Origin of the sequence: Aeromonas sp. S16(2024) (assembly GCF_041403065.1) — a bacterium.
Lineage (GTDB): Bacteria > Pseudomonadota > Gammaproteobacteria > Enterobacterales > Aeromonadaceae > Aeromonas.
In genome coordinates this window covers 57672-114746 of record NZ_JBGLQX010000005.1, presented here as the reverse complement: position 1 = coordinate 114746, position 57075 = coordinate 57672, and the positions used below count along the sequence as shown (strand labels likewise).

Here is a 57075-nt window from a genome sequence, read left to right as displayed (position 1 = left end):
CCCTTCGTGCCGGTCAACGAGCGGGCCATCACCCAGTTTGGCAAGCAGTGGACCCAGCCTGGCAAGCTGGTCAGCAACGGCCCCTACCGGCTGGTGAACTGGGTGCCGAACGAGCGTATCGAAGCCGAGCGCAACCCCCAGTACTGGGATGATGCCCACACCCGGATCCAGCGGGTGACCTATCTGCCCCTGGCTTCCCAGCACGCGGAGCGGTTGCGCTACGAGGCGGGGGAGATCCAGCTCACCAACAAGGTGGCGCTGGAGTATTACCAGAAGACCATGGAAGAGACACCGGAGCGGATCTGGGGTTTGCCGTTGCTGGGCACCTACCTCTATACCTTCAACCTGCGCCGCCCCGAGCTGCAGGATGTGCGGGTGCGTCAGGCGCTCTCCATGGCCATAGATCGCCGCCTGCTGACCGAGAAGGTGAGCGGCCAGGGGGAGCGGCCGGCCTGGTCCCTGCTGCCCGGCATGCCGGATTACGAAGAGCTGGGTTCGGCGCTGGCCCTGGAGGACATGCCGACCCGTCTGGCCAGGGCTGCCGCCCTGCTGACGGAGGCGGGCTACAACAGTGCCCATCCCCTCAAGCTGACCCTGACCTACAACACCTCGGAGAACCACAAGAAGCTGGCCCTGGCGGTCGCGGCCATGTGGAAGCCGCTGGGGGTGGAGGTCAGCCTCAACAACATGGAGTGGAATGCCTATCAGGTGGCCAAGGACAGCGGCGACTTCATGCTGGCCCGCTCCTTCTTGTTTGGTGACTATGTGGAGCCCTCGTCCATGCTGGGCAGTTTCCGCTGTCAGGATCCCCAGAACGAGAGCGGCTACTGCAATCCGGCCTTTGACGGCCTGTTGCAGCAAGCGGCGGACACCCTGGATGGCGCCGCCCGAACCGGGCTCTACCGCCAGGCCGAACAGCTGTTGATGGAGGAGATGCCTGTCATCCCCGTCTATCACTACAACCAGATGAGGCTGGTGGACCCCGCCCTGCGCGGCTTGCCGAGCAGCAACCTGAAGGGGGCCATCGCCACCAAGGATCTCTACTTCAGCCAGCCATGAGGAGTGCGCGATGAAGATAGCCATCATTTCCGATATGCACGGCAGCCTGCCTGCCCTGGAGCAGGTGCTGGCGCAGCTTGCACCCTGGCAGCCGGATCACTATCTGTTGCTGGGGGATCTGCTCAACCACGGCCCGCGCAATCCGGTGCCGGCGGGTTATGATCCTGCCGCCGTGGCGGCGCGGCTCAACCAGTTGGCCCCCCGGATCATGGCGGTGCGGGGCAACTGCGATTCCGAGGTGGATCAGATGCTGCTGCACTTCCCCATCACGGCCCCCTACAACCAGCTGCTGGTGGACGGGCGGCGCTGGTTCGTCAGCCATGGACATCTCTATGATCCCGAGGCGGTGCCTCTGCCGGCGGGCAGCCTCTTCATCAGCGGCCATACCCACCTGCCCATATTGCGACGAGAAGCGCGGCAGGGAGGGGTGCTGGTGCTGGTGAACCCGGGATCCATCTGCTTTCCGAGGGGAGAATGGGCGGCCAGCTATGGCCGGTATGAGGATGGCGTCATGAGCATTCATGCCTGCCGCGACGGGGCAAGGATGATGGAACTGGTGCTCTGACAGCAGGGCATCAAGGGAAGGAAGGAGAGAGAATTAGGCCTTGATCCCCAGGGAGCGGGTGCCCGAGCGGGTATTGCCCTTGGCGTCATAGGTCAGGGAGTTGCTGTCTCGCAACTTGCTGAGAAAGCTCGCCAGGCGGCGATTGGAGATGATGCTGAGCTCGAGCAGCCGACCGTTGAGGTTGTTCTGCTCCTGACAGGCTTCCAGTTTGGCTTGCAGAGCCTGCAACTGGGTCGGGAAGGCGGCGAGTTGTTGCTGCAGATCGGGCAGCTCGGCCAATGTCTTGTCCAGGGTCTCGATGGCCTCAAGCAGTTGCTGCTTGCGCTCGGTCAGCGCCGGCAAGGCCAGGGCCCGGTGTGCCTTGAGCAGGTCAAATTCCTCTGCCAGCAAACCTTGCATCTGGGAGAGGTTGTCGTCCTGGGCGTGCAGCAGCGAAGGCAGTTCCATCATCCCAGCCGTTTGTCCAGATCCGCTTCGAAGCTGAACATCTTCCTGGCCACGGCTTCGCTGTTGACCTTGTATTCACCACTGGCCACGGCCTTCTTCAGGCTTTCGACGCGGCTCTCGTTACCGGTGGAGGCGGTGTTGAGGGTCTTCTGCATCTGTTGCAATTGCTGCGCCTCACTGGTCAAGGAGACAGAGTCGGTCTTGACGGTCGCCGCGCGATTGCTCTCGGCAGAGGTCGCGGACTTGGTGGCTACACCTTGACTGGTCCCACTGTTTTGCAACCGGCTGTTTGCCAAGTTGTTGATATTGTTGATAGCCATACGCTTTACCTTCGTCTGCTTTGCTGTTCGCTTACCTGTTTATCGGTGACGGCGGTCAGAACTTTAGAAAAAAATTGCTGCATTAATAAAACAGTCAGAATGTGACCACCACAGAGCCGACGGCACTCACCTGGCCCTGCACCGCTCTGCCCGAACGAATGTTGACGAGCCTGATCATGTCTCCGAAGCTGCCATCTTGCAAGGCTCGGGCCATGGTTTTGATCTGCATGCTGCTGTTTTCCGCACTCAGGGTGACCTGGTCCCCCTTGCAGACCACGCAGACCTGGGTGAGCCTGATGGGCTGGCCCGGCTTGAGTTCACGCTTGCTGCGCACCCCGATGAGAGCGGCCGGGTCGGTGAGATAGTCACCGCGGATCAGGGTCTGATCCTGGTAGGCCAGGGTCAGCATGGACTCGCTCAGTATGTCCCCTTTGGCTACGGGAGCCGCGACGGTGACATAGGGTTTCTGGATGCTGACCCGCACCGGGAGATAGAGATCCCAGGGTTTGTCTCCCTCGCATTTGAGGTAGACGGTGGTGTTGCGGCGGATCTCCATCTTGGCCGGAAGGGAGATAGTCAGCCCCTCTTCGCAGTGGTTCAGGGGGAGGCGCTCATCTATGGTGCCGGCGGTCACCTCGGCCTGGGCATCGAGGGGGACATCCAACTGGTCGAGGACGAACGTCTGTGCCTGCTCCTGCAGATAGTCGGTCACCTCGGATGCCATGGCGTGAGAGAGGCTGCAAAACGGCAGTAAGATGAGGAAAAGTCTATTAATCATTTTTGCTTACCGGTCGATAAGTTGTTCACGTACACCATCGCAGTTAACTATGCTTGCTGCAGATTTCGGTTGTCGAGACATCGATAGTCTGATGCAAGCCAATGTGCATGCACACACAACATGCACGATCAGTGCCAAGCGTTTTTTTAGGGAGTGTTTATGGCGAGTATTCTGGACTCGGTCAACCAACGGACCCAGCTAGTGGGACAAAACCGGTTGGAGCTGCTGCTGTTTCGTCTCAACGGACGTCAAAGATTTGGCATCAACGTATTCAAGGTACGTGAGGTGCTGCAGTGCCCTCCCTTGACCGTCATGCCCAAGCTCAACTCCTGCATTCGCGGTGTGGCGCACATTCGCGGCCAGACCATCTCGGTGATCGATCTCAGCATGGCGATGGGCAAGCGCCCCATCCAGGACATCTCCAAGTGCTTCATCATCATCTCCGAGTACAACAGATCCGTTCAGGGGTTCCTGGTCCATTCGGTCGAGCGCATCATCAACATGAACTGGGAGTCCATACTGCCTCCCCCCAAGGGCGCCGGTCGCATCAACTACATGACGGCGGTGACCGAGGTGGATGGCGAGCTGGTGGAGATCCTGGATGTGGAGCGCATTCTCAACGAGATCTCGCCGGTCTCCACCGAGGTGAGTGCCGAGCTGGTGGAAGCAAGCGTGGAGCGCAATCCCCATGGCCGTCCTGTGCTGGTCGCCGACGACTCTTCGGTGGCGCGCAAGCAGGTACAGCGGGCGCTGGAGGCCATAGGGGTGCAGTGCGTGCTGGCCAAGGATGGACGGGAGGCCCTCAACATGCTGCTGGAGATGGCCAAGCAGGGCCCCATCCTCGATCAGATTGCCCTGGTCATCTCCGACATCGAGATGCCGGAGATGGATGGCTACACCTTCACCGCCGAGATCCGCAACAATCCCAACCTCAAGGATTTGCATGTTATCCTGCACACATCCCTCAGTGGGGTGTTCAATCAGGCCATGGTGCAGAAAGTTGGCGCGAACAACTTCATTGCCAAATTCCAGCCTGATGAATTGGCCAAGGCCGTACAAGGCGCTCTCTAATAAAGAAGAACAACTGCATGAAGACACTTTCGGACGACTTATACAGGCAATTCAGCAATTTTCTGGCGCAGCAGAGCGGCATAGTGCTGGGTGACAACAAACAGTATCTGGTCAAGAGCCGTCTGTCGCCCTTGATGACTCAGTTTGGTATCGAGAGTCTGTCTGAACTGGTGACCCGGGCGATGAACGTGCGCGAACGGGAGCTCAAGATGGCCGTGGTCGATGCCATGACCACCAATGAAACCCTGTGGTTTCGCGATACCTACCCGTTCCAGCTGCTGAGTGACAAGATCTTCCCCGAGCTCGGCAAGAGTGGTCGTCCCATCAAGATCTGGTCTGCGGCCTCCTCCTCCGGGCAGGAGCCTTACTCCATCGCCATGACGGCGCTGGAGCAGCAGGTCAAACGCCCAGGCACCTTACCGGGCGGGGTGCAGATAGTGGGGACCGACATCTCCAGCACCATGCTCAACCAGTGCAAGGAAGGGGTCTACGACAGCCTGGCACTGGCTCGCGGGCTGTCACCCGAGCGCAAGCGGCTGTTCTTTGAGCCCTGCGGCGACAACAAGATGCGGGTATCGGAGCGTGTCAGAAAATTGACCAGCTTCCGGCCCCTGAACCTGCTGGAGAGCTACAGCCTGCTCGGCAAGTTTGACATCATCTTCTGTCGCAACGTGCTCATCTACTTTGCGCCAGAGGTGAAGTCCAAGATCCTCAACCAGTTCGCCAGCAGCCTCAATCCTGGCGGCTATCTGATGCTGGGGGCCTCGGAGTCCCTGGCGGGCCTCACCGACAAGTTCGAGATGATCCGCTGCAACCCCGGCATCGTCTACAAGGTCAAATAACTCCCCCCTCGTCCCTCTTTGGCACACCTCTTGCTAAACATTCGTGAAGCAGGAGGTGCGCTATGGCAATTTCATTCGACAAGGCATTCGGTGTTCACCAGTACACGCTGAGCGTTCGCGCCAAGCGTGCGGAGGTGTTATCGAGCAACATCGCCAACGCGGATACGCCGGGCTTCAAGGCCCGGGACATCAACTTCTCCCAGGCGTTGCAGGATGCCCAGAGCCAGCAAGGGTTCGGGCTGTCCACCACCAGCGAGAAGCATTTCGCCTTGCAGATGGATGCCCCCGGGTCGACCCAGTATCGCAACCCCCTGCAACCGGATACCGGTGACGGCAACACTGTGGATGTGCAACAGGAGCGCAGCGAGTTCCTGCGCAACAGCCTCGAGTACCAGGCTTCCCTCGAATTCATGAATAGCAAGATAAGCGGCCTGCTCAAGGCGTTGAAAGGAGATCAGTAATGAGTTTGTTCAAGGTCTTTGACATTGCAGGCTCTGCCATGAGCGCGCAGTCTGTCCGCCTCAATACGGTGGCCAGCAACATGGCCAACGCCGACAGCGTCAGCTCCAGCGTGGAAAAAACTTACCATGCCAGGCGGCCAGTCTTTGCCGCCCAGCTGGATCAGGCCATGTCAGACAAGCAGGCCTCGGTGGGGGTGGATGTGAAGGGCATAGTCGAGAGCGATGCGCCGCTGCTCAAGGAGTACAACCCGAACCACCCCATGGCGGACAAGGATGGCTTCATCTTCAAGCCCAACGTCAACATGGTGGAGGAGATGGCGGACATGATAGCCGCCTCCCGCAGTTACCAGACCAACGTCCAGGTGGCGGATGCGGCGAAGAAGATGCTGCAGCAGACGCTCGGCCTTGGCAAGTCCTGATAGAGGTGAACCCAGATGACAGAGAGCAGTGACGGTCTGCATGACCGCGACCATGGGTTCGACCTGTACGGTGCGCGGCAAACCCGGACAGAGGGGGAATCATAAGTGGCAGATACCTATGACAGTCTGCTGGGTGTCAACCGGGCGTCGTCCACCCAGACCAATAACACCAACACCACGACCCAGAAGAAGGAGCTGGATCAGGAGTCTTTCCTGAAGCTGCTGACCATGCAGCTCTCCTACCAGGATCCGTTCAAGCCGGTGGACAACGCCCAGATGCTCTCCCAGATGACCTCGATGTCGACGTCTCAGGGGATCAGCAGCCTCTCTAACCAGATGGAGAGCCTCAACAGCCTGATGACCTCCAGCCAGGCGCTGCAGGCCTCGGCCCTGGTGGGCCAGAACGTGCTCATTCCCTCCAACACCGGTTATCTGGAGAAGGGGAGCACCCTCTCCGGCGTCATCGCCACCGGGGACGGTGGCAGCAACGTCAAGGTGACGGTGAAGGACGAAAGCGGTCAGGTGATCAAGGAGTTCTCCATCGAAGGGGATCAGAAGGGGAACGTGGCCTTCGAGTGGGATGGTCTTGACAAGTCGGGCAATGCCGCCAAGAGCGGCAAGTATTCGATAGAGGCGCACGCCACCGTCAATGGCAAGTCCGAGAGCGTACCGGCCCTGACCTATGCCAAGGTGGAGAGCGTCACCTTGGGCACCAGCACCAACCCCAGTACCCTCAAACTCAAGGGACTGGGTGGCATCTATCTGACCGATGTATTGGAAATTGGCGGGGCGACCGGCAAGTCGACCACGAAACCGACGCCGACACCGACCCCTAACGCAGTGATCTAAGGAGAAAGACATGTCATTCAACAATGCCCTCAGCGGCATCAATGCGGCTCAAAAAGACCTGAACGTCACCGCGAACAACATTGCCAACGTCAACACCACCGGCTTCAAGGAGTCCCGCGCCGAGTTTGCAGACGTCTACGCCAACTCCATCTTCGTCAACGCCAAGACCCAGGTCGGCAACGGGGTGGCGACGGGGGCGGTGGCGCAGCAGTTCCATCAGGGGGCGCTGCAATTCACCAATAATGCGCTGGATCTCGCCATTCAGGGCAACGGCTTTTTCGTGACCTCCGATGGCCTGACCAACCTGGATCGCAGCTACACCCGCTCCGGCGCCTTCAAACTCAACGAAAGCAGCTACATGGTCAGCAACTCCGGCGGCTACCTGCAGGGGTACGAGATCAATGCCGATGGCACCCCCAAGGCGGTGAGCATCAATGCGACCAAGCCCATCCAGATCCCGGACAGGGCCGGCGAGCCGGTCCAGACCTCGAAGATCGAAGCCAATTTCAACCTGCCGTCCACCGCCTCTCCACTGGCGGCGGGGGGGACGCCCTATACACCTCCGGCCCTCCCTCCGGCGGATGCTTCCAAGTTCGATCCCAAGGATTCGGACACCTACTCCTCTTCCACTTCGGTGGTGGTCTACGACTCCCTGGGGGAGCCGCACACCATCACCCAGTACTTCACCAAGGAAGCTGATCCGCTAGACCCGGCCAAAGCGGCGGTGCCGACTGCCTGGCGTATGTACCTCTATCAGGGGGACAAGCCCATCGACATCTCGGGTGGTGTCCCCACCGCCATGGCTGCCGGCTTGAACCAGGCCCCCCTGAGTGCCCGCGTCACCTTCGACGCCTCCGGCAAGATGGTCACCCCGACTGATCCTGCGGTGATCAAGACGGTCTCATTAGGTTCACCTGCTGCAGGTACACCGGTTACTGGAGAGCCAGGTGCCGGCATCATTACCAATGGTGCAGATGGGACTCAACAGTTTGAAATAAAGCTCGGCACCGTGACCCAGTATGCCTCGCCGTTTGAAGTCAACAAATTGACCCAGGATGGCTCCACCGTCGGCCGGCTGACCAAGGTGGAGATCGGGGCGGACGGCATAGTCTCCGCCACTTACAGCAACGCCACCACCGTCAAGGTGGCCATGGTGGCCATGGCTAAGTTCGCCAACTCCCAGGGGCTGACCCAGGTGGGGGACACCTCCTGGCGCCAGTCCCTGCTCTCCGGCGATGCCCTGCCGGGCACTCCGAACTCGGGCACCTTCGGCTCCATCAAGTCGTCGGCGCTGGAGCAGTCCAACGTGGACCTGACCACCGAGCTGGTGGACCTCATCACCGCCCAGCGCAACTTCCAGGCCAACTCACGCTCGCTGGAAGTGAACAGCTCCCTGCAGCAGAGCATACTGCAGATCCGCTAAAGTTTTTGCGGTTGCAAGGGGCGCTCATGCGCCCCTTGTCGTTTCTGGCATAGTGTTTTTTCCTCCCCTGTTTCTCCATTCTTCCGCTCTTGGCACTCAATTTGCAGTTGTCCTGCGAGAGTCATCTGTTTGACGGAGGATCACATGGATCACCTGCTTTATATCGCCATGTCAGGAGCCAAGGAGAACATGAACAGCCTGGCTGTGCGTGGCAACAACCTGGCCAATGCCAACACCATCGGCTTCAAGTCTGATTTCGAGCAGGCGCGCAGTATGCAGGCGTTTGGCGAAGGACTGCCCACGCGGGTGTTCGCCATGACGGAGCGACCGGGTCAGAACCTGCAGCACGGCCTGCTGCAGACCACGGGGCGGGATCTTGACGTCGCCGTCGACGGCCCGGGCTGGATTGCGGTGCAGGATCCCAATGGAGCAGAGGCCTATACCCGCATGGGCAACCTGCAGCTCAATGCCACCGGCAATCTGCAGACCTCGACCGGGCTCAATGTGGTGGATGACGCCGGTCAGCCCATCGTGCTGCCGTTGCCCATGGAGAAGATCGAGATCAACCGGGATGGCACCATCAGCGGCCGTCCCGAGGGCGCCGCTGCCAACCTGCCGGAGGATTTCCAGCGCATCAAGCTGGTCAATCCGCCGAGCGATGCGGTGGAGAAGGGCCAGGATGGCCTGTTTCGCCGCAAGGATGGCCAGGCGGAGGCCGCGTCTGCCGACGTGGGCCTGATCGCCGGTTCCCTCGAGGGGAGCAACGTCAACGTGGTCGACGAGATGACCAACCTTATTCGCTTGCAACGTCAGTTTGAAACTCAGGTCAAGATCATGAAGACCGCCGAGGAGAACGACGAGGCACAAACCCAGCTGCTGCGTATCAGCTAATCAAGGAGTACCCCATGAATCCTGCACTCTGGATCAGCAAGACCGGCCTCGATGCCCAGCAGACCAACATCTCGGTCACCTCGAACAACCTGGCGAACGCCAGCACCGTGGGCTACAAGAAGGCTCGCGCCATCTTTGAGGATCTGCTCTATCAAAACGTCAACCAGCCCGGTGGCCGCTCCTCGGCAGACACCGAACTGCCCTCCGGCCTGATGCTGGGGGCGGGGGCCAAGGTGGTCGCCACCCAGAAAAACCACAGTCAGGGCAACGTCCAGACCACGGACAACTCCCTGGATCTGATGATAAGCGGCCGTGGTTACTTCGAAATCCAGCTGCCGGACGGCAGCGCGGCCTACACCCGCAACGGCCAGTTCACCCTCAATGACGAGGGCACCATCGTCACCCCGGGCAACGGCTACCCGCTGCAGCCGGAGATCCAGATCCCCGAGAACGCCCAGAGCGTGACGGTGGGGGAGGATGGTCAGGTGTCGGTACAGCTCAAGGGGGATGGCCAGTCCCAGGTGGTGGGCCAGATCAATACCACGGATTTCGTCAACCCCACCGGCTTGCAACCCATGGGGGAAAACCTCTTCGTCGAGACCCAGTCCAGCGGCGCCCCCATTCAGGGGACGGCCGGTGCGGACGGGCTCGGAGTCATCAAGCAGGGGATGCTGGAGACCTCCAACGTCAACGTGACCGAGGAGCTGGTAAACCTGATCCAGGCCCAGCGGGTCTATGAGATGAACTCCAAGGTCATCTCGGCAGTTGACTCGATGATGTCCTTCCTGACCCAGCGCACCTAATCCAGCCACCTAAGCGGAGACGCATGATGAAAGTCATCTGGATGCTTGGCCTGCTGATGTTGGCAGGCTGCAGCAGCACCCCCAATACCGCCAGGCCCGACGACCCCGAATTCGCCCCCGTGTATGGCGAGTCTGAGCCGGTGTCGGTGCGCCCGACCGGGGCCATCTTCCAGCCCGAGCAGGTCAACGGCATCTACTCGGACATCAAGGCCCATCGGGTGGGCGACATCATCACCATCGAGCTGGCGGAGTCGACCTCGGCGTCGAAGAAGGCCAACACCCAGAGCGGCAAGGACAACAAGATGGAGCTGGAACCCGTCACCCTGGGCGGGGTGCCGGTGACGGCGAGCCCCTATGACCTGTCCGCCTCCATCGGCCAGAGCAGTGCGTTCAAGGGTCAGGCCAAGGCGGATCAGAGCAACAGTCTGCAGGGCAACATCTCGGTCAGCGTGGTCAAGGTATTGCCGAACGGCAACCTGTTGGTCCGTGGCGAGAAGTGGATCATGCTCAACAACGGCAACGAATATATCCGCATCACCGGCCTGGTGCGCCCCGAGGACGTGAGCTCGGAGAACAGCGTCTCGTCCCAGCGGGTCGCCAACGCGCGCATCCATTACGGTGGCACCGGCGATCTGGCCAACACCCAGGAACAGGGGTGGCTGACCAGCTTCTTCAACGGCCCCTGGTGGCCCATTTAATACTCGGACCCCGGGTCGCCAACGAAGACCCGGGGCCAGGATGGTTTAGTCAGGAGATGTCATGAACCGACTCCGTTTGCTCGGCCTGCTGTGCTGTATCTTGCCGTTCGGGCTGGCGCACGCCTCCCGCATCAAGGATCTCAGCTCGGTAGAAGGGGTGCGCAGCAACCAGTTGATCGGCTACGGTCTGGTGGTGGGCCTGCCCGGCACGGGCGAGAAGAACAACGCCTTCACCGAGCAGACCTTCAGGACCATGCTCAACAACTTCGGCATCAAGGTGCCGGACAACATCAAGCCCAAGATCAAGGACGTGGCGCCGGTCGCCATCCACGCCGATCTGCCCCCCTTCTCCAAGCCGGGTCAGACCATAGACGTCACCGTCTCCGCCATCGGCGAGGCGAAGAGCCTGCGCGGCGGTACCCTGCTCCAGACCTTCCTCAAGGGGCTGGACGGCCGCGTCTATGCGGTGGCCCAGGGCAGCCTGGTGGTCGGTGGTCTCGGGGCCGAGGGGGCGGATGGCTCCAAGGTAGTGGTCAATACCCCGACCGTGGGGCGCATCGCCAACGGGGCGACCGTGGAGCGTGAGGTGCCGAACTCCTTCGCCCAGGGGGACACCATCACCTTCAACCTGAACCGGCCAGATTTTACCACTGCCCGGCGGGTAGCCGACGTGGTCAACGATCTGGTGGGCCCGAACACGGCCCAGGCGCTGGACGCGACCTCGATCAAGGTGTTCGCGCCGCGGGATCCGAGCCAGCGAGTCTCTTACCTCGCCACCATCGAAAATCTGGAAGTGGATCCGGCCACCGAGTCCGCCAAGATCATCGTCAACTCGCGCACCGGCACCATCGTCATTGGCAGCGAGGTCAAGTTGCGGCCAGCCGCCATCAGCCATGGGGGACTGACGGTCACCATCGCCGAGAACCAGCAGGTCTCCCAGCCCAATCCGCTGGCCGGCGGGCAGACGGCCGTCACCAACAACTCCACCATCAACGTGCAGCAGGAGCCGGGACGTATGTTCAAGCTCGACACCGGCGCGACCCTGGACGATCTGGTGCGGGCGGTGAATCAGGTGGGGGTCGCCCCCGGCGATCTGATGGCGATCCTGGAGGCCCTGCAGCAGGCGGGTGCGATCCAGGGTCAACTGGTCATTTTGTAATTTCTTGAGCGGCAAGCGGTTGCCACGGGCGGCAAAGAGGAAGGTTATGGCAGAGTTCGACACCCAGAGTGGTATCAATCTTGGCATGGTGCAGGACGTTCAGAACCTGGACAAGCTGCGCCAGATGAGCCACAGCAAGGAAGGGAAGCAAGAGGCACTGATGGCGGCGGCCCGCCAGTTCGAGTCCATCTTCACCCAGACCCTGTTCAAGGGGATGCGCCAGGCCAACTCGGTGCTGACCCAGGATAACCCGATGAACAGCAGCTACACCCAGTTCTACGAGGGGATGCTGGACGAGCAGCGGGTCTCCGATATGTCGAGCAAGGGGGGTCTTGGCATCGCCGAGATGGTGGCCAAGCAGTTCTCTCCCGAGAAGACCTTCACCCATAACGACGGCCGGGTTCTCAAGCTGCCCCAGCGCACCGAGCGGGTCTACAAACCCTATGACGCCCCCAGCGCCTCCAACGATCTGATCGCAGCCTCCAAAGTTGGCAAAGATTTTGCTGATAACGAAATGAAGAGCGAGATGAAGGGTGAGCTGAATGGGGCCGAGTCTCCGTTGAACCTGCCCAGACGCCCCCATCGCACCGTGCCTCCCATGGGCAGCAGCCCGCGGGCCTCGGCCCTGGATGAGAGCGCCAAGGTGTTCGACAGTCCGGAGGAGTTTGTCGAGCGTCTGATGCCGTTGGCCAAGAAGGCGGCGGACAAGCTGGGACTGAGCCCGGCGGTACTGGTGGCCCAGGCCGCCCTTGAGAGCGGCTGGGGCAAGCGGGTGATCAAGGATGGGGAAGGGCAGATGAGCCACAACCTGTTCGGCATCAAGGCCGATCCCCGCTGGGAAGGGCCCAAGGCCGTGGTGAGCACCCTGGAGTACGAGCAAGGGGTGGCGTCGCGCCAGAAGGCGGCGTTTCGCTCCTACGAGTCGTTTGAAGAGAGCTTCAACGACTATGTGGACTTCCTGACCTCGGGGACCCGCTACAAGGGGGCGCTGGCCAAGGTGGACAGCCCGGATCGCTACTTCGAGGCGCTGCAGCAGGCCGGTTATGCCACCGATCCCCAGTACGCCAGCAAACTTAAACAAGTGTTGCGCAGTGATGCCATCGCCGGCTACTCGATGCCCGGCAACGCTGCGACCAGGAACACAGAGATGGAGCTGTAAGCTATGGCAAGCGATCTGCTTGGAATCGGGACTTCGGGTGTATTGGCCCAGCAGCGACTGCTGCAGACCACCAGTAACAACATAGTGAACGTCAACAGCCAGGGCTATGTACGTGAACGCACCCTGATCTACACCAATTCCGTCGGATTGGGCACGGGCGACATGGTGAGCGAGCGGGTCATCAACGCCTACGCCCAGGCTGAGGTGCGCCGCGATACCTCCGCCTACCATGCCGCAGGCTCGCGCTACGATCAGCTGTTCCAGCTCGACAGCCTGCTGGGGGATGCCAGCAACAGCGTGGGCACCACCATCACCTCCTACTTCAAGGCCTTCCACACCGCCAACGAATCGCCGGCGGAAGTGGGCGGGCGAAAGACCACCCTGAGCGAGCTCAGCGGCATGGTTGACCGTTTCCACACCCTCTCCGCCCAGCTCGACAAGCAGAGCGACACCATCAACTCCACCATAGGGGACGAGACGGACAGGGTGAACAGCCTGCTCAACAGCATCAACGATCTGAACCAGGCCATAGTCCGCACCCAGGGCTCGCCGGAGGAGAACCTGATGCTGTTCGATCAGCGTGACGAGGCTATCCGCCAGCTCTCCGAGAAGATGGAAGTCCGCACCGTGACCCAGCCCAACGGCAGCATGCTGGTCAACATGAGCACGGGACACTCCCTGGTGCTGGACGGCGGCGTGGCCCAGTTCAAGGTGGTGCCGGGCAGCCCGGACTCCCGGGATGCGAGGCTGCAACTCACCCTGGGGGCCAACCAGGCCAACATCAATGACAAGGATCTGGGGGGCGCCATCGGCGGCCTCTTCACGGCGCGCAACGATCTGGAGCCCGCCAAGCGGGAGCTGGGCCAGTTGGCGGTCGCCATGGCCGATGCCATGAACCAGCAGAACCGCCTCGGCATGGATCTGGACAACGAGCTGGGGGGGGATCTCTTCTCCCTCAAGGGGAGCAAGGGGCTCCCCTATGCCGGCAACCAGGGCAACGGGGCGGCCAGCGTCAACTTCGTGCCCGGCAAGGGCTCAGAGGTGACCACCTTCGATTACGAAGTGCAGTTCAACAGCGCCACCGGTTATGAGGTCTTCTCCATCGACGGCAGCGGCAAGCGCAGTTCGCTGATGACCGGCACCACGCCCCCCGCCAAGGTTGACGTGGCGGGGCACGGCATCGAGATCGATCTCTCAGGTACCCCGGCCGCCGGCGACAAGATCTTGCTGCAACCCACCAAGCATGCCGCCGCCGGGCTGAAGGCCGCCATCACTCGGCCGGAAGATATTGCGCTGGCGTCACCCATAAAAGCGGATAAAAACGCTCAAAATATAGGCTCCGGTGAGATAAAAATGACCGGTGTCTTTAACACCGGCACGGGGTCGGGCTTTGGCACCAACACGCTGGACCCGAGCGCACCCCAGGTGGTCAAGATAGACAACAGCGGCAACTACGAGGTCTATGACAAGAACAACAACCTGCTCGGGGTGGCTCCTGCCTCCAGCAAGGGGCAGAACCTGATGGCCGCCCTCGAGAGCCCGCTGGGGGGCCCCAAGGTCTATGCCGATCCAAAGACGGCGCCAGGATATGATTTCAGCATCACCGGCAAGGTGGAGGCCAAGGACAGCTTCACCCTGAGCTACAACAAGAACGGTTTCGCCGACAACGGCAACGGGCTGGCGCTGGCGGAGCTGCAGAACAAGGAGCTGGTGCGCAAGAACAACCACGCCGCCACCAGCAATGACAAGATGACCTTCAACGATGCCTACAGTGCCCTGGTGACCGGGGTGGGCAACAAGACCAGCCAGGCCAAGACCCTGCTGCAGGCCAATGAGGCCAAGCTGACTCAGAGTACCGGCATCTACGAGAGCGTCTCCGGGGTCAACCTGGAGGAGGAGGCGGCCAACCTCATCCGCTTCCAGCAGTCCTATGCGGCCTCGGCCCAGATAGTCAATACCGCCAAGACCATCTTCGATACCCTGTTGTCTTCCGTGAGGTAAGTCATGCGCATCACCACCAACATGATCTATGACCGCAACCTCGCCACCATGAGCAAGGTCAGCGAGCGCCAGAATACCGCCTACAACCAGCTGATGTCCGGGGACAAGTTCACCCGGGCGGGGGAGGACCCCTCCGGCATGAGCCAGAAGATGGCGCTGACCAAGGAGATAGACCTCTTCAAGCAGTACGGCGTCAACGGCAGCCTGCTGGAGAACAGCCTGGGGCACGAGGAGACTGTGCTCACCTCCCTCAACAACGCCATGCTGAGCGCCCAGACCCTGATCCAGAAGGCGAACAGCTCGGCCATGGGCTCCGAGGAGCGCAGCGCCATCGCGAGCGAGCTGGAGGGGTTGCAGAAACAGATGTTCGATCTGATGAACAGCAAGAACTCCCAGGGGGAGTTCATCTTCGGCGGCAACCAGAGCAAGACCCAGCCCTTCGTCAAGAATGCCAGCGGCAACTATGTGTTCCAGGGGGACACCGGCCAGCGCAGCATCCAGGTCTCCCCCACTGTGCAGATCCCGGCCAATGACTCCGGCTTCGATCTGTTCGAGATGGTGGCGACCCGGCGCACCGCCAGTGGCACCAGCGCCAACATCAAGGTGGGGGTGGGGGATCAGGGGAACTTCGAGAGCTTCTATCGCAACAACTACGACGCCTCCCTTGCCAACAACCAGTTCACTGTGAGTACCCAGATTGGCCCACCTGAAACCTATGATATTCAGAACAGCCAAGGTGTTATTGTCCAGGGCCCCGCTCTTCCCTATACAGCGGGCAATGCCATCTCCTTTAACGGGCTGGAGCTGACCCTGGATTTGCCGGCAGGGGGGGCGGATCAGACCTTTGTGCTGGACAAGCCGGTGAACGACAACGTGCTCAACGGCATGTCCGACTTCATCTCGGCCCTGCGCGACCCCAGCCTCTCGGCTGACGGCTTCCAGCTGGCGGTGGCGGATGCCACCACCCACATGAACAACGCCAGGACCCAGGTCGACCGGGGGCAAGGGGATGTGGGCAGCCGCTTGAACAGCCTGGAGCAGGTGATGGGGTCGAACGACGGCCTCAGTACCCTGAACCAGCAGGCGCGGGCCAAGGTCTCCGAGGCGGACATGTACGAGGTGATTGCGGCGCTCTCCAAGGAGGACGCGGCCATGAGCGCCTCCCAGCTCGCTTTCAGCAAGATAAGCAAGCTGACCCTGTTCGATTACATCCGCTGATGGCTGGCTCCCCCGGGCAGGGGGAGTCCGCTCTACCTACTGCCCCTTTTCCCCTCCAATTTGTAACAACCCGTTGCCAGCAGCCCAATGGCCTTGACTCGGGGAGGCCCCGGACAGATGATGCCGCCCGCACCACCTAGGTGGCGCGCATTTTTCGCAGCATCTCGTTAGCAACTGCCCCGTAAACCCTCGCCCAATCGGGCGGGGATATAAGGGGAGCTAATCTGGTGTGTTCTGCGAGGCCACATACGCCTTGAGCGTTTCGATAGTAGCCCCACCAGCACTGCAAGCAAAGTAAGAGCGCGACCACAGGAGCCCGCTATTACTTTGCTTTCGTAGGTGCGTATTCAATATGCGGATCTGGCGGCTACTGATCGACTTCAAATTATTGACCAACACACTGACAGCCAACTTCGGTGGATAGGCTACGAGCAGATGAACGTGATCGGCTTCGCCATCCATCTCCAAAATGTCGATCTCCAACTTCTCTGCCGCAGATAAAAATGCGCCGCGCATCTGCTCGATCATGGTGCCATCCAGTAGTTTGCGGCGGTACTTCGTGGTGAAGATTAAATGCACGACCAACTTACTGACCGAGTGGCGGCGCCGCAGATAGCCTGTCAAATCATCATGATGCACACTCACTTGCAATACTCCGTTAAAAGTCATACTGTATGGGTATCCTAGCAGCGAGCGGTGACTTTGAAAAGAGCAACGAAAGTACGCATTTATCCGACCGACGAACAAGCGGCATTCTTGAATGCCCAGTTCGGCGCGGTGCGGTTCGCGTATAACAAGGCTCTTCAAATTCAACGGCACATGTTCAAGCGTCACGGGGTTTCACTGAAACCGAAACGCGACTTGAAGCCCTTGCTGGCAGTGGCAAAAAAGTCGCGCAAATATGGTTGGCTTAAAGAATTCGATTCACAAGCTTTGCAACAGGCGGTGATCAACCTGGACAAGGCGTTTGCGAACTTCTTCAACCCCAAGCTCAAGGCGCGGATGCCTACCTTCAAGAGCAAACGGGGCAGGCAATCCAGCTATCACCCCAACGGAAAGGTGCTCGCAGCGGCTATCCAGTTGCCGAAAATGACGCCCATCAGGGCGGTCATTCATCGAGATATTATCGGCGTGGTATCCAGCATCACAGTCAGCCGTGGCCCGACAGGGAAATACTATGCTTCCATCCTTTGCGAGGATGGCTGCGAGGCTCCCGCCAAGCCCACCTTCATCACGGACGTGACTGGCTGTGATATGGGGCTGTCCCACTACCTCATTGAGTCGAGCGGCAAAAAGATTGCCAATCCACGCCACCTTATCAACGCCAGTCGCAATCTACGACGCAAGCAAAAGGCCCTGTCTCGCAAGAAAAAGGGCAGCGCCAACCGTGGCAAGGCAAGACGGCAACTGGCCGCCCTGCACGAACGGGTAGCCAATGCCCGCGCCGATTTTCAGCACAAACTCTCTCACACGATGGTTGACGAAAACCAAGCGGTCATCGTGGAGACATTGAAATCAGCGAACATGATGAAAAATCACAAACTGGCCCGCGCCATTGGCGATGCTGGTTGGCATGGTTTCATCATGAAGCTAGAGTACAAGGCACAAGCGGCGGGTCGCCACCTAATCAAACTTGATCAGTGGTTTGCCAGCTCGAAACTGTGTAGCGATTGCGGCCACAAGATGTCGGACATGCCGTTGCATCAGCGGCAGTGGGTATGTCCAGCGTGTGGGGCAGGGCATGACCGCGACATTAACGCGGCCATGAATATCCAGCAACAAGGCATATTGGAATTAAAGGCGGCGGGACTCGTCGTTTCTACCCATGGAGGCCAGCGTCAATCTGCCAATTCGGCAGTAGTGGCCTAAGAAGTGGGAAGCCTCGCCGCTTGCGGCGGGGAGCAGTCACGCGAGGCTCCTGCATAAACACAGGCCACTGATCTCACGACGTCCAGAGACGCCCAAGATCAGGACAGTTTTCATCGGATTAAGGTGTCAACCCAAGTGGCTTCCGGCGTGCCGGATACGTTATGCAGTGCTAAAGCTGGTACGTGGGGATGAAAACACGCCGGACGGCGTCATTTCCTGCCTGTTACTCGTCAATCAAATTGCTGTTTTCTTGTCGACAGCGACCGGTGCGAGCCGGTTGCCTTCAGGCCCTGCCTGAAATCACATGAGGATATCTGTGATGAAGAAAACACACACCCTGCTCAACCGTCATCAACTGCTCGATCTCGCCGCCCTGCAGGGCTGGCTAGACCACAACCTGGATCCGGTGCAGCGTGCCGATCAACTGCTGACCCTGCGCCCGGAAGAGCTCAACTGCGTCTTCGATACCCTGCCTGCGCCGCGAGGAGCCGCCCTGCTCGCCTCCCTGTCGGCGGAGAGCGCAGGCCAGCTGCTGCTGCGCCTGCATGGCAGCATAGTGGGCGTGCTGCAGGAGGCTATTCCCCGGCGTGATATGGTGGCCATCCTGCGCAAGTTGGGCTCTCAGGATCGCACCAGGCTGCTGGCCCGCTTCCCGACCCAGGCGCAAGCCATCTACGCCTCCCTGCTCGATTGGCCGAGCGAGTCGGTCGGTGCCAACATGCGCCACGAATACCTGGCCGTCGACCAGGGGACCACGGTGGAGAGCGCCAAGCGGCGGATCCACGACGCCTGGGACAAGGCCCAGCTGTTTCAGCACCTCTATGTGGTCGACGGCGAGCGGCGCCTGCTCGGCAGCGTCTCCCTCAAGTCCCTGCTGATCGCAGATCCCCTGCGGCCGGTGAGCGAACTGATGGAGCGGGAGGCGGTGCGGATCAACGCCCGGGCGGATCAGGAGCTGGCCGCCCGCCTGCTGATCGATCGCGACATCTCGACCCTGCCGGTGGAGGATCAGGGACGTCTGGTGGGGGTCTTCCACGTGGATGACGCCGCCGACATCCTGGAGCTCGAGTCCACCGAGGATGCGGAGTTGCAGGGGGGCTCATCCCCCCTGGATACCCCCTATCTGCAGGCCACTCCCTGGCAGCTGTGGCGCAAGCGGGTGGGCTGGCTGCTCATCCTGTTCGTGGCGGAAGCCTATACGGGCACAGTGCTGCGGGCCTTCGAGGAGCAACTGGAGGCGGCCATCGCCCTGGCCTTCTTCATCCCCCTGCTCATCGGCACCGGCGGCAACAGCGGCACCCAGATCACCACCACCATAGTACGGGCCATGGCGGTGGGGGAGGTGAGCCTGAAAAACCTCGGCACAGTGCTGAAGAAGGAGCTCTCCACCGGTCTGCTGATCTCGGTGGCCATCGCCATCGCGGCCTGGGTGCGGGCCTGGAGCCTGGGAGTGGGCCCCGAGATCGGCATGGTGGTCACCCTCACCATCATCGCCATCGTACTCTGGAGCGCGACGGTCGCCTCCATCATCCCCATGGTGCTGCGTCGGCTGCGCATCGATCCGGCCGTGGTGTCGGCTCCCTTCATCTCCACCCTGGTGGATGGCACCGGCCTCATCATCTATTTCGAAATCGCCAAGTGGCTGCTGCCCGAGCTGCAGTGACAACGACAGAAAGCAAAAAGGCAGCCATCGGCTGCCCTTTTTCGTTTGAGGTGAACGATCACCCGAGCTGGAACAGCAGGGGCCAGCCCTGCTCCTGGCAATAGCGGTGCTCCTTCTCCAGGTTCTGGATCAGCAGGCGGTTCTCCTCGCACCAGTCGGTTGGCAGGGTGACCACCAGCTGATCCCCGGCGGCCTGCACTCGCCACTCTGGCAGCAGGTTGTCCTGGCGCCTGTGGTGGGCGGCCACCGCGAGGCGCAGGATGCGGATGCAGCGCAGCACCGTCTGCTCGTCGTGGTTGGGCAGGGCGGGCAGCTCGGAGAGCTTGAGCCCCTTGCGCTGGAAGCGTACCAGGGCGGCCAGCAGGGCCTGATCGTCCTGGTTGAAGCCGGGCAAATCCGTGTTCTGCAGAATGTAGGCGGAGTGGCGATGGATGCCGCTGTAGTTGATGGCCAGACCAATCTCGTGCAGCCGCGCCGCCCAGCCGAGGATGGCGCGATAGGGCTCGATGGGCATCTCCCAGGGATCGCTCAGGGCATCAAACAGGGCCAACACGCTCTGCTCCACCCGGGTGGCCTGGCGCTTGTCGATGTGGTAGTGGGAGCTGAGGGCCAGGGCGGTGCGCTCGCGAATGTCGTGGTGCTGCAGCCGCTCCTCGAACTCATAGAGCAGCCCCTCGCGCAGGGCGCCGTCGGAGTACTCCATCCGATCGATGGGCAATGAGGTGAAGAGCCCGAGCAGTATGGCCACTGCGGCGGCAAAGACCCCCTGGCGCTCCTCGGTGAGGCCGGCGAGTTTGAGCTGGTCGACCCGCTTGTGCCTGAGCATCTCCTCTTTCAGCCGCTCCAGTCCCGCCAGCGTGATGGCGCCATCCGTCCACTCTTCACCCTGCAAGACGTCGCGCACTGTGCGAATGGAGCCCGAGCTGCCGAGGCAGCTCTGCCAGCCCAGCTTGCGGTACTGGTTGATGATGGGGGCGAGCTGATGCTGCGCCTCCAGCACTGCGCTGTTGAAGGCTTTCTCGCTCAGCTTGCCGTTGCCAAAGAAGCTCTGGGTGAAGCTGACGCAGCCCATCTTGCGGCTGGTGAGGGCCTTGTGTTCGAAGCCCTCACCTATGATGAGTTCGGTGCTGCCGCCGCCGATATCCACCACCAGCACCTGGCCTTCGATGTGCTGGGTATGGGCGACCCCCTGATAGATGAGGCGCGCCTCTTCCTGGCCGCTGATGATCTCGATGGGATGGTTCAAAACCTCGGCCGCCTCGCGCACGAAGTCGCGGGCGTTGCTGGCGCGGCGCAGGGTGTAGGTGCCGGCGATGCGGATCTGATCCGGCTTGATGTTGGTCAGCCGCTCGGCGAACAGGGCGAGACAGTCGAGCCCCCGGGCCATGGCTTCCGCCGACATGCGGCGCTGTTCATCCATCCCTTCGGCGAGGCGAACCCGCTCCTTGATGCGATCGACTATCTGCATCCGCCCCTCGTTGAGGCGGGCGATGACCATGTGGAAGCTGTTCGACCCCAGATCGACAGCGGCGTACAGACTATTGTCCATTGTTTGACTCGATACGTTTGAGATAGTCGTAAATCGCAACCTGGGAGCGAATCTTGCGGCGGTTGCCCCGCTTCACGTATTCGTTCTTCTGGTCAGCATCGATGACCCGCGCCTTGCAGGTGTCGCTCAGCTGCAGTTCGAGGATGTCCAGGATGCGCTGTTTCAGCCGCTCGTCGTAGATGGGGGTACCCACCTCGATCCGGCCGTCGATGTTGCGGCTCATCCAGTCGGCACTGGAGATGAACAGCTGGGGATTGCCCTTGTTGTGGAACACCATCACCCGCGGATGCTCGAGGAAGCGGTCGATGATGCTGATGACCTGGATGTTGTCACTGAGGCCAGGCACCCCGGGACGCAGCGCGCACATGCCACGGATGATCATCTGGATGGGCACCCCGGCCTGGCCGGCGGCATAGAGTCGGTTGATGAGGTCTCTGTCCACCAGGTTGTTGATCTTGAGGGTGATACCGCAGGGCTGGCCCGCCTTGGCGTTGGCCAGCTCGTTGTCGATGAGGCGATAGAGCTGGCGACGGCAGTTGATGGGGGAGACCAGCAAGTGGTTGAATTTGTAACGTTTATAGGGGTACTCGATGTATTCGAACACCCCCTCCACCTCGGCGGTGATGTCCGGGCGGCGGGTCAGCAGGGAGAAGTCGGTGTAGATCTTGGCGGTCTTCTCGTTGAAGTTGCCGGTGCCGATATGGGCGTAGCGCACCGCCTCGCCATTTTCATGGCGGGTGATGAGGCAGAGCTTGGAGTGGATCTTGAGGCTCGGCACCCCGAACACCACCTTGACCCCCGCATCGGTCAGGATATTGGCCCAGTCGATGTTGGCCGCCTCGTCGAAGCGGGCGCGCAGCTCCACCACTACTGTCACCTTCTTGCCGTTGTTGGCGGCGTCGATGAGGGAGTGGATGATCCGTGACTTCTTGGCGACCCGGTAGATATTGATGCGAATGGCGCTCACCGCCGGATCGAACGCCGCCTGGCGCACCAGCTCGGTGAAGTGGTGGAACTTGTGGTAGGGGTAGTAGAGCAGTATGTCCTGCTTGGTGATGGCGTCGAAGGCGTTGACGAAGCCATCGAAATCACGGCAATCCAGGGCCGGCAGCTTGGGGTTTTCCAGATAGTCCCGGCCCACGTTGGGGAAACCGATGAAATCCTTGAAGTTGTGATAGCGCCCGCCCGGCATGATGGCGTCGTAGGAGCTGATCTGCAGCTTGAGCTTCAGGAAGCTTATCATGGCCGCAGGCATCTCCCGCTCGTAGACGAAGCGCACCGGCATGGCGGTGAGGCGCTGCTTCAGGCCATCACTCATCTTGTCCACCAGGCTCAGATCCAGCTGATCGGAGAGATCGTACTCGGCATCCCGGGTCAGCTTGACCGCATAGGCCGCTATCTCGTCGTAGTCGAAGAAGCCTTTGAAGATCTCGTCCAGGCAGAAGCGGATGACGTTGTCCAGGATGATGATCTGCTTCTTGCGGCGGGTCCCCTCCGGCGGCAGCTGGAAGAAGCGGGGCAGGTCGTCGGTCGGCACCTCCACCAGGGCGTACTGGATCACTTGGCCGTTCTTCTTCATCTCGACGGCGAGATAGGTGTGCTCGTCTTTGAGGAACTTGACCGGGTTGACCTCCTTGTTGAGGAGGATGGGGATGATATGACGCAGCACCTTCTCCTTGAAGAAGACCCGCAGCCACTGCTGGATCGCCTCGGAGAGCTGGTTTTCATTCACCAGGAAGATGTTGTGGCGGGCCAGGGCGATCAGCAACTCCTTGTAGGTGTTGTCAAACGCCTCGCCGAGCGCCATTACCTTCTGCTGGATGGCGCGCAGCAACACCTTGGCCTCGTCGTCGCCACCGTGCACCTCGTTGATGAGGATGCGGCGCTTGACGTCAGAGACCCGGACCTTGAAGAACTCGTCCTGGTTGGAGGAGAAGATCCCCAGAAAACGGACCCGCTCGATGAGGGGGACCGTCTTGTCCATTGCCTCTTGCAACACCCGTTCATTGAATGAGAGCCAGCTAAGCTCTTTCTCTTCATACTGCCTGTCGGTGCTCATCTGGTGCCTCTGTGCTCAGGTTGCGTCTGCGCGGAAGTTATGGCGTCAAACCATGACAAATTTATGACAACCCGCGCTATTCGGTCAGATCGTGATCGATGTCGACCACCAGATCGTCGGAGAGGGACTCCAGCGCGGTGATCAGATCGTCAAGTTCGAGCTGGGGCGGCAGGGCCACCAAAGCATGTGCATAGAAGAGCGGGGCCCCGGAGTGGGGGGCGGGCTCGCATCCCGTGGTGAGGTCGGCGACGTTGATGTTGAGCTGGCGCAGAATGCTGGCTACCTCGTGCACTATGCCCGGCCTGTCGTTGCCGGTGACGCTCAGCATCAGCTGGTGGGCGGGCTCGGGGCTGAGCTGGCCTTCGGCGAAGCTCACGGTGAGACCCGGCAGCATCACCAGTGCCTCGCACAGGCTGCGATAGTGTTCATCCGGCACGGCGACGTGCAAAATGCCGGCAAATTGCCCCGCCAGTTCGCTCATGGAGCTGGCCAGCCAGTTGCCCTGCTGACGGGTGATGGTGTCGGCCAGGCTCTCGACGATGCCGGGCTTGTCTGCGCCGATCACGGTGACGACCAATTGCTTTTGCATCCTGCTCTCCTTGAATGGGACTGCCTGGGGTCAGTTGACGTTTCGCCGCGACCGTTGCGGTATCTTCTGTGCACCGAAACGTCCATAGGCTCTAGCATTGTGCCTGCTGCGACAGGCCATATGAAGCCCGCCTCACGCAAATTTAGTGAAAAAACGCGAATGCCGGAGCGGCGTTGATTTCAGCTCTGCCTGCCGGGGTTCCCCCGTGGTAGAGTGTTGCCCCTTCGTGTTTGATGAACTGGATATGTCTTGTGAACGGGGTATGTGTTTATGAATAGCCTTGTCGTATCGGGATCCGTGTTGTTGGTGCTGCTCCTGCTGGTGATCCTCTGGCGCAGGAGCAAGAGGGGCAAGGCCGAGCCCTATGAGCTGCAGGAGACCCTGTTCAGCCCGGCGGAGCGCGCCTTCCTCGGGGTGCTGGATCTGGCGGTCGGCGATCAGGCCCGGGTCTTTGCCAAGGTCAGGGTGGCGGATGTGCTGACCCCGCAGGCGCGGCTGGGCAAAGGCAAATGGCAGCAGGCGTTCGACATGATCAGCGCCAAGCGCTTTGACTATCTGCTCTGCCACCCGACGGATCTCTCCTTCCTGTGCGCCGTCGAACTCGATGACAGCGCCCATCGCCACCAGAAGCGCAAGGTGCGGGATCTCTTCCTGAAGTCCGCCTGTGACAGTGCGGGCCTGCCTCTGCTGCAGATCCCGGCCAGCAGCCATTACCAGGTCGACGAGCTGCGCGAGCAGTTGTTGCCCCTGCTGGTCAAGACGAGTCTCCCGGTGGAGGAGCTGTTGCCGGGGGAGCGTCGCGAGCCGACCTTCAACCCCTTGCTGCTCGATGGTGTGGACTTGAGTGCATCCCACCACGGGGGGCGCATGCCCAGGGCGCCACAGGCCGAGCCGCCCCAGCCTGACGAGCAGGGGCCGGTGCTGATGGGCAACCCCTTCATCGGCCCGGATGAAGAGGAGGAGGCCTCCGCCTCTGTGCCCCATTGCCCCCGCTGCGCGGCGCCCCTGGTGGCCCGGGAAGCGAAGAAGGGTCCCCATGCCGGCCGTCTGTTCCTGGCCTGCAGCCGTTTCCCCGAGTGCCGTTACGCCGCCCCCCAGGAGCAGGCCAGGCACTGATCCCCGCTCTGGCGCCGGCTGCGGCCGGCGCCTTGCCTCTCCTGCACCGCGTTCCACCCCGGGCGCCTGGCCGACAGCGGCTGTCCGAGTGTGATCCCCATCCCGCCCGGGCCGCACCAAGCGCGACAAGTTTTGACAAACCGCCAGAATTTTGGCACTTTGTGCACCCTATAACACAGTGCATAGCTCATTATCATAAGCACTTAAAAAACAATAACTTGGCTTCAGGTGTGAGAATATGGATATGATGGCTATGGGTGTGCTGATCGTGGATGCCGATGAAGCGCGGCGTCAGCAACTGGGAACCGTGCTCTCCTTCATGGGGATCCCCTGGCAGGAGGTGGTGGAAGCCGATCTGGATGTGGCCATCGAGACTTCCGGCCCGCTGCAAGGGGTCCTGACGGGCAAGCTGCTTGAGCGCTCCCTCGGCGAGCTGCTGGCCGCCTTCCCCCGCATCCCCTTCCTCTCCCTGATGCAGGCGGATCACCCCAACAGCAACTTCATCGGTGGCAGCGACGAGCCCTATACCTATGAGTCCCTGACGCGCCACCTGCACTTCTGTCAGGCCTTCATCTCCCTCCATCCCCGCCAGCAAGTGCACGACAAGGGCCAGACCCTGTTGCGACTGCTGGTGGGCAAGGGGCGGGGGATCCAGGAGGTGCGCCGCCTCATCGGCCAGGTGGCACAGACAGACGCCAACGTGCTGATCCTGGGGGAATCCGGGACCGGCAAGGAGGTGGTGGCCCGCGCCATCCACGAGCTCTCTGCCCGCAGCGCCGGCCCCTTCGTGCCCATCAACTGCGGCGCCATTCCGGCTGAGCTCCTGGAGAGCGAGCTGTTCGGCCACGAGAAAGGGGCCTTCACCGGCGCCATCGCCGCCCGTCGCGGCCGCTTCGAGCTGGCCCAGGGGGGGACCCTGTTCCTCGACGAGATCGGTGACATGCCGCTGCCGATGCAGGTCAAGTTGCTGCGGGTGCTGCAGGAGCGACTGTTCGACAGGGTCGGTGGCGGCAAGCCCATCCAGGCCGATGTGCGTATCATAGCGGCGACCCACCGGGATCTGGAGGCGATGATCCGCACCCAGGGTTTTCGCGAAGATCTCTACTATCGCCTCAACGTATTCCCCATCGAGACGCCGCCCCTGCGCGAGCGTTGCGACGATATTCCCCTGCTTTTGCAGGAGCTGCTCAACCGCCACGGGGAGCAGCACAGGGGGATCATCCGCCTGACCCAGCGGGCCATGGAGTCCCTGATGCAGTACCCCTGGCCTGGCAACGTGCGCGAATTGTCGAACCTCATCGAGCGGCTGCTGATCCTCTACCCGAACCAGATCATCGACGTGGCCGACTTGCCGGGCCGCTACCGTCTGCTGCCGTGCGAGCCCAGGGACGAGCGGTTGACCGAGATGGACGAGCGGGATGCTCTGGCCGCCGTGTTCCAGACGCCCCCAGTGCTGGATCCCGGCCTTGCCGCGCCGCTGCCCATGCAACTGCCCCAGGAGGGGCTCAATCTCAAGGAGATGTTGGCAGATCTCGAGGTGGAGTTGATCCGTCAGGCCCTGGAGTCCCAGGATGGAGTGGTGGCCCGCGCCGCCGACCTGCTGAGCATGCGCCGCACCACGCTGGTGGAGAAGATGAAAAAATACGGCATGAGCAAGGACAACTGAGGTCAATGCTTTGACGGCTATGGTCAAGATATTGATATATAACAAGTAATTTACTGGCATGGAAATTGAATAAGCTGACCCAATCGCCAGTTTGAGGTCAGCTTTATGACAATCTCGCAGCAGGACAACCCGCTCCAGTCACACGAAGTGAGTCAGCTTTATGCCATCTTCACGGCACTGCCGACCGGTGTGCTGCTGCTCGATGGGGAGGGGCGGATCACCCGCGCCAACCCGGCCGCCCTGACCCTGCTGGGAGAGCCGCTGGAGGGGCAGGCCTGGCGCCAGATCATCACCCGCTGTTTCCAGCCCAGGGAAGACGATGGACACGAGATCTCCCTGCGGGATGGGCGCCGGGTGCAACTCTCCACCCAGCCGCTGCCGGATCAGCCCGGCCAGCTGGTATTCATCACGGATCTCACCGAGACGCGCCAGTTGCAGGACAGGGTCAACCACATGAAGCGGTTGTCGGCCCTGGGCAACATGGCGGCCTCTCTCGCGCACCAGATCCGCACCCCCCTCTCCGCCGCCATGCTCTATGCGGCCAACCTCGCGAACCGCACCCTGAAACCGGAATCCCGCACCCAGTTCCAGCAAAAGTTGATGGCTCGCTTGCAGGATCTCGAGAAGCAGATAAACGACATCCTGCTGTTTGCCCGCAACGGCGACAACCAGGTGGTGGCCCCTGTCTCGGTACAGGGGCTGCTGGCGGAGGTGCAGGCCGGTGCCGAGGCCTTCTGCCAGCAGCAGGGCTGCGCGCTGCACATGGAGGCGCCTGAGCCGGATCTCTGTCTGCTCGCCAACAGCAGTGCGCTGGCCGGTGCCATCAACAACCTGATTGCCAACGCCAGACAGGCCGGGGCCGATTCGCTCTTGGTGAGCGCGGTGCGCAGCGGTAACCGGGTGGAGATGCGCGTCCTCGACAATGGCAAGGGGATGCCTGCCCAGTTGCTCAACCAGATCTTCGAACCCTTCTTCACCACCCGCTCCCAGGGCACAGGCCTCGGGCTTGCCGTGGTGCAATCCGTGGTACGTGCCCATCAGGGGGAGGTCAGCGTGGCCTCGGTACCCGGAGAAGGAACCTGTTTTACCCTGTCGTTCCCCCTGCATCAGCAAGCGGTGCAGCTTGGAGGTGTAGCATGAATCCCATCTTGTCCCTGTGGTGCAAGGCCTGCGGGCCCGTGGTTGGAGGTGTGGCATGACCCAGGCCCGTATTCTGGTGGTGGAAGACGACAACGGTCTGCGCGAGGCGCTGGTGGATACCCTGCTGCTCGGCGGTTACGAGTGCCGCGAGGCTGACAGCGGTGAGCGGGCCCTGCTGGCGCTCTCTCGCCAGCGCTTTGACATGGTGATCTCTGACATCCAGATGGGAGGCATGGACGGCCTTACCCTGCTGGCCAACATCCGCCAGCAATATCCCCAGGTGCCTGTGCTCCTGATGACCGCCTACGCCAACATCGACGGGGCCGTGCGCGCCATGCGGGAAGGGGCCATCGACTATCTGGCCAAGCCGTTTTCCCCCGAGGTGCTGCTCAACCAGGTCAGCCGTTACGTGCCGGCCCAGAAGGTAGAGAAACGCGCCGTGGTCTATGGCGATCCCAAGACCGCCGAGCTGTTCCAGCTAGCGACCCGGGTCGCCAGAAGCGAGGCCACCGTGATGGTGACGGGCCCGAGCGGGACGGGCAAAGAGGTGCTGGCCCGCTACATCCACGACAACTCCAGCCGCGCCGAGCAGGCCTTCGTCGCCATCAACTGCGCCGCCATTCCGGAGAACATGCTGGAGGCGACCCTGTTCGGTTACGAGAAGGGGGCCTTCACCGGCGCCGTGCAGGGGTGCCCAGGCAAGTTCGAGCAGGCCCAGAGCGGCACCCTGCTGCTCGACGAGATCACCGAGATGGATCTCGGTCTGCAGGCCAAGCTGCTGCGGGTGCTGCAGGAAAAAGAGGTGGAGCGGCTCGGCAGCCGCAAGATGATCCCGCTGGACGTGAGGGTCATCGCCACCAGCAACCGGGATCTGAAGAAAGCGGTGCAGGACGGCCTGTTTCGTGAAGATCTCTACTACCGTCTCAACGTCTTCCCCCTGCGCTGGACCTCCCTCTGGGAGCGGCCCGGCGACATACTGCCCCTGGCGGAGCACCTGCTGGCGCTGCATGCCAGTCAGCAGGGGCTGCCGACACCGCAGCTGGCCGATGCGGCGCGCGAACGCCTGCTGACCCACCCCTGGCCCGGCAACGTGCGCGAGCTGGACAACGTGGTACAACGGGCCCTGATCCTCTGCCCCGAAGGTCTCATCGATTGCGAGCATCTGATCCTGGAGGAGACGGATGAGGAGCTGGTGCGCCCCCTCGAGCGTCTGTCGGGGGAGGGGCTCGGCGGCGAGCTCAAGCAGCAGGAGCACCAGATCATCCTGGACACCCTGCAGGAGTGCAACGGCAGCCGCAAGGAGGTGGCCGACAAGCTCGGCATCAGCCCGCGCACCCTGCGCTACAAGCTGGCCCAGATGCGTGACGCCGGCATCGAGCTGCCCGCCTAGCACCTGTTGCCGGTGTCATGGCCTTGCTGGCCCGGCTCGATTATCATGGGGCCCTCGGCATCATGAGCCTGGGCCCCGTTGTGACTGCAGACAAGAGCCTGATCGCAGACAAGGGGGAGCAGCGCCTTTACAAGGGACTCCTATGATCTCTCATCGCAAACTGGAAACCGTGCTCAATCACCTGCTCGAGCCTCATGCCATCAAGGACTACTGTCCCAACGGGTTGCAGGTGGAGGGGCGCGAGCGCATTCGCCGGGTGGTCACCGGCGTTACCGCCAGCCAAGCCCTGATCGATGCGGCCGTGGCCCTGGATGCCGATGCCATCCTGGTCCATCACGGCTACTTCTGGAGCGGGGAACCGCCCCAGATCACCGGCATGAAGCAGCGCCGCCTCAAGACCCTGCTGACCCACGACATCAACCTGTTTGCCTACCACCTGCCGCTGGACGTGCACCCCGAGGTGGGCAACAACGCCCAGCTCGCCAGACTGCTCGGCATCAAGGTGCGCCGTGGTCTCGAACCCTGGAACAGCAAGAGCGTGGCCATGGTGGGCAAGCTGGAAGAGCCCATGAGCGGAGCTGACTTTGCCAAACTGATTGCCGAACGGCTCGGTCGCGAGCCGCTCCATTGTGGCGACAGCGGCCCCGAGCTCATCAGCTCAGTGGCCTGGTGCACCGGCGGCGGTCAGAGCTATATCAACCAGGCGGCCGAGCAGGGGATCGATGCCTTCATTTCGGGTGAGGCTTCAGAGCAGACCATCCACACCGCTCGCGAGATGGGCATGCACTTCTACGCAGCTGGTCATCACGCCACCGAGCGTTACGGCGTCAAGGCGCTGGGGGAGTGGCTCGCCACCGTGCACGGGCTGGAGGTGACCTTTATCGATATCGACAACCCGGTCTAGGTTTGATTAGCCGCATAGCCGGGTAATCGGACGTGACTGCAGCAGTTGCGCTGGTAGATAGAAATGACAAGGGAGGCCAAAGCCTCCCTTGTTACATTTTGCATGCAGCGAGCAGCGGTTACTCGCTGGCATAACCCGCGGGGCCGAGCAGGAGGTCATCCAGCAGGGCTGCGCCCTCCCGCATCTGCAGCCGTCCCTCGCAGAACCACTGCACCACCAGGGGGTAGATGCTGTGTTCCTGGACCTGGACCCGGGCGGCCACCTCGTCGGCACTGTCCCCTTCGAAGATGGGGACGCGAGCCTGCAGGATAACAGGGCCGCCGTCCAGCTCCTCGGTGACGAAGTGGACGCTGGCGCCGTGCTCGCGCTCCCCATCGTCGATGGCGCGCTGGTGGGTGTGCAGCCCCTGGTATTTCGGCAGCAACGAAGGGTGGATGTTGATCATCCGCCCGGCGAAGTGACGCACCAGATCGGCGCTCAGGATCCGCATAAAACCGGCCAGTACCACCAGATCCGGCTGATAGTCATCCATCAGCGCCAGCAGGGCGACGTCATACTCCGCCCGGCTGGCAAACTGCTGCTGGGCCAGGATGGCTGTCGCCACTCCGGCTTCTTTGGCGCGAACCAGACCATAGGCATCGGCCCTGTTGCTGATGACGCCGACCACCTCACCGGCAACCTTGCCGCTGGCGCAGTGGTCGAGAATGGTCTGCAGGTTGCTGCCGTTGCCGGAGATCAGCACCAGGATGCGCTTCATGGGGGAGGTCATTTTATGATGACTTGTTCTTCGCCATCGGCCGCCTTGGCGATGTGGCCTATGTGCCAGGCGTTCTCGCCTTCCGCCTTGAGCAGGGCCAGCGCCTTGTCCAGCTGATCCGCCGGCAGGGCGATGATCATGCCGACACCGCAGTTGAAGGTGCGGTACATTTCGTGACGGGTGACGTTGCCGGCCTGCTGCAGCCAGCTGAACACCGCTGGCCACTGCCAGCTCTGCTCGTCGATCACCGCCTGGGTATTGGCGGGCAGCACGCGGGGGATGTTCTCCCAGAAGCCGCCACCCGTGATGTGGGACAGGGCGTGGATCTCGCACTCCTTGATCAGCTTGAGCACCGGCTTCACATAGATGCGGGTCGGCTCCAGCAGGGCGTTGGCCAGGGTGGTGTCACCCAGCGGCTGATGCACATCGGCCTTGGAGACTTCCAGGATCTTGCGCACCAGGGAGAAGCCGTTGGAGTGGGGGCCGCTCGCGGCCAGGGCGATCAGGGCATCCCCTTCGCCGACCTTGCTGCCGTCAATGATCTCGCTCTTCTCCACCACACCGACGCAGAAACCGGCGATGTCGTAGTCTTCCCCTTCATACATGCCAGGCATCTCGGCGGTCTCGCCGCCCACCAGGGCGCAACCGGACTGCTCGCAGCCAGCCCCTATGCCGGTGACCACGGCGGCGGCGGTGTCCACATCCAGCTTGCCGGTGGCATAGTAGTCGAGGAAGAACAGGGGCTCGGCGCCTTGCACGATGAGGTCATTGACGCACATGGCCACCAGATCGATGCCCACGGTATCGTGCTTCTTCAGATCGATGGCCAGACGCAGCTTGGTGCCCACACCGTCGGTACCGGAGACCAGTACCGGCTCCTTGTAGCCAGCAGGGATTTGACACAGGGCCCCAAAGCCGCCAAGACCACCAAGGACTTCAGGACGACGAGTGCGCTTTGACACGCCCTTGATACGTTCAACCAGTGCATTGCCGGCATCGATATCTACGCCAGCATCCTTGTAGCTCAGTGAGGTTTTGTCAGTCACGCGTATTCCCCGTCATATAGAGAAGTGGAGGGTAAAATTCGGGGCGTATTCTACCAGTGGGCGGGTAAAAGCAGAAAGAAAATCGTTTGCGCGTTTTTACGTGGAAAAGCTCTACAAGCCGCTGCTTTTGTTGTATGATTCCGCGATTTTTTGGCGCCGGTTCGAGGAGATAATAATGAAAGTCGTTGAAGTCAAACACCCCCTGGTCAAGCACAAGATCGGCCTGATGCGCGAAGGCGACATCAGCACCAAGCGTTTCCGTGAACTGGCCAAGGAAGTGGGCAGTTTGTTGACCTACGAAGCGACCTCTGACTTCGAAACCGAGAAAGTTACCATCGATGGCTGGAACGGGCCAGTGGAAGTTGACCAGATCAAGGGCAAGAAGGTCACCGTCGTGCCCATCCTGCGCGCCGGTCTTGGCATGATGGATGGCGTGCTCGAGCACATGCCGAGTGCCCGCGTCAGCGTGGTCGGCATCTACCGCGATGAAGAGACCCTGCAGCCGGTTCCCTATTTCGAGAAGATCGTCAGCAACATCGAAGAGCGTCTGGCCCTGGTCATCGACCCCATGCTGGCCACCGGCGGCTCCATGATTGCCACCATCGATCTGCTGAAGAAGAAGGGCTGCCAGTCCATCAAGGTGCTGGTGCTGGTTGCCGCCCCGGAAGGGATCAAGGCACTGGAAGCCGCTCACCCCGACGTGGAGCTGTTCTGCGCCTCCATCGACCAGGGGCTGAACGAGAAGGGCTATATCGTGCCTGGCCTCGGCGATGCCGGTGACAAGATCTTCGGCACCAAATAACGCTTGGTGTTCGCCTCGTGAAGCCGGCCCTGTGCCGGCTTCACGCTTTTTGGTGCTGCCTCTGCCGGTTGCCTTGCTGGGAGGCGCGCCTTGCCGCTACCATAAGCAGCATCTCCCATTTCGAGAATCTTCTTTATGTTGAAACGCTTAGTGACTGCCCTCTGCTGTTGCCTGTCGTTTGTGGTGTCAGCCGCCCAGGTGACCGATCTCTATCAGGGCAAGGCCCCCACCAGCGGTGACATGACCGCCGCCCAGTCCCAGGCGCTGGGGGAGGTACTCGTCAAGGTGACCGGCAGGCGCGACATCCTCACTCAGCCCGAGGTGGTCAAGGCGCTGGCGGCCCCCGGCGACTATGTGCAGCACTACGGCTATCAGGATGTGGGACCGGTCAAGTTTCTCAAGGCCGACTTCAACGTGGCCAAGGTCAATGCCCTGGTAGGCCAGAGCAAGGTCCCTCTGCTGGGGCCCGTGCGTCCGCAGATGGCAGTCTGGCTGGTGATCGATGAAGGGGAGCGCCGCATTCTGCCGGATCAGTCCAGCGACGGCTGGTCCGCCGCCCTGCGCGGTCAGGCCCAGGCCATGGGGTTGCCGGTCAGCATTCCGCTGATGGATCTCGATGACAACATGGCGGTCAGCGCCACCGATGTCTGGGGTCGTTTTGCCGACCCCATCCTCAAGGCGAGCGAGCGCTATGGCGCCGAGATGGTGGTGCTGGGCAAGCTGACGCCGGAAGGGGAGAAGTGGAGCATCGACTGGGGGCTCTATGGCGCCAAGCCGGGAGCTTCGGGCGGCGCAGAGCTGACCGAGCTGACCAAAGGGGCCGGCTCAGGTACCCAGGCCGAGGTGGCGCAGGGCATGGCCGATGCCCTGGCCGGCTGGCTGGTACAGCAGTACGGCACTCGCCTGTCCGGGGTCGTCTCCAGCCAGACCCTGGTGGTGGAAGGGTTATCCGGCATCGACGGCATGATCCAGATACAGAAGATGCTGCAGGGCATGGCCAGCGTCACCAAGGTGGCGATCGGCAAGCTGGAGGGGGACAAGGTGACCTTCAACCTGTCGCTTCAAGGGGACAAGGCCGAGCTGGTAAGGGGCCTGCAACTGGAGAGTCGCCTGCACCAGATCGAAGACAATGAGAGCGGTCTGCGTTACCAATGGTCGCAGCCCTGATCCCAGGGGAAGTTCCAGACCGCCCGGCATGACCCGGGCGGTTCTCTATCTGCCGCTCTGGTGATACACTTGCCCGCAAATATCACAGTCAAAGCCCAACGAGTGAAGCAACCGGCCCAACTGTCTTTAGCCGTACAATTACCGGATGATGAAACCTTCGTCAGTTTCTATCCCGGCAACAACGCCCATCTGATCACCGCCCTCAAGAATGCGGCCATCGGTCAGGGCGCTCCTTTCCTCTATTTCTGGGGAGCCAAGGGCTCCGGACGCTCCCACCTGCTGCACGCCACCTGCGCCGAGGTCAATGCCCGCGACGCTGCCGCCGCCTATCTCTCCCTGGATCAGTTCGAACAGCTGGATCCCAGCATGCTCGACGCCCTCGAAAGCCTGCCCCTGGTCTGTCTCGACAGCCTGGAAGCCATCGCCGGCAATGGGCTCTGGGAGCGGGCCCTGTTCGATTTTTACAATCGCTGGCGGGAGAAGGGGGAGGGGACCCTGGTGGTCACCGGCTGCAGCGCGCCGCGCAAGCTGGGGCTGCAACTGCCGGATCTCGCCTCCCGCCTCGACTGGGGAGTGAGTTTCCATCTCGACGAGCTCGATGACGAAGGCAAGCTCAGTGCCCTGCAGCTGCGTGCCGAGCTGCGGGGCTTCAAACTGCCCATCGATGTGGGCCGCTTCCTGCTCAACCGCTTGTCCCGCGACATGCGCACCCTGCTCACCACCCTCAATCAGCTCGACAACGCCTCCTTTCGCGCCAAGCGCAAGCTCACCATCCCCTTTGTCAAAGAGATCCTCGAACTCTGAGCCAATGGGGATTGCCTGTCTGCGCCACATCCTTGAGTGGCGAGCAAAAAGAAACCCCGGCCTCAGGCCGGGGTTTTGCTATCTCATGGGGGCTCTGCCTATCAGTGGAACTGATCTTCTTCGGTGGAACCCGTTAAAGCGGTCACCGAGGATTGGCCACCCTGAATGACGGTGGTCACCTTGTCGAAGTAACCGGTACCGACTTCCTGCTGGTGTGCCACGAAGGTGTAGCCACGCTCGGCGGCGGCAAATTCCGGCTGCTGTACCATCTCGACGTAGTGCTTCATCCCTTCGCCACGGGCGTACTGGTAGGCCAGCTCGTACATGTGGAACCACATGTTGTGGATGCCCGCGAGGGTGATGAACTGGTACTTGTAGCCCATGTCGGACAGCTCCTGCTGGAAGCGGGCGATTGTGGCATCGTCCAGGTTCTTCTTCCAGTTGAAGCTCGGGGAGCAGTTGTAGGCCAGGATCTTGTCCGGGTACTGGGCCTTGATGGCTTCGGCAAACTGACGTGCCTCGTCCAGGTCCGGCTTGGCGGTTTCACACCACACCATGTCGGCGTAAGGGGCGTAGGCCAGGCCGCGGGAGATGGCCTGTTCGATACCGGCCTGCACCTTGTAGAAACCCTCGGCGGTACGCTCCCCGGTCAGGAAGCCGGCATCGTAGGGATCGGCGTCCGTGGTCAGCAGGTCGGCGGCGTTGGCGTCGGTACGGGCGATCACCAGGGTAGTGGTGCCACAGACGTCGGCGGCCAGACGGGCGGCGATCAGTTTTTGCACCGCTTCCTGGCTCGGCACCAGCACCTTGCCACCCATGTGGCCGCACTTCTTGACCGAGGCCAGCTGATCTTCGAAGTGCACGCCGGCGGCGCCCGCTTCAATCATGCCTTTCATCAGCTCGAAGGCGTTCAGCACGCCGCCGAAACCGGCTTCGGCGTCCGCCACTATCGGCAGGAAGTAGTCGATGAAACCGGCATCCTGCGGGCCCACCTTGTTGGCCCACTGGATCTGGTCGGCACGGGCGAAGGAGTTGTTGATGCGCTCCACCACGGACGGGACAGAGTTGGCCGGGTAGAGAGACTGATCCGGGTACATGGTGGAGGACAAGTTGTTGTCCGCCGCCACCTGCCAGCCGGAGAGGTAGATGGCCTCTATGCCCGCCTTGGCCTGCTGCACCGCCTGGCCGCCGGTCAGGGCGCCGAGGCAGTTGACGTAACCCTTCCTGGCGCCGCCGTGGATCAGCTCCCACAGCTTGTCGGCGCCGCGCTGGGCCAGGGTGTGTGCCGGCTGCAGGCTGCCACGCAGGTTCACCACGTCTTCGGCGCTGTAGCCGCGTTTGATCCCTTTCCAGCGGGGGTTTTCTGCCCAGTCTTTCTCGATAGCCTGGATCTGTTGCTCACGGGTCAGTGCCATATCAGTTCCCTCTTTCATTGATTTCACGTTTCCATTGATTTGTTATGGACGAGTCCCTTCCGGGGCCCGGATTCAGAGCCGCTCGTAACCGGGCAGCGTCAAAAAATCGATCAGGGTGTCGGCGCAGGTGATCTGCTCCATCAGCTCGCTCGCCTCGGCAAAGCGGCCTGACTGCCAGCGGGTCTCGCCCAGCTCGGCTTTGACCACCTGCTGCTCCTCGGCCAGCATCTGGCGGAACAGCGCCTTGGTCACCACCTGGCCGTTCGACAGGCTCTTGCCGTGGCGGATCCACTGCCAGATGGAGGTGCGGGAGATCTCGGCGGTGGCCGCATCTTCCATCAGGCCGTAGATGGGCACGCAGCCGTTGCCGTTGATCCAGGCCTCCAGATATTGCAGGGCGACCCGGATATTGGTGCGCATGCCCGCCTCGGTGCGCTCACCCTCGCAGGGGGCCAGCAGCTCGGCGGCGGTGATGGGGGCATCCTGCTCGCGCAGTACGCCTATCTGGTTCTTGGCGCCAGCCGGGATGGCGGCGTTGAACACAGCCATGGCGGTATCGGCGAGGCCGGGGTGGGCGACCCAGGTGCCGTCGTGGCCGTTGTTGGCTTCACGCTCCTTGTCCGCTTTCACCTTGGCAAAGACCTCGGCGTTCACTGCCGGATCCTTGGCCGGAATGAAGGCGGCCATGCCGCCCATGGCCAGGGCGCCGCGCTTGTGGCAGGTCTTGATCAGCAGCCGTGAATAAGCCGACAGGAAGGGCTTGTCCATGGTCACCACCTGGCGGTCCGGCAGAACGCGATCAGGGTGGTTCTTCAACGTCTTGATGTAGCTGAAGATGTAGTCCCAGCGGCCGCAGTTGAGGGCGACGATGTGATCCTTCATCTGATAGAGCAGCTCGTCCATCTCGAACACAGCCGGCAGGGTCTCGATGAGGACCGTGGCCTTGATGGTGCCGCGGGGCAGGCCGAACTTGTCTTCGGTCCAGGCGAACACCTCGCTCCACCAGCGTCCTTCCAGATTGCTCTGCAGCTTGGGCAGGTAGAAGTAAGGGCCCGAGCCCTTGGCCAGCAGCGCCTTGTGGTTGTGCAGGAAGTAGAGGGCGAAGTCGAACAGGCCGCCAGGGATGGCGTCGCCATCGAAGGTGACGTGTTTTTCCGGCAGGTGCAGACCTCGTACCCGGCAGATAAGCACTGCGGGATCGGGATTGAGGGTGTAAGCCTTGCCTTCCGGACTGGTGTAAGAGACGGTGCCGTTGACCGCATCGCGCAGGTTGATCTGACCCTCGATCACCTTGTTCCAGGCGGGGGCCAGTGAATCCTCGAAGTCCGCCATAAACACTTTTACGTTGGCGTTGAGGGCGTTGATGACCATCTTGCGCTCGACCGGTCCGGTGATCTCCACACGGCGGTCCTGCAGATCGGCGGGAATGCCGCGCACTGTCCAGCTGCCTTCGCGGATGTGGGCGGTTTCGGGCAGGAAGTCCGGCAACTCGCCGCCATCGATGCGGGCCTGGCGAGCCACCCGTTGTTTCAGCAGTTCATTGCGCTGAGGAGCGAAGCGTTCCACCAGTTCGGACACCAGGGCCACCGCATCCGGCGTCAGGATCTGCGCGTAATCGGGAAGCATCTCGCCTTGGATGCGCAGACGGGTGCTGCTGATGGTCTGGGCCGGTGCCGACATAGGTTTCACTCCTTTGAAAGTTACATTTTGAACTTACTAACTACGACTAACGTCTATATCCGTTTCTCTTAAACTCCCCGTAACAGCGGGGTAACACGACTCATAAGGTGCAAAATAATGCTTGGTTCGTCAACTTGATTTTTAAAACAGGTGTTTTTGGTTGGTATTTAAGTTGATGTTTTTAAAGTGTTTATGTGATTAGCATAAAAGCTCTACGCAGATGGTTATGCTCTCGGCTGGCAAGGCCGTCAGGGGGGATGAAAGAGCCAGGTGCGGCACATCAAAAATGTAATTAATTACGTAATAAAATTACCAATGCAAAAACAAATCCCGACCTTACTCCAGGCTTTGCGAAAACAGCTGTATGAAATGCCTGCTGCCAACACAGTCGGCATCTGGCATGTGAAGCCATTGACAGGTGAACTGCTGTTTAAAACCAAATGGTCAAATCTTGCGAGGCGGGGGCAGCGCAGAGCGTGTGGTGGAAATGACGAGCAATAACGTAGGTTTGTATCAAGGGGTTGGAGCAGGGGGGAGGGAGATGACGGGGAACGGAGTAGTGAATAACACCAATCCCTGGATGTTTATCAGCATTTTATGGTTATTTTCGTTGACGGCTTTTTAGCCGGGTCAGGACGGGGTGCCGGACAGCAAAACCGGCCTTTCGTCCGCAGGGTTGGAGAGGGACTGGGCCAGATCCGCCTCAGTAGTCATCATCCGGCGCGGCGAGATCGATCACGTCCAGATGCACTGTGCCGCCGAGGCCGGTGTCGGTGGATTCGGGATCGGAATGGGGTGAGGAGAGAAGGGGCTGATCGGGCTGTGTGTCGACTGCTTGATTCATGGGTGCTTGCCTCAATGGATTGCAAGCCGGTTGGTGATTCCCTCACCCTGACGCCACCTCCCTGTCTGATGGCCGGCGGAAAAGTTGCGTATCCTAGCGGGACTTTATGAAAGCTTCAAGTGGTTCTGTATAAAATTTATGCCGGCACGGCCTCTGTGCAAGACACAGGGGAGAGATAAGAAAAGGGCGTGCAGGGGATGGGCAGAAAACAGGCAAAAAAATAGCCCAGTCGTTTGACTGGGCTATTTCTCGGGGAAAATGGTCGGTGTGAGAGGATTCGAACCTCCGACCCTCTACACCCCATGCAGATGCGCTACCTGGCTGCGCTACACACCGACGGAGTCAGCTCGGCTGACGGGAAAGGAGTCTAATAGGATGATCCTAAGGGTGCAACTCCTTTTTTATCAGGGAGATGCCGATTGCTTCTTTATTGCTCAACCAAGATGCAACTTGGGCCTTGGCGGGAGTTTTGGCATAATCGCCGCCCACCTCGCCCGGTGCCGGTGGCCCTGTATCCGGGCCGAGCGGACAGGGCCGTCTTTGATGATGAATACAGATAAATGAGAGGAACGGCCGTGGAGCCAGCACAGAAGAACGCAGCCGAGATGCAGATCACCCAGGACGAGCGCTGGATGCGTCATGCCATGGCCTTGGCGGCCAGGGCGGAAGGGATAGGCGAAATCCCGGTCGGCGCCGTGCTGGTGCTGGGGGATGAGGTGATAGGCGAGGGGTGGAACCGCTCCATCAGCGCCCATGACGCCTGCGCCCATGCGGAGATCATGGCGATCCGTGCCGCCGGCATCACGCAGCAGAACTACCGGCTGCTCGACACCACCCTCTATGTGACGCTGGAGCCCTGCTGCATGTGTGCCGGCGCCCTCATCCACAGCCGGGTGAAGCGGGTGGTCTACGGGGCCCGCGATCTCAAGACGGGGGCTGCGGGCTCGGTGTTCGACATTTTGCAGGACCCGCGCCACAACCACAGGGTGGCGTTGACGGGAGGGGTGCTGGCAGAGGCCTGCTCGGCCCAGCTGTCGGACTTCTTCAAGCGGCGGCGCGCCGAGAAGAAGGCGGCCAGAGAGGCGCTGAAACAAAGTGGTGGCCCCACCCTCTGAGGCGGACGGGGGGCATCATCTTGCCCCTGCTCTGAATTTCTTCACATATCCTTATATAAAACAGATGGTTGGCACTGCTGCTTGCCCTCATCCTCCTGCCTGTACCCCCCCCTGAAATAACCTCTTCACAGAGGCTCTTGATGTAACAAAACTGTCATGCAATCGCCATATAATGCCGCCAAGCCTAGCTCACATTGAGGTCTTGCATGTCATCGGAATCGTTAAACCTGGTCATGGCGGGCAGTAGAAAACGCCGGATCAAGGATAAATTGGCCAAATACGGCGTCACCACAGGGGGAGCCCTGGTACTGGTGGCCCTGCTGCTTATCTTCTTCTACCTGCTCTATGTGGTGAAACCCATCTTCAATGGCGCCAGCGTGGAGGCAACCTCCTCCTTTACCCTGCCGACGCAGGGCAAGACGGCCTGGCTCGGGGTCGAGGAGCAGAACGAGATAGGGTATCGCTTCAACGACCAGGGTCAGGTCAACTTCTTCGCCGTCAAGGCGGATGGCGGCGTCAAGGTAGGCCAGGTGCTGGGCCAGGCCAGTGTCGCCGGTGACGTCACCGCCGTCGCCGTGCCGGCGCCGGGCCAGAAGCTCATCGCCTATGGCTTTGCCGACGGCAAGGCCATGGTGGTGCAGCCCTCGTTCAAGGTCTCCTATCCGAACGACGTGCGCGTCATCGAGCCCAGCCTGCAATATCCCTTCGGCGAAGAGCCTGTGGTGATAGATCCCCAAGGCAAGGCGCTGACCCGCATGGTGTTCGAGGCGACCAAGGACAAGATGGCCACCGCCGCCGTGACCGAGGATGGCCGCGGCGTGATGACGGTGATGAGCGGTGAGGAGAACTTCCTCTCCGGGGAAGTCGAGTGGAGCAGCCAGAACTACGCCATTCCTTCCCTGCCTCGTCACGTGGATCAGATGCTGCTGACCCCCAACCTGCGCATCCTGTTCGTGCGTGAAGGCAATCGCCTGTCGGTCTATGACATCCACAACCTGAGCGACATCTCCCTGCGCGACGTCATGGAGATCAATGCCCCCAACGCCGACGTGACCCAGGTTGCCCTGCTCTCCGGCGCCTCCTCCCTGCTGGTGGGCAATGACAATGGCGTCATCTCCCAGTGGTTCGAGGTGGCGAAGGACGGCAAGCGCCAGTTCACCCAGATTCGTGACTTCAAGGGCGACGGCCCGGTCGCGCTGCTGACCCCGGAGCATTTCCGCAAGGGCTTCATCAGTGCCGCCAAAGACGGAACCATCAACTTCTTCCACGCCACCGGCGAGGCCAAGCTGCTTGGCGAGACAATAGAAGGCGGCGCCCTGGCGGCCCTGGCCATCTCTCCCCGCCACAACCTGCTGCTGACCCAGCAGGGGAATGACTTCAAGGTCTTTGAGGTGGAGAACGATCACCCCGAGGTGACCTGGTCGGCCCTGTGGCAGGAGGTGTGGTACGAAGGTTATCCCGAGCCCATGTATGTGTGGCAGTCCACCTCTGCCAGCAACGACTTCGAAGCCAAGCTGAGCCTGGTGCCCCTGGTATTCGGGACCCTCAAGGCCTCCTTCTACGCCATGCTGTTTGCGGTACCGCTTGGCGTGGCCGGTGCCATCTACACCGCCTACTTCATGTCGGCGGGCCTGCGCAAATACGTCAAGCCGACGGTGGAGATAATGGCGGCGCTGCCGACCGTCATCCTCGGCTTCCTGGCCGGTCTGTGGCTGGCGCCCATCATCGAGGGTGCGCTGCCCGGGGTGATCCTGCTGCTGCTGTTGCTGCCCATGGGCATGTTGCTCACCGCCCTGGTGTGGAACTACCTGCCGGAGCGCGGCAAGTCCTGGCTGCCGGAGGGCTGGCACGCCATCCTGCTCATTCCTGTGCTGCTGCTGATTGGCTGGGGCGCCTTCGCCTTGAGCCCGCTCATCGAGAATGCCTTCATGCACGGCGATTCGCGCATCTGGCTGACCCACGAGATGGGCATCAAGTTTGACCAGCGCAACTCCCTGGTGGTTGGCATCGCCATGGGCTTCGCCGTCATACCCACCATCTTCTCCATCGCCGAAGATGCGGTCTTCTCGGTGCCCAAGCATCTGACCCAAGGGTCACTGGCGCTCGGGGCGACCCCCTGGCAGACCCTGAGCCGGGTGGTGATCCTGACCGCGAGTCCGGGCATCTTCTCGGCGGTGATGATGGGCCTTGGCCGCGCCGTGGGCGAGACCATGATAGTGCTGATGGCCACCGGCAACACCCCCATCATGGACTTCTCCATGTTCCAGGGGCTGCGTACCCTGGCGGCGAACATAGCGGTGGAAATGCCGGAGTCGGAAGTGGGCAGCTCCCACTACCGGGTGCTCTTCCTCGCGGCCTTCGTCCTCTTTGTGTTCACCTTTATGTTCAACACCCTGGCCGAGTTCATTCGTCAGCGGTTGCGCGAAAAATACAGCTCTCTGTAATGAGCCGTTCTCTTAAAAAGCGGCGTTCTGTATATGGACAAGGAATCAACAATGGGTAAGTGGTTTAAATCAGGGGCCCCCTGGATCTGGATGACAGGCGGCGCCGTCAGCCTGAGTCTGGTAGCGGTACTGGGTCTGTTGCTGCTGATCGGCTGGCGTGGTCTGGTCTATTTCTGGCCGCACCCCATCTATGAGTGGGAGCTTGAAGACGCCAGCGGCAACAAGAGCGTGCTCATCGGCGAGATCAACGACCGCGAGATGGTACCTGTGGAGCGGCTGCGCGCCGCGGGCCAGGCGCTGGAGGGGGAGGAGCGCGAGCTGCTGACCCGTTATCTGGTCAAGACCGGCAACCGTGAGTTTGTCGATCTGGACTTCCGCTGGGTGCTGGAGACCGACATCAAGTCCCAGAGCCAGCCGGCCGAGCTCGCCATGGTGGAGCGTGCCACCAACGGCAACTTCTACGGCTACATCACCTCGGTGAAAGAGGATGGCAAAGAGCTGACGGCAGATCTGCATCCTGCCCTGCAGCGGGTGCTGGCACGAGCCAACGCCCTGTCGGAGCAGGCCAACGATCTGCAAAAGGGAGACATCGGCGGCATCAACTACCAGCTGGAGCGACTGCGTCTGAAAGAGCGCAAGGCGGAGCTGGAAGGGGAGCTGACCGACGCGCTCAAGGCGGATCTCGCCGCCCAGCGCCAGGCCCTGAACGATCGCTATCTGGTGCTGGAAAAGGAGCTCTTCTCCCTGCGCGCCCAGGCGGATCGTGACGCCATCACCGTCAAGGACATGCGTGGCGAGCTGGTGACCATGCCCATGTCCAAGGTGCTGGACGTGGTCTGGCCCAACGACATGAGCCTGCCCGCCAAGGTAGGTCACTGGTTCCACCAGATTGGCAAGTTCGTCTCCGACGATCCCCGTGAGGCCAACACCGAGGGCGGCGTCTTCCCCGCCATCTTCGGCACCGTCTTCATGGTGTTGCTGATGGCCATCATAGTGACCCCCCTCGGCGTGGTGGCCGCTGTCTACCTGCACGAGTACGCGGGCAAGAACAGCCTGACCAAGATCATCCGCATCGCGGTGATCAACCTGGCGGGTGTGCCCTCCATCGTCTACGGCGTGTTTGGCCTCGGCTTCTTCGTCTACACGCTCGGTGGTTCGTTAGACCAGCTGTTCTACCCGGAAGCGCTGCCGAGCCCGACCTTTGGCTCCCCCGGCGTCATCTGGTCGGCGCTGACCCTGGCGATCCTGACCCTGCCGGTGGTGATCGTCTCCACCGAAGAGGGGCTGGCCCGGATCCCGAGCACCATACGCCAGGGCTCCCTGGCCCTGGGGGCCACCCAGGCCGAGACCCTGTGGCGCATAGTGCTGCCCATGGCGAGTCCGGCCATCATGACAGGCCTCATCCTGGCGATAGCCCGGGCCGCCGGTGAAGTGGCACCGCTGATGCTGGTGGGGGTGGTGAAGCTTGCTCCCACGTTGCCGATGGATGGCAACTTCCCGTACCTGCACGTGGAGCGCAAGTTCATGCACCTGGGCTTCCACATCTATGACGTCGGCTTCCAGAGTCCGAACGTCGAGGCGGCGCGGCCCCTGGTCTATGCCACCTCCTTCCTGCTGGTGACTGTGATAGTGGGCCTCAACCTGACGGCTATCGGTATTCGTAACCACTTGCGCGAGAAATTCCGGTCGCTGGAGCATTGATACACCAGCCACCATAGAGACGGGCCGGGAAAAGGGTTCCCTGCCAGCCAAGCGTTCAGGCCGCGGGCAATGAGAGTGCCCGCCGCCACAAAGAGAATTTGAGGTAAACAGATGATCAACGTAACACCGACTTCGACCCAGCATACCGCCCTGGACCTGCTCAACCTGAGCCCGGAGCAGACCGCCCTTGAGGTCAAGGATCTCAACCTGTATTACGGCAACAAGCAGGCGCTGTTCAACGTCAACATGAAGATCCCGAAAGGGCAGGTGACGGCCTTTATCGGCCCGTCCGGCTGTGGCAAGTCGACCCTGCTGCGCTGCATCAACCGGATGAACGATCTGGTGGAGATCTGCCGCATCGAGGGGGAAATCCAGCTGCACGGCCACAACATCTATGACAAGAGCGTGGATGTCTCCGCCCTGCGCCGTCAGGTCGGCATGGTGTTCCAGCGCCCCAACCCCTTCCCGAAATCCATCTACGAGAACGTGGTCTATGGCCTGCGTCTGCAGGGGATCAACGACAGACGCACCCTGGACGAGGCCGCCGAGCGCTCACTGCGCGGCGCGGCCCTGTGGGAAGAGGTGAAGGATCGCCTGCACGACAACGCCTTCGGCCTCTCAGGTGGTCAGCAGCAGCGTCTGGTGATCGCCCGTGCCATCGCCATCGAGCCGGAAGTGCTGTTGCTCGATGAGCCGACCTCGGCGCTCGACCCCATCTCCACCCTCACCATCGAGGAGCTGATCAACGAGCTCAAGAGCCAGTTCACCGTGGTGATAGTGACCCACAACATGCAGCAGGCGGCGCGGGTGTCGGATCAGACCGCCTTCATGTACATGGGTGAGCTTATCGAGTACTCGAACACCAATACCATCTTCACCACCCCGGCCAAGAAGAAGACCGAGGACTACATCACAGGTCGTTACGGCTAAGAGATGAGGATGACTGACATGAACCACAAGAAACAGATTGGCGGTCGGTTCAACGGCTAAGGCATGGTTGGTGCAACAAGGGTTATTGGTATGAACAAGATGAGCATCAATAAACAGATTACCGGTCGGTTCAACGGCTAAGGCATAATCGGAGCAACAAGGATTATTTGTATGGACAATATGAACCTCAATAAACACATCTCCGGTCAGTTCAATGCCGAGCTCGAGAACGTGCGCAACCAGGTGCTGGTGATGGGCGGTCTGGTGGAGCAGCAGCTGACGGACGCCATCTCCGCCATTCACATCCAGGATCTGGATGCGGCGCGCAAGATAGTGGCCAACGACCACAAGGTCAACGCCATGGAAGTGGCCATCGACGAGGAGTGCACCCGCATCATCGCCAAGCGCCAGCCCACCGCGTCCGACCTGCGCCTGGTGATGGCCATCATCAAGACCATCACGGATCTGGAGCGCATCGGCGACGTGGCGGACAAGATAGCCCGCATGCTGACCGACAACGCCAACAAGCCCCAGCCGCCGCTGGTGTCGCTCGAGAACATGGGCCGTCGCACCATCAAGATGCTGCACGACGTGCTCGACGCCTTCGCCCGCATGGATCTGGAGGCGGCCATCGCCGTCTACAAGGAAGATGACAAGGTGGACAGGGAGTACGAGTCCATCATCCGCGAGCTGATGACCTACATGATGGAAGATCCCCGCACCATACCCCAGGTGCTGAACGTACTGTGGGCGGCGCGGGCCATAGAGCGGGTCGGCGACCGTTGCCAGCACATCTGCGAATACATCGTCTACTACGTCAAGGGCAAGGACGTGCGCCACACCAAGGCGGACGAGCTGAGCGATCTGCTGGGCAAGCATTGAGACAGAAATGAATAAAAAGGCGCCTTGAGCGCCTTTTTTATTGCATTGGGGGGCAGCTTAAGATAACGCGCCCCACGGGGCGCTTTTCTGCTAGAATATGGCCCCTGTGTGAGTCCCGGATGGAGTCACGGTCCGGTTTCCCGGGCCCAGTTTGCCGTCTTGTGCTAAGGCGGCTGTAGCAATAGGTTAATCATGAGTTTTGCCGATAGTTTGTTCTTTTTGATGCTGCTGGTCGCCGGCAGCGTGTTCTTCTCGCTTTCCGAGATCTCTCTCGCCGCCTCCCGCAAGATCAAGTTGCAGGTGATGGCCGACGAGGGCAATCGCCATGCCGAAAAAGTGCTGGCACTGCAGGCCCAGCCAGGTAACTTCTTTACCGTGGTGCAGATAGGCCTCAATACCGTCGCCATCCTGGGCGGCATACTGGGCGAATCCGCCCTGAACCCCGCCATCAAGTCGTTGATCTCCGGCTTCTATCAGGGCCCCTGGCTCTCCCAGATAAGCTCGATCGCCTCCTTCGTGTTCGTCACCGGCATGTTCATCCTGATAGCGGACTTGATGCCCAAGCGTCTGGCCATGACGATGCCGGAACGGGTTGCGGTGGTGGTGGTACGCCCCATGCTGCTGTGCGTGACCCTGCTGATGCCGCTGGTGTGGTTCTTCAACGGCCTGGCCAACGCCCTGTTCCGCCTGCTGCGGGTCTCCATGGTGCGCAACGACGAGATCACCTCGGACGACATCTATGCGGTGATGGATGCGGGCGCCGAGGCCGGCGTCATCCAGCGTGAGGAGCACCAGCTCATCGAGAACGTGTTCGAGCTGCAATCCTTGGGCGTCACCTCCGCCATGACGGCCCGCGAGAGCCTCATCTACTTCACCCTGCAAGAGGGCGAAGAGAGCATCAAGGCCAAGATTGCCGAGCACCCCCACAACAAGTTTCTGGTCTGTGACCACAACCTCGACAGCATCAAGGGCTTCGTCGATGCCAAGGAGCTGCTGATCCGTGTCATCAGCGGTCAGAGCATAGATCTCAACAGCGGCTCCCTGGTGCAGAACGTCATCATCATCCCCGACACCTTGAACCTCTACGAGGCCATGGAGTACTTCAAGAATCACAGGGGTGATTTCGCGGTGGTGATGAACGAGTACGCCCTGGTGGTGGGCATAGTCACCATGAATGACCTGATGAGCACCGTCATGGGCGAGTGGGCCACCCATGCGATGGAAGAGCAGATAGTGCAGCGGGACGAGAACTCCTGGCTGGTGGACGGGGTCACCCCCATCTCCGATGTGATGCGGGCCTTCGATATCGAGGAGTTCCCGGGGAACCAGAACTACGAGACCATCGCCGGTTTCATCATGTTCATGCTGCGCAAGATCCCCAAGCGGACGGACTCGGTGAAATACGCGGGCTACAAGTTCGAAGTGGTGGACATCGACAGCTACAAGATCGATCAGTTGCTGGTCACCCGGGTGGAGCCTGTGCTGGCCGAGAAACCCGCCCTGGAATCGTGAAAGGAGTTACCAAGGAGTCATGAAGATGCCGTCTTATTCCCGTGCGTTGAGCTGTGTGGCGCTCGCCCTGGCGCTGGGGGCCTGCAGCCAGAGCGCTCCCCGCAAACCCGCCGCCCCCAAGCCCGTGGCCCCCAAGGCCGCTGTGGTGGCGCCGCAGCCGGACCCCGATGCCGTGGTGCAAAGCGCAGTGGCGGAGCCGAGCCCGGTGTTCGATGAGGAGTACCATGGTCCGGATCAGGGGTCGCTGGAGTCGGTGACCGCCCTGTTCGCCCGTGGCTACATAGAGTCGGCAATGCGTGAGACCATGCTGGCGGCGGTGCACAGCGATTACCCCTTGCTCGGCATGCGGGATGTGCGCCTGACCGACCCTGTGGCCAAGTTCCTCACCTCGGCCCAGGCCCGTACCACGGCCCACGACTACCTCTATGCCGGGGTGCAGCGCAGGCTGGGCCGCCCCCTGAGTCCGGCCCAGTGGGAGCAGATCTGGCAAGGATTCCCCCAGCAGGGGCGAGTCTCCGACTGGGTCAAGCAGACCAAGCGGGTACTGGCAGGGCGCTGAGTCGCCGGCCCATCCATGCTTCACAAGAGGCCACCCACGGGGTGGCCTCTTGTCGTTCAGGCCTGTGGACTCGGGCCCTGGGTGGCAGAGATGCGGCGCCTCCTTTTGCCGCTATCATCCTGAGCTTGCTCAGATTTGTTCCTAGTTCCCGATTGCCTCTCCCTCTGCTTTGCGCCATGATGCACAAGACTTATAGCCGTCTAGATGTTTTGATGGCTTAATGTTTTTTCACACAATAAACACCCGTCATGACGGGGACACGCAGAGAGACAGAGATGGATACAAAGGATTTGTGGGTACTGGATGGCGGCATGGGGCGTGAGCTGGCACGGCGGGGCGCACCGTTTCGCCAGCCGGAGTGGTCGGCCCTGGCCCTGATGGAGGCGCCAGAGACGGTGCGCGAGGTGCATCAGGCCTATGTGGCGAGCGGGGCCAGAGTCATTACCACCAACAGCTATGCCCTGGTGCCGTTTCATATCGGTGACGAGCGCTTCGCCGCGGATGGTGAGCGGCTTGCGGCCCTGGCCGGGCAGCTGGCCCGCGACGTGGCCGACGGGCAGGCTGGTGCCGTGCAGGTGGCCGGTTCATTGCCACCGCTGTTTGGCTCCTACCGTGCCGACCTGTTCGAGGCGGACAGGGTGAGCGAGCTGGCGACCCCGCTTATCCGGGGCCTCTCACCTCATGTGGATATCTGGCTGGCCGAGACCATGAGCCTGATTGCCGAGCCGCTGGCCCTCAAGGCGCTGCTGCCAGGCGATGGCAAGCCGTTCTGGGTCTCCTTCACCCTGGAGGACGAGGCACCGGGGAGCGAACCCAGACTGCGCTCCGGTGAGCGGGTGGCCGATGCCGTCACTGCACTGGCATCGGCCGGGGTGAGCGCCATCCTGTTCAATTGCTGCCAGCCCGAGGTGATCGAAGGGGCGCTCAAGGTGGCGAGCGCCCGCTTGCAGGCCCTGGGTCGCACCGACATTCGCCTCGGCGCCTATGCCAACGCCTTCCCGCCCCAGCCCAAGGAGGCCACCGCCAACGACGGGCTGGACGAGATCCGCGCCGATCTGGGGCCGCAGGATTACCTCGGCTGGGCCGAGCGCTGGCGCGGTGCCGGGGCCTCCCTCATCGGCGGCTGCTGCGGCATAGGCCCGGAGCACATCCAGGCCCTGAGCAGCCAGCTGCGCTAAGGAGAGCCCATGAAAGAGAGCAAGATAGGCCTATGGTCCCTCACCGCCCTGGTGTTCAGCTCCATGGTGGGGGCGGGGATCTTCAGCCTGCCCCAGAACATGGCCGAGGTGGCCGGGGCCCGCGCCGTGCTGATTGGCTGGGGCGTGACCGGGGTGGGCATTCTGGCGCTCGCCGCGAGCTTCCTCTACTTGTCGCGGCTAAGGCCCGATCTCGACGGCGGCATCTACAGCTACGCCCGCGCCGGTTTTGGGGATCTGGTGGGCTTCTTCTCCGCCTGGGGCTATTGGCTCTGCGCCACCATAGGCGTGGTGGGCTATCTGGTGATCGCCTTCGCGGCGCTGGGCAGCTTTGTCGATACCCCCGAACAGATCTGGTTTGGTGACGGTAATACGCTGGCGGCCTTTATCGGCGAGTCCTGCATCCTCTGGGCTGTGCACCTGCTGGTGGCCCGCGGCGTGCAACAGGCGGCCCTGTTCAACCTGGTGGCGACCCTGGCCAAGAGCCTGCCACTGCTGCTGTTCATCCTGTTCGCCTGCTACTGGTTCGATCCTGTCACCTTCGCGGCGGATCAGCAGGGCAGCACACTGGCGGTGCCGGTTTCCGAGCAGGTGCGCAACACCATGCTCATCACCCTCTGGGTCTTCACCGGCATAGAGGGGGCGGCCGTGCTCTCGGCCCGGGCGAGAAACAAGCGGGATGTGGGCACGGCCACAGTGCTCGGCGTGGTGCTGGCACTGCTGCTCTATGTGCTCATCTCTGTGCTGGCGCTGGGGATCTTGAGTCGCCCCGAGCTCGCGGCCCTGCCCAACCCCTCCATGGCGGGGCTGATGACCCAGATGACGGGCTCCTGGGGCAAGGTGCTGATAAGCGTCGGCCTCATCGTCTCCGTGCTCGCCTCCTACGTGAGCTGGACCCTGTTCTCGGCCGAGGTGCCCTTCAGCGCGGCGCGCCACGGCGCCTTCCCGGCCATCTTCCGGCGTCAGAACCGCAACGGCACCCCCATAGCCTCGCTCTGGCTCACCAGCCTGACGGTGCAGGGCTGCCTGCTGCTGGTTTGGCTGCTCGGCAAGGGGTACACCAACCTGCTGCTCATCTCCACCTCCATGATACTGGTGCCCTACCTGCTGATCGGCCTCTTCCTGCTCAAGCTCTCCTTAAGCGGGCAGGGCAATGGCCTGGTGCGGGCGGTGGCCCTGGTGTCGAGTGGTTATGGTTTCTGGCTGCTCTATGCCGCTGGGGTGGAGTATCTGCTGCTGTCGCTTTTGCTCTACGGGCCGGGTCTGCTGCTGTTTCTCTACAGCCGCCGCCAGCTGGGGGCGGATCAGCGACTCAGCCTGCGCGAGCGGCTGCTGGCCGGGATCACCCTGGTGAGCCTGGTGCCCGCCATCTGGTCCTTTGCCCATGTCTGAGTGAGGTGGTGACCCAATGCAAGAGAGCGCCCTGGTGGCGCTCTCTTTTTTGGTGGCGGGTGGCGCGCAACTCAGGCGCCCCCCGGGCCCGCCGGCTTGCCAAACAGCACCTTGAGCTTCTCTGACCAGGGCAGGCCACGGGCGTCGTGCAGCATGTCGCGCCACTCGTGGAAGGTGAGGGTGAGGGGATTGAAGCTGTGGACGGGCTTGGTGATACCGAAGCGGCAGGGCTCGCCCAAGTCTTCCTCCACGAAGGTGCCAAACAGCCGATCCCAGATGATCAGCACCCCGGCGAAGTTGCGGTCTATGTACTTGGGGTTGCTGGCGTGGTGCACCCTGTGGTGGGAGGGGGTGTTGAAGACCCGCTCCAGCCAGCCCAGCTTGCCCACCACCTGGGTGTGAACGAAGAACTGAAAGCCCAGGCTCAGCAGCACTGTGGCGACCACGGCCTCGGGGGGGAAGCCGATGAGGATCATGGGGATCCAAAACAGCCACATGCCGGAGACAGGGTACATCAGGCTCTGGCGAAAGGCGGTGGAGAGGTTGAGCCGCTCCGAGCTGTGGTGCACCACGTGGGAGGCCCAGAGCCAGCGCACATGGTGGCTGGCAAAGTGGAACAGCCAGTAGCAGAGATCCTGCAGCAGGAACAGCAGCAAGAGACTCCAGAGGTTCAGCTCGATATCGAACAGTCGCCAGCCCCAAAGACCCTCATAGAGGTAGGCGATGGCGATGGCCGCCAGGGCATCGCCCCCCTGGTGCATCAGGGCCAGGGCGGCGTTGGCGAACAGGTCCCGCCACTGGTAGCTGGCGGTGGGAAAGGCTGCCCCGTGTTTGCGCAGATAGAGCATCTCCCAGCCGACGAAGGCCAGAAAGAGGGGGGAGAGGTAGAGCAGCAGCAGTTGCACATCCATGTGAGGCATCCGGTTGGACCAGTTGGGTTCCAGCATACCGAATGAATTTAAAAATTCATTAACATTTGATGACCCAGGTGTGCCTGCCGCAACCGGGACCGAGGTTCAATGGCTTGTTTTTGCTGACAAAGCCTGGCCGCTGGCGATAAGCCCTGGATGAGTCAGCTCTGGGCGGCACCCGTCGTCCGGCGGGGCCTCGCATACACTGGGAGAACGAGGTTGCCAGGGGCGGCAGGGTGTCGCCAGTGGAGGGTAGAGTGAGAGCGGTTCATCTGTGTGTCATGTTCGGCCTGCTGAGCGCGAGTGCGCAGGCCAATGACAGCTTCAACAGCGAGCTGAGTCATTTCGCGGGGGGCGCGGCCATGGGGGCGGGCTTCACGGCAGTGGCCGATCACTACGGCTATCGGGATCACAGAGGCTGGATAGGGTTCGGGATCTCCACCGGGATCGGGGTGGTGGGGGAGCTGGCGTCGAGAAACGGCGACTTCTCTGCCCTGGACGCGGGCGTCAATGCGCTGGGAGCGGCGCTTGGCGCCTTTGCCACCGATCGCTGGATCCTGGCCCCCCTAGTGCTGCCCGAACAACACTACGCCGGGCTGATGGCCGGTTATCGCTTCTGAGGGGGGCTTCCGATCGGCCTCAACAACAGAGGGAGCCCAGGGCTCCCTCTGTTGTATCTCTTTCCCTTGCAGCACCTGACGCAGTCACTGGCGCAGGCGCTTGCGGTCACAACACCTGACTCAGGAACTGGCGCAGGCGCGGTGAGGGAGGGTTGTCGAAGAAGTCGGTGGGCTTCTCATCCACCAGCAGCTCGCCGCTCTCCATGAAGAGCACCCTGTCCGCCACTTCCCGGGCAAAGCCCATCTCGTGGGTCACCACCACCATGGTCATGCCTTCCCGGGCCAGGCCCTTCATGACGTCCAGCACCTCACCCACCATCTCGGGGTCCAGCGCGCTGGTTGGCTCGTCAAACAGCATGATGCGAGGCTGCATGGCGAGCGCCCGGGCTATGGCCACCCGCTGCTGCTGGCCGCCGGAGAGCTGGGACGGGTAGCTCTGGGCCTTGTTCGACAGCCCCACTTTCAGCAGCAGGGCCTTGGCCCGCTCCTCGGCATCCTTGCGGGACAACCCCCGCACCTTCTGGGGGGCGAGGCTGATGTTGTCCAGCACGTTCAGGTGGGGGAAGAGGTTGAAGGACTGGAACACCATGCCCACCTCTTCCCTCAGCTTGTTGACGTCGCCCGGCTCGGTCAGGCTGATGCCATCCACCTCGATATGGCCATCGTTGATGGTCTCGAGCTGGTTGAGGGTGCGCAGGAAGGTGGATTTGCCAGAGCCGCTCGGCCCCACTATCACCACCACTTCCCCTTCGGCCACCTGGGTACTGACGTTCTTGAGGGCGTGCACCTCGGTGCCGTAGAATTTTTCCACGCCACTAGCCTTGATAATGGGATCAGTTGCTGTGCGCATATTTCACCTCCAGACGACGCACCGGGAAGGCGCGGGGCGTGCCGGTGATGGCTGCACTTCTCGACTCCTGTTGAGCCTTGATAATGGGATCAGTTGCTGCGCGCATATTTCACCTCCAGACGACGCACCAGGAAGGAGAGAGTGCCGGTGAGCACCAGGTAGAGCAGGGCCACGGTGAACCACACCTCGAACGGGCTGAAGGTGGAGCTGACCACCTCGCGCCCGGCCTTGGTGAGATCCGTGATGGAGATGACCGAGACCAGGGAGGAGTCCTTGATGAGGTTGATGAACTGGCCCGCCAGGGGGGGCAAGACCCGCTTGAACGCCTGGGGCAGGATGACGTAGCGCATGGTCTGGGCCGAGGTGAGCCCCAGGCTGCGGCCCGCCTCCATCTGCCCCTTGTGGATGGAGCTGATGCCGGCGCGCACGATTTCGGCCACATAGGCGCCGGTGAAGACGGCCAGCGCCGCTACCCCAGCGGTGAATCTGTCGAGGTTGAGCACTGTGCCGATAAAGAAGTAGACGATGAAGATCTGCACCAGCAGCGGAGTGCCGCGAATGAGCTCCACATAGGTGACAGCCAGGTTGCGCAGGGCGGGATTGGGGGAGAGGCGGGCGAGGCCGGCCAGGGTGCCCAGCAGTATGGCGAAGACGCCCGCGACCAGGGAAAGCTTGACCGTGACCCAGACGCCCCAGGCGATGGGGCCGGCGGTCCAGCTCAGTTGGGTGTCCAGGGTGTCGCCCTGGAAGACGGTATCCCCTTCGGCAACCTGGGCGCCTGTGCTCGCGATGGCCTGGCGGCGGTTGGGGTCGAGATCGTCTTGCAGGAAGAGCTGGCCCTTCTCTGCGGCGGTGGTGCCAGCCACCACTGTGCCGTCAAATTCTGCGTACTGTTTCTGTTCGGCCTGGTAGGCGATGTACTGGGGAATGCGTTCCCAGCGCCAGGTGTAATCCACCGCCTGCACGGCCTTGTAGATGCCAAAGATGGCGGCCAGCAGCATCAGCAGGAAAACCCCGTGCCAGAGCAGCAGGTTGGGCTGTTTTTCCATCTGTCTTGTGATTTTGGGGTTGATCACTGTCACAACCTCTCTTGTCGTTATTGTGTGGGGTCTGCGTGAAGGGGCGGCGAACCGCCCCTTGAGAGGTTATTTGAGCTGGTTGAGCCAGGCGTTGGATTCAAACCACTTCTTGTAGAGACGGTCATAGCTGCCGTCGCCCTTGATCTGGCGCAGGTAGTTGTTGAACCAGTTGAGGGTGTCCTGATCCCCCTTGCGGATGGCCCAGGCCAGCGGCTCGAAGGTGAAGGGTTTGTCCAGGTGCACCACGGCGCCGGTGTTCTGGGAGGCGAAGATGGCGTTATAGGGCAGGTCGTAGACGAAGGCATCCACCTTGCCGTTGATCACTTCCAGCTTGGCGTCGTCCTGGGTTTCAAACTGCAACAGGGTGGCCTTGGGGATCAGGCGCTTGACCGCCTGCTCGCCTGTGGTGCCGAGCTTGACCGCGATCTTGTACTTGGGATCGTTCAGATCGCTGAAGGACTTGATCTCCCCCGCCTTGTCCTTGCGCAGCACTATGGTCTGGCCCACGACTATGTAGGGGTCGGCGAAGTTGACGCGCAGGTTGCGCTGGGGGGTGACCGTCATGCCGCCCATGATGACGTCGAACTTGTCGGTCAGCAGGGCCGGGATGATGCCGTCCCAGGCGGTGTTGACGAACTCCACCTTCACGCCCATCTCCTTGGCGACCATCTTGGCCAGATCCACGTCGAAGCCGATGTACTGGCCCTGCTTGTTGGTCATCTCGAAGGGTTGATAGCCGGCGTCGAAGCCGACCCGCAGCACACCGCGCTCCAGCACGGCGTCCAGGGTGGAGCTGGGGGCCGCATTGGCGAGCCCGCACAGCAGCAGGGTAGAGAGAATGAGTTTTTTGATCATAAGTGACGTCTCTGTCGAAAGTGTGTTCGGCCTTGAACCTGCTCCGTGCGACTCCATGGCACAAGAGACTGCTGCATCCGGCAGCAGGCAAGACAGGATTATTGTCTTGATTGAGGCAAAAGCCCCATATGAGATTCTACTCCCCATTCATTGAGTGAAAAATGTACCAAAATCCGATTGTGTCAGACGACTCAATAGGTTAGTGGCGCTTTTTCCTCGCGGCACGGCTCATAAAACCACATGAAAACAACATATCTATCTAATGGCGCGGGTTCAAGTGCAAAAATAGTTGGCAGGCATTTTGCTGTGTGGTCGGTGGGAAATCTGGGTCCGAACGAACCTTGAGTGCCAGGCATCGGGTCAGCTGGGGAGCCGGAAAATATTTCATCGCGCCAGAAGGCTCCCTCTGTGTCTTGTCATGGGCTTCCCATATACTCAGCCATCCCCAATGGAAGGCTCGGGAATGGACACCTCAATTCTGCTCAATCTGGATGTTTTCACGCTGATGCTCATGGCCCTCGGGGGCTACTGCCTGGGATTCATCACCCTCTCCATCATCTGGTCAACCCACAGGGAGATCCCCGGCCTCGGGCTCTGGTGGTGGTCCAGCCTCTGTGCCCTGGCGGCCCAGTCGCTGTTCTTTATGCAGGCGTTCGCCCCCCACATCGCGGGGATCTGGCTGGCCAACCTGCTCATCACCCTCTGCATAGCGCTGATGCCGCTGGCGCTGCAGCGCTTCTTCGGCGAGCCGCCGAACTGGCGGGCCTTTGCGCTCTTCATGCTGGTCTACCTGCTGATCCTCTGCTGGAGCGTGCTGTTCAACGACGAGATGGCCCCCCGGGTGCTGCTGGCCTGCCTGAGCTACATGGTGCTGGGGGCCGTGGTGGTGCTGCTCATCTGGCGGCATGGCTATCCGGCCTACCTGCCGGCCGTGCTGGTGTTTACCGTGGTCAACATATTGCTCTACGGCTTCAACCTGGTGCGCATGGGGGCCCTGCTCAGTGGCGAGGTGCGGGTGCTGATGGATCCGCACGTGGTCAATGTGTTGCCCTTCCTCTCCATGCTGATGGGCAACTACCTCTCCACCTTCGGGGTGCTGCTGCTCTGTACCCAGTACCGGGCCCTGGCCCTGCGTCGGCAGGCGAGCCAGGATCCTTTGACGGGCCTGCTCAACCGGCGTGGCTTTATGGAGCGCTGTGCGACTGCGCCCAAACAGGGGGCGCTGGTGGTGCTGGATCTCGATGACTTCAAGCAGATCAACGATCGCCACGGTCACGAGGCGGGGGACAGGGTACTGGCAGCGGTAGGCGCCTATCTGGCCGGTCAGGGGGATCTGGTGGCCAGCCGCTTCGGCGGCGAGGAGTTTGTGCTGCTGCTGCCCGAGGGGGATGCCCTGGCTCAGCAGGCCCGTTGCGAGCAGATCCGTCAGGGCATAGCGACGCTGCCCCTGGACGGCATCCAGGTCACCGCCAGCCTGGGGTTGGTGCCTTACGCCAGGGGCTGGCATCTCGATACCCTGTTCGGGCAGGCGGATCGTGCCCTCTATCAGGCCAAGCGCAGCGGCAAGAACCGGGTCTGCCTGCCGGCCTGAGCCGTGATGGTCAGCCCGGTTCGGCTGCGAGGGGCCGCGGCGCCTGGGCCTTGAGGAAGGGGAGCAGCAGCAGGGCCGAGACCCCGGCCGCCACCGAGATGACCACGAAGAAGCCGTTCCAGTGCCAGATCTCCATCACCTTGGCCAGCGGATACCCCGACAGCGCCGCCCCCATGTAGGCAAAGAGCCCGACGAAGCCGGTGGCGGCCCCGGCGCAATCCTTGTGGGAGCACTCCGCCGCCGCCATGCCGATCAGCATCTGGGGGCCGAACACGAAGAAGCCGATGGTGAAGAAGCAGGCCGCCTGCATCACGTAGCTGAAGAAGGGCATCAGCCAGAGTGACCCCACAGAGAGCAGTATCCCCATGGCGAAGATGAGGTTCATCGGGCCACGGTTGCCGTTGAACAGCTTGTCCGAGCCCCAGCCCGCCACCAGGGCGCCGATAAAGCCCCCCACCTCGAACATCGAGATGGCCGAGTTGGCGCTCATCAGGTTGAAGCCGCGCTGCTCCGTCATGTAGAGGTTGCCCCAGTCGTTGATGGCGGTGCGCACCACGTAGACCAGCACGTAGCAGCAGGCGAGCAGCCAGATGTAGGGGTTGCCGAGCACGTATTTACGCAGGATCTGGCGCGGGTCCAGGCCGACATCCTGGGTCTGCTGGGCCATCTCCAGGGCGTCCTGGCGCCACTGCCCGACCGTGGGCAGCCCCAGGGTGCTCGGGGTGTCCCGCAGTCGCCAGCACAGCAGCAACCCGGCCAGTATGGCGATGAGGCCGGGCACTATCATGCCGTAGCGCCAGCCGTGCTGCAGGGCT

The 57075-nt window shown here is 61.6% G+C and carries 54 protein-coding genes, 1 tRNA gene and 1 riboswitch (2 of these 56 running past the window's edge); of the genes, 36 read left to right on the top strand and 19 right to left on the bottom strand.

Translation table 11 applies throughout. From position 1 onward, the window contains the following. Positions 1-1059, top strand: partial view of a peptide ABC transporter substrate-binding protein gene (locus ACB030_RS05650; protein WP_371158563.1) — the 3' portion only. 579 nt of this gene lie to the left of the window's left edge; 1059 of the gene's 1638 nt are visible here — the last part of the coding sequence; its start codon lies beyond the left edge, outside the window; its stop codon occupies positions 1057-1059. Between the two features lie 10 nt (positions 1060-1069). Beyond that, entirely contained in the window at positions 1070-1624 is a 555-nt protein-coding gene (gene yfcE / locus ACB030_RS05645; RefSeq protein ID WP_371158562.1) for a phosphodiesterase, read from the top strand. Between the two features lie 33 nt (positions 1625-1657). On the opposite strand, the gene ACB030_RS05640 is transcribed toward yfcE, so the two are convergent. The 3 genes from ACB030_RS05640 to flgA form a co-directional block, all read right to left on the bottom strand. Continuing rightward, the gene (locus ACB030_RS05640; RefSeq protein WP_371158561.1) at positions 1658-2074 is read right to left on the bottom strand and encodes a flagella synthesis protein FlgN; all 417 of its coding nucleotides are present in this window, start codon (positions 2072-2074) and stop codon (positions 1658-1660) included. Continuing rightward, complete coding sequence (gene flgM / locus ACB030_RS05635) at positions 2071-2391, bottom strand: flagellar biosynthesis anti-sigma factor FlgM (protein ID WP_025327542.1); 321 nt, start codon at positions 2389-2391, stop codon at positions 2071-2073. Before flgM ends, ACB030_RS05640 begins: the two co-directional genes overlap by 4 nt. A gap of 94 nt (positions 2392-2485) precedes the next feature. Beyond that, a complete protein-coding gene (flgA, locus tag ACB030_RS05630; RefSeq protein ID WP_310650727.1) occupies positions 2486-3091 on the bottom strand; it encodes a flagellar basal body P-ring formation chaperone FlgA in 606 nt (201 codons plus the stop codon). A gap of 237 nt (positions 3092-3328) precedes the next feature. Between flgA and ACB030_RS05625 the strand changes: the two genes are divergently transcribed. The 13 genes from ACB030_RS05625 to flgL all read left to right on the top strand — a co-directional run bounded on the left by ACB030_RS05625 (position 3329) and on the right by flgL (position 16163). Further along, positions 3329-4240, top strand: a complete 912-nt coding sequence (locus ACB030_RS05625) for a chemotaxis protein CheV (RefSeq protein WP_025327540.1) — start codon at positions 3329-3331, stop codon at positions 4238-4240. A 17-nt stretch (positions 4241-4257) separates the two neighbouring features. Continuing rightward, positions 4258-5082, top strand: coding sequence for a protein-glutamate O-methyltransferase CheR (locus ACB030_RS05620; RefSeq protein ID WP_005329773.1), 825 nt, complete (start codon positions 4258-4260; stop codon positions 5080-5082). A gap of 62 nt (positions 5083-5144) precedes the next feature. Further along, positions 5145-5543, top strand: coding sequence for a flagellar basal body rod protein FlgB (gene flgB / locus ACB030_RS05615; RefSeq protein WP_025327539.1), 399 nt, complete (start codon positions 5145-5147; stop codon positions 5541-5543). Then, positions 5543-5962, top strand: coding sequence for a flagellar basal body rod protein FlgC (gene flgC, locus ACB030_RS05610; RefSeq protein WP_005329775.1), 420 nt, complete (start codon positions 5543-5545; stop codon positions 5960-5962). The genes flgB and flgC overlap by 1 nt, the downstream gene beginning before the upstream one ends. A gap of 105 nt (positions 5963-6067) precedes the next feature. Next, a complete protein-coding gene (locus tag ACB030_RS05605; protein WP_371158560.1) occupies positions 6068-6811 on the top strand; it encodes a flagellar hook assembly protein FlgD in 744 nt (247 codons plus the stop codon). Positions 6812-6821: 10 nt separating this feature from the next. Next, positions 6822-8234, top strand: a complete 1413-nt coding sequence (gene flgE, locus ACB030_RS05600) for a flagellar hook protein FlgE (RefSeq protein ID WP_171276439.1) — start codon at positions 6822-6824, stop codon at positions 8232-8234. 144 nt (positions 8235-8378) lie between these two features. Beyond that, on the top strand, positions 8379-9125 hold the full coding sequence (flgF, locus tag ACB030_RS05595) for a flagellar basal-body rod protein FlgF (RefSeq protein WP_161507006.1): 747 nt from the start codon (positions 8379-8381) through the stop codon (positions 9123-9125). 14 nt (positions 9126-9139) lie between these two features. Further along, positions 9140-9928 (top strand): flagellar basal-body rod protein FlgG, encoded by a 789-nt coding sequence (gene flgG, locus ACB030_RS05590; RefSeq protein WP_005329779.1) that lies wholly within the window; start codon positions 9140-9142, stop codon positions 9926-9928. Between the two features lie 26 nt (positions 9929-9954). After that, complete coding sequence (gene flgH / locus ACB030_RS05585; RefSeq protein WP_171276438.1) at positions 9955-10626, top strand: flagellar basal body L-ring protein FlgH; 672 nt, start codon at positions 9955-9957, stop codon at positions 10624-10626. Positions 10627-10687: 61 nt separating this feature from the next. Next, positions 10688-11785, top strand: coding sequence for a flagellar basal body P-ring protein FlgI (locus ACB030_RS05580; protein ID WP_041206051.1), 1098 nt, complete (start codon positions 10688-10690; stop codon positions 11783-11785). Positions 11786-11831: 46 nt separating this feature from the next. Continuing rightward, positions 11832-12944, top strand: coding sequence for a flagellar assembly peptidoglycan hydrolase FlgJ (flgJ, locus tag ACB030_RS05575; protein ID WP_171276437.1), 1113 nt, complete (start codon positions 11832-11834; stop codon positions 12942-12944). 3 nt (positions 12945-12947) lie between these two features. Then, entirely contained in the window at positions 12948-14945 is a 1998-nt protein-coding gene (locus tag ACB030_RS05570; RefSeq protein ID WP_182310125.1) for a flagellar basal body rod C-terminal domain-containing protein, read from the top strand. A gap of 3 nt (positions 14946-14948) precedes the next feature. Continuing rightward, positions 14949-16163, top strand: a complete 1215-nt coding sequence (flgL, locus tag ACB030_RS05565) for a flagellar hook-associated protein FlgL (RefSeq protein WP_171276436.1) — start codon at positions 14949-14951, stop codon at positions 16161-16163. Positions 16164-16382: 219 nt separating this feature from the next. Here the strand turns inward: flgL and tnpA are convergent, their stop codons facing one another. Further along, positions 16383-16808, bottom strand: a complete 426-nt coding sequence (tnpA, locus tag ACB030_RS05560) for an IS200/IS605-like element ISAeme8 family transposase (protein ID WP_171277258.1) — start codon at positions 16806-16808, stop codon at positions 16383-16385. Between the two features lie 57 nt (positions 16809-16865). Here tnpA and ACB030_RS05555 point away from each other — a divergent pair, with 57 nt between their 5' ends. Both ACB030_RS05555 and mgtE read left to right on the top strand, forming a co-directional pair. Further along, positions 16866-18032, top strand: a complete 1167-nt coding sequence (locus tag ACB030_RS05555; RefSeq protein WP_171276435.1) for an RNA-guided endonuclease TnpB family protein — start codon at positions 16866-16868, stop codon at positions 18030-18032. Positions 18033-18057: 25 nt separating this feature from the next. Further along, positions 18058-18228: riboswitch (M-box (ykoK) riboswitch) on the top strand. Positions 18229-18351: 123 nt separating this feature from the next. After that, entirely contained in the window at positions 18352-19695 is a 1344-nt protein-coding gene (gene mgtE, locus ACB030_RS05550) for a magnesium transporter (RefSeq protein ID WP_139744503.1), read from the top strand. Between the two features lie 58 nt (positions 19696-19753). On the opposite strand, the gene ppx is transcribed toward mgtE, so the two are convergent. The 3 genes from ppx to ACB030_RS05535 form a co-directional block, all read right to left on the bottom strand. Beyond that, entirely contained in the window at positions 19754-21244 is a 1491-nt protein-coding gene (gene ppx, locus ACB030_RS05545; RefSeq protein WP_106886364.1) for an exopolyphosphatase, read from the bottom strand. Then, positions 21234-23303, bottom strand: coding sequence for a polyphosphate kinase 1 (gene ppk1, locus ACB030_RS05540; protein ID WP_371158559.1), 2070 nt, complete (start codon positions 23301-23303; stop codon positions 21234-21236). Before ppk1 ends, ppx begins: the two co-directional genes overlap by 11 nt. Before the next feature lie 76 nt (positions 23304-23379). Beyond that, a complete protein-coding gene (locus ACB030_RS05535; protein WP_106886366.1) occupies positions 23380-23892 on the bottom strand; it encodes a glycine cleavage system protein R in 513 nt (170 codons plus the stop codon). Between the two features lie 270 nt (positions 23893-24162). Between ACB030_RS05535 and ACB030_RS05530 the strand changes: the two genes are divergently transcribed. The 5 genes from ACB030_RS05530 (at position 24163) to ACB030_RS05510 (ending at position 30108) form a co-directional block, all read left to right on the top strand. Continuing rightward, the gene (locus tag ACB030_RS05530; RefSeq protein ID WP_371158558.1) at positions 24163-25008 is read left to right on the top strand and encodes a DUF2726 domain-containing protein; all 846 of its coding nucleotides are present in this window, start codon (positions 24163-24165) and stop codon (positions 25006-25008) included. 244 nt (positions 25009-25252) lie between these two features. Then, the gene (locus tag ACB030_RS05525) at positions 25253-26674 is read left to right on the top strand and encodes a sigma-54 dependent transcriptional regulator (protein WP_371158612.1); all 1422 of its coding nucleotides are present in this window, start codon (positions 25253-25255) and stop codon (positions 26672-26674) included. A 105-nt stretch (positions 26675-26779) separates the two neighbouring features. Further along, the gene (locus ACB030_RS05520; RefSeq protein ID WP_371158557.1) at positions 26780-27814 is read left to right on the top strand and encodes a PAS domain-containing sensor histidine kinase; all 1035 of its coding nucleotides are present in this window, start codon (positions 26780-26782) and stop codon (positions 27812-27814) included. 55 nt (positions 27815-27869) lie between these two features. After that, positions 27870-29204 (top strand): sigma-54-dependent transcriptional regulator, encoded by a 1335-nt coding sequence (locus ACB030_RS05515; protein ID WP_371158556.1) that lies wholly within the window; start codon positions 27870-27872, stop codon positions 29202-29204. A 142-nt stretch (positions 29205-29346) separates the two neighbouring features. Further along, a complete protein-coding gene (locus tag ACB030_RS05510) occupies positions 29347-30108 on the top strand; it encodes a Nif3-like dinuclear metal center hexameric protein (protein ID WP_226172269.1) in 762 nt (253 codons plus the stop codon). Between the two features lie 118 nt (positions 30109-30226). On the opposite strand, the gene purN is transcribed toward ACB030_RS05510, so the two are convergent. Together purN and purM are read right to left on the bottom strand one after the other, a co-directional pair. Then, the gene (purN, locus tag ACB030_RS05505) at positions 30227-30865 is read right to left on the bottom strand and encodes a phosphoribosylglycinamide formyltransferase (RefSeq protein WP_371158555.1); all 639 of its coding nucleotides are present in this window, start codon (positions 30863-30865) and stop codon (positions 30227-30229) included. 8 nt (positions 30866-30873) lie between these two features. Continuing rightward, entirely contained in the window at positions 30874-31911 is a 1038-nt protein-coding gene (gene purM / locus ACB030_RS05500) for a phosphoribosylformylglycinamidine cyclo-ligase (protein WP_139751091.1), read from the bottom strand. Between the two features lie 175 nt (positions 31912-32086). On the opposite strand from purM, the gene upp reads away from it, so the two are divergent. The 3 genes from upp (at position 32087) to hda (ending at position 34684) form a co-directional block, all read left to right on the top strand. Beyond that, entirely contained in the window at positions 32087-32713 is a 627-nt protein-coding gene (upp, locus tag ACB030_RS05495; protein WP_005302745.1) for a uracil phosphoribosyltransferase, read from the top strand. 135 nt (positions 32714-32848) lie between these two features. Next, positions 32849-33880, top strand: a complete 1032-nt coding sequence (locus ACB030_RS05490; protein ID WP_371158554.1) for a DUF2066 domain-containing protein — start codon at positions 32849-32851, stop codon at positions 33878-33880. A 102-nt stretch (positions 33881-33982) separates the two neighbouring features. Next, entirely contained in the window at positions 33983-34684 is a 702-nt protein-coding gene (gene hda / locus ACB030_RS05485; RefSeq protein WP_162520047.1) for a DnaA inactivator Hda, read from the top strand. A gap of 101 nt (positions 34685-34785) precedes the next feature. Here hda and aceA read toward each other — a convergent pair whose 3' ends face one another. The 4 genes from aceA to ACB030_RS05465 all read right to left on the bottom strand — a co-directional run bounded on the left by aceA (position 34786) and on the right by ACB030_RS05465 (position 38959). After that, positions 34786-36099: an isocitrate lyase gene (aceA, locus tag ACB030_RS05480; protein ID WP_163153705.1), complete on the bottom strand. Its 1314-nt coding sequence runs from the start codon at positions 36097-36099 to the stop codon at positions 34786-34788. A gap of 72 nt (positions 36100-36171) precedes the next feature. Continuing rightward, the gene (gene aceB / locus ACB030_RS05475; protein WP_371158553.1) at positions 36172-37779 is read right to left on the bottom strand and encodes a malate synthase A; all 1608 of its coding nucleotides are present in this window, start codon (positions 37777-37779) and stop codon (positions 36172-36174) included. Between the two features lie 703 nt (positions 37780-38482). Continuing rightward, positions 38483-38623 carry a hypothetical protein gene (locus ACB030_RS05470; RefSeq protein ID WP_163135121.1) on the bottom strand — a complete coding sequence of 47 codons (141 nt, stop codon included), beginning with the start codon at positions 38621-38623 and terminating at the stop codon, positions 38483-38485. A 259-nt stretch (positions 38624-38882) separates the two neighbouring features. Next, positions 38883-38959 (bottom strand) — tRNA-Pro (locus ACB030_RS05465). Positions 38960-39228: 269 nt separating this feature from the next. Between ACB030_RS05465 and tadA the strand changes: the two genes are divergently transcribed. From tadA to ACB030_RS05420, 9 genes are all read left to right on the top strand, one after another. Further along, the gene (gene tadA / locus ACB030_RS05460) at positions 39229-39738 is read left to right on the top strand and encodes a tRNA adenosine(34) deaminase TadA (RefSeq protein ID WP_371158611.1); all 510 of its coding nucleotides are present in this window, start codon (positions 39229-39231) and stop codon (positions 39736-39738) included. A 206-nt stretch (positions 39739-39944) separates the two neighbouring features. After that, positions 39945-42182 (top strand): phosphate ABC transporter permease, encoded by a 2238-nt coding sequence (locus tag ACB030_RS05455; RefSeq protein WP_371158552.1) that lies wholly within the window; start codon positions 39945-39947, stop codon positions 42180-42182. A gap of 51 nt (positions 42183-42233) precedes the next feature. Continuing rightward, positions 42234-43883 (top strand): phosphate ABC transporter permease PstA, encoded by a 1650-nt coding sequence (pstA, locus tag ACB030_RS05450; RefSeq protein ID WP_371158551.1) that lies wholly within the window; start codon positions 42234-42236, stop codon positions 43881-43883. A 111-nt stretch (positions 43884-43994) separates the two neighbouring features. After that, the gene (gene pstB, locus ACB030_RS05445; protein WP_005328825.1) at positions 43995-44813 is read left to right on the top strand and encodes a phosphate ABC transporter ATP-binding protein PstB; all 819 of its coding nucleotides are present in this window, start codon (positions 43995-43997) and stop codon (positions 44811-44813) included. Positions 44814-44984: 171 nt separating this feature from the next. Next, on the top strand, positions 44985-45695 hold the full coding sequence (gene phoU / locus ACB030_RS05440) for a phosphate signaling complex protein PhoU (RefSeq protein WP_025327511.1): 711 nt from the start codon (positions 44985-44987) through the stop codon (positions 45693-45695). Between the two features lie 192 nt (positions 45696-45887). After that, positions 45888-47207: a hemolysin family protein gene (locus ACB030_RS05435; RefSeq protein WP_106886381.1), complete on the top strand. Its 1320-nt coding sequence runs from the start codon at positions 45888-45890 to the stop codon at positions 47205-47207. A gap of 19 nt (positions 47208-47226) precedes the next feature. Then, on the top strand, positions 47227-47766 hold the full coding sequence (locus ACB030_RS05430) for a hypothetical protein (protein ID WP_371158550.1): 540 nt from the start codon (positions 47227-47229) through the stop codon (positions 47764-47766). A 275-nt stretch (positions 47767-48041) separates the two neighbouring features. After that, complete coding sequence (locus tag ACB030_RS05425) at positions 48042-48944, top strand: homocysteine S-methyltransferase family protein (RefSeq protein WP_163135114.1); 903 nt, start codon at positions 48042-48044, stop codon at positions 48942-48944. 9 nt (positions 48945-48953) lie between these two features. Continuing rightward, positions 48954-50354, top strand: a complete 1401-nt coding sequence (locus ACB030_RS05420; RefSeq protein ID WP_163135113.1) for a basic amino acid/polyamine antiporter — start codon at positions 48954-48956, stop codon at positions 50352-50354. Between the two features lie 71 nt (positions 50355-50425). Here the strand turns inward: ACB030_RS05420 and ACB030_RS05415 are convergent, their stop codons facing one another. Beyond that, on the bottom strand, positions 50426-51265 hold the full coding sequence (locus tag ACB030_RS05415) for a sterol desaturase family protein (protein WP_163135112.1): 840 nt from the start codon (positions 51263-51265) through the stop codon (positions 50426-50428). Positions 51266-51522: 257 nt separating this feature from the next. On the opposite strand from ACB030_RS05415, the gene ACB030_RS05410 reads away from it, so the two are divergent. Further along, on the top strand, positions 51523-51885 hold the full coding sequence (locus ACB030_RS05410; protein ID WP_163135111.1) for a hypothetical protein: 363 nt from the start codon (positions 51523-51525) through the stop codon (positions 51883-51885). A 106-nt stretch (positions 51886-51991) separates the two neighbouring features. Here the strand turns inward: ACB030_RS05410 and ACB030_RS05405 are convergent, their stop codons facing one another. From ACB030_RS05405 to ACB030_RS05390, 4 genes are all read right to left on the bottom strand, one after another. After that, on the bottom strand, positions 51992-52735 hold the full coding sequence (locus ACB030_RS05405) for an amino acid ABC transporter ATP-binding protein (protein ID WP_163135110.1): 744 nt from the start codon (positions 52733-52735) through the stop codon (positions 51992-51994). After that, entirely contained in the window at positions 52719-52841 is a 123-nt protein-coding gene (locus ACB030_RS05400; protein ID WP_259334485.1) for a hypothetical protein, read from the bottom strand. The genes ACB030_RS05405 and ACB030_RS05400 overlap by 17 nt, the downstream gene beginning before the upstream one ends. Continuing rightward, positions 52825-53784: an amino acid ABC transporter permease gene (locus ACB030_RS05395; RefSeq protein WP_163135409.1), complete on the bottom strand. Its 960-nt coding sequence runs from the start codon at positions 53782-53784 to the stop codon at positions 52825-52827. Before ACB030_RS05395 ends, ACB030_RS05400 begins: the two co-directional genes overlap by 17 nt. Positions 53785-53880: 96 nt before the next feature. Then, a complete protein-coding gene (locus ACB030_RS05390; RefSeq protein ID WP_162520050.1) occupies positions 53881-54669 on the bottom strand; it encodes a transporter substrate-binding domain-containing protein in 789 nt (262 codons plus the stop codon). Between the two features lie 463 nt (positions 54670-55132). On the opposite strand from ACB030_RS05390, the gene ACB030_RS05385 reads away from it, so the two are divergent. Next, positions 55133-56260 carry a GGDEF domain-containing protein gene (locus tag ACB030_RS05385; protein WP_371158549.1) on the top strand — a complete coding sequence of 376 codons (1128 nt, stop codon included), beginning with the start codon at positions 55133-55135 and terminating at the stop codon, positions 56258-56260. 10 nt (positions 56261-56270) lie between these two features. On the opposite strand, the gene ACB030_RS05380 is transcribed toward ACB030_RS05385, so the two are convergent. Then, on the bottom strand, positions 56271-57075 hold the 3' portion of the coding sequence (locus ACB030_RS05380) for an MFS transporter (protein WP_371158548.1). 530 nt of this gene lie beyond the right edge of the window; only the last 805 of its 1335 coding nucleotides appear in the window; its start codon lies beyond the right edge, outside the window; the stop codon is at positions 56271-56273.

What these genes read in the sequence shown, in the direction of transcription:
- aceA (WP_163153705.1), bottom strand. Translation starts at nt 36,099, where the DNA reads ATGGCACTGACCCGTGAGCAACAGATCCAGGCTATCGAGAAAGACTGG.
- ACB030_RS05385 (WP_371158549.1), top strand. Translation starts at nt 55,133, where the DNA reads ATGGACACCTCAATTCTGCTCAATCTGGATGTTTTCACGCTGATGCTC.
- purN (WP_371158555.1), bottom strand. Translation starts at nt 30,865, where the DNA reads ATGAAGCGCATCCTGGTGCTGATCTCCGGCAACGGCAGCAACCTGCAG.
- ACB030_RS05395 (WP_163135409.1), bottom strand. Translation starts at nt 53,784, where the DNA reads ATGGAAAAACAGCCCAACCTGCTGCTCTGGCACGGGGTTTTCCTGCTG.
- ACB030_RS05455 (WP_371158552.1), top strand. Translation starts at nt 39,945, where the DNA reads ATGTCATCGGAATCGTTAAACCTGGTCATGGCGGGCAGTAGAAAACGC.
- ACB030_RS05390 (WP_162520050.1), bottom strand. Translation starts at nt 54,669, where the DNA reads ATGATCAAAAAACTCATTCTCTCTACCCTGCTGCTGTGCGGGCTCGCC.
- ACB030_RS05580 (WP_041206051.1), top strand. Translation starts at nt 10,688, where the DNA reads ATGAACCGACTCCGTTTGCTCGGCCTGCTGTGCTGTATCTTGCCGTTC.
- ACB030_RS05530 (WP_371158558.1), top strand. Translation starts at nt 24,163, where the DNA reads ATGAATAGCCTTGTCGTATCGGGATCCGTGTTGTTGGTGCTGCTCCTG.
- ACB030_RS05405 (WP_163135110.1), bottom strand. Translation starts at nt 52,735, where the DNA reads ATGCGCACAGCAACTGATCCCATTATCAAGGCTAGTGGCGTGGAAAAA.
- ACB030_RS05515 (WP_371158556.1), top strand. Translation starts at nt 27,870, where the DNA reads ATGACCCAGGCCCGTATTCTGGTGGTGGAAGACGACAACGGTCTGCGC.
- ACB030_RS05640 (WP_371158561.1), bottom strand. Translation starts at nt 2,074, where the DNA reads ATGATGGAACTGCCTTCGCTGCTGCACGCCCAGGACGACAACCTCTCC.
- flgL (WP_171276436.1), top strand. Translation starts at nt 14,949, where the DNA reads ATGCGCATCACCACCAACATGATCTATGACCGCAACCTCGCCACCATG.
- flgH (WP_171276438.1), top strand. Translation starts at nt 9,955, where the DNA reads ATGAAAGTCATCTGGATGCTTGGCCTGCTGATGTTGGCAGGCTGCAGC.
- ACB030_RS05510 (WP_226172269.1), top strand. Translation starts at nt 29,347, where the DNA reads ATGATCTCTCATCGCAAACTGGAAACCGTGCTCAATCACCTGCTCGAG.
- phoU (WP_025327511.1), top strand. Translation starts at nt 44,985, where the DNA reads ATGGACAATATGAACCTCAATAAACACATCTCCGGTCAGTTCAATGCC.
- ACB030_RS05490 (WP_371158554.1), top strand. Translation starts at nt 32,849, where the DNA reads ATGTTGAAACGCTTAGTGACTGCCCTCTGCTGTTGCCTGTCGTTTGTG.
- tadA (WP_371158611.1), top strand. Translation starts at nt 39,229, where the DNA reads ATGCAGATCACCCAGGACGAGCGCTGGATGCGTCATGCCATGGCCTTG.
- yfcE (WP_371158562.1), top strand. Translation starts at nt 1,070, where the DNA reads ATGAAGATAGCCATCATTTCCGATATGCACGGCAGCCTGCCTGCCCTG.
- ACB030_RS05535 (WP_106886366.1), bottom strand. Translation starts at nt 23,892, where the DNA reads ATGCAAAAGCAATTGGTCGTCACCGTGATCGGCGCAGACAAGCCCGGC.
- pstA (WP_371158551.1), top strand. Translation starts at nt 42,234, where the DNA reads ATGGGTAAGTGGTTTAAATCAGGGGCCCCCTGGATCTGGATGACAGGC.
- aceB (WP_371158553.1), bottom strand. Translation starts at nt 37,779, where the DNA reads ATGTCGGCACCGGCCCAGACCATCAGCAGCACCCGTCTGCGCATCCAA.
- ACB030_RS05470 (WP_163135121.1), bottom strand. Translation starts at nt 38,623, where the DNA reads ATGAATCAAGCAGTCGACACACAGCCCGATCAGCCCCTTCTCTCCTCA.
- ACB030_RS05435 (WP_106886381.1), top strand. Translation starts at nt 45,888, where the DNA reads ATGAGTTTTGCCGATAGTTTGTTCTTTTTGATGCTGCTGGTCGCCGGC.
- flgM (WP_025327542.1), bottom strand. Translation starts at nt 2,391, where the DNA reads ATGGCTATCAACAATATCAACAACTTGGCAAACAGCCGGTTGCAAAAC.
- ACB030_RS05525 (WP_371158612.1), top strand. Translation starts at nt 25,253, where the DNA reads ATGATGGCTATGGGTGTGCTGATCGTGGATGCCGATGAAGCGCGGCGT.
- flgC (WP_005329775.1), top strand. Translation starts at nt 5,543, where the DNA reads ATGAGTTTGTTCAAGGTCTTTGACATTGCAGGCTCTGCCATGAGCGCG.
- ppk1 (WP_371158559.1), bottom strand. Translation starts at nt 23,303, where the DNA reads ATGAGCACCGACAGGCAGTATGAAGAGAAAGAGCTTAGCTGGCTCTCA.
- ACB030_RS05400 (WP_259334485.1), bottom strand. Translation starts at nt 52,841, where the DNA reads ATGCGCGCAGCAACTGATCCCATTATCAAGGCTCAACAGGAGTCGAGA.
- ACB030_RS05570 (WP_182310125.1), top strand. Translation starts at nt 12,948, where the DNA reads ATGGCAAGCGATCTGCTTGGAATCGGGACTTCGGGTGTATTGGCCCAG.
- pstB (WP_005328825.1), top strand. Translation starts at nt 43,995, where the DNA reads ATGATCAACGTAACACCGACTTCGACCCAGCATACCGCCCTGGACCTG.
- flgJ (WP_171276437.1), top strand. Translation starts at nt 11,832, where the DNA reads ATGGCAGAGTTCGACACCCAGAGTGGTATCAATCTTGGCATGGTGCAG.
- flgE (WP_171276439.1), top strand. Translation starts at nt 6,822, where the DNA reads ATGTCATTCAACAATGCCCTCAGCGGCATCAATGCGGCTCAAAAAGAC.
- ACB030_RS05620 (WP_005329773.1), top strand. Translation starts at nt 4,258, where the DNA reads ATGAAGACACTTTCGGACGACTTATACAGGCAATTCAGCAATTTTCTG.
- ppx (WP_106886364.1), bottom strand. Translation starts at nt 21,244, where the DNA reads ATGGACAATAGTCTGTACGCCGCTGTCGATCTGGGGTCGAACAGCTTC.
- upp (WP_005302745.1), top strand. Translation starts at nt 32,087, where the DNA reads ATGAAAGTCGTTGAAGTCAAACACCCCCTGGTCAAGCACAAGATCGGC.
- flgF (WP_161507006.1), top strand. Translation starts at nt 8,379, where the DNA reads ATGGATCACCTGCTTTATATCGCCATGTCAGGAGCCAAGGAGAACATG.
- mgtE (WP_139744503.1), top strand. Translation starts at nt 18,352, where the DNA reads ATGAAGAAAACACACACCCTGCTCAACCGTCATCAACTGCTCGATCTC.
- ACB030_RS05420 (WP_163135113.1), top strand. Translation starts at nt 48,954, where the DNA reads ATGAAAGAGAGCAAGATAGGCCTATGGTCCCTCACCGCCCTGGTGTTC.
- ACB030_RS05520 (WP_371158557.1), top strand. Translation starts at nt 26,780, where the DNA reads ATGACAATCTCGCAGCAGGACAACCCGCTCCAGTCACACGAAGTGAGT.
- ACB030_RS05415 (WP_163135112.1), bottom strand. Translation starts at nt 51,265, where the DNA reads ATGGATGTGCAACTGCTGCTGCTCTACCTCTCCCCCCTCTTTCTGGCC.
- ACB030_RS05430 (WP_371158550.1), top strand. Translation starts at nt 47,227, where the DNA reads ATGAAGATGCCGTCTTATTCCCGTGCGTTGAGCTGTGTGGCGCTCGCC.
- flgG (WP_005329779.1), top strand. Translation starts at nt 9,140, where the DNA reads ATGAATCCTGCACTCTGGATCAGCAAGACCGGCCTCGATGCCCAGCAG.
- ACB030_RS05625 (WP_025327540.1), top strand. Translation starts at nt 3,329, where the DNA reads ATGGCGAGTATTCTGGACTCGGTCAACCAACGGACCCAGCTAGTGGGA.
- flgB (WP_025327539.1), top strand. Translation starts at nt 5,145, where the DNA reads ATGGCAATTTCATTCGACAAGGCATTCGGTGTTCACCAGTACACGCTG.
- ACB030_RS05425 (WP_163135114.1), top strand. Translation starts at nt 48,042, where the DNA reads ATGGATACAAAGGATTTGTGGGTACTGGATGGCGGCATGGGGCGTGAG.